Origin of the sequence: Paenibacillus sp. RS8 (assembly GCF_041956825.1) — a bacterium.
GTDB lineage: Bacteria > Bacillota > Bacilli > Paenibacillales > Paenibacillaceae > Paenibacillus_AQ.
The window spans coordinates 5871402-5929072 of record NZ_CP168131.1 but is presented as its reverse complement, the minus strand read 5'-3'; the positions used below and the strand labels follow the sequence as shown (position 1 = coordinate 5929072).

The following is a 57671-nucleotide window of genomic DNA, read 5'->3' as shown; positions in this document are numbered from 1 at the left end:
AATATTTCACAGGATGACTTTGTACGTACAGCCGTGATTATGCTGGTCGGAATCATAATTGTGCTAATAGTCATTACGCGCTCTGTGTCCAGTTCTCTGTTCATTATTGCTTTCTTGGTGCTAGTGTACTTACTTCTTTTGGAATCAGTGAAATCTTGAGTTGGATCGTTCCATTTTCAGCTTCATTATGGTTGCAGCCCTAGGCGTTGATTACAGCATATTCCCGATGATGCGGTATAACGAGCTTGAAGGGGATGTTGGATCAAGAATGGAGTGGCATCGCGTTATATGGTTGGTGTAGTATTGTCTACTGCCTTTATGGTGCTACATCAAAGAATGTAGTTGACAAATCGAGTCATATTTAGACGGCAGTAAAATTTAAAAATACATGTGTATTACGTATGCTTTGAACAATAGAAAGAATCTTCGGGGACCTTTGTGGTCCCTTGTTTCACCATATCAGAAAGTATGTAATTATCGACTATACCTTACAACTTTATTACGCTATAATCAACGTAAAGTCACCAGATGACCTAAGAGTAGGATGATTTTAATAGATTAATTAATATTAGCTTTAGGTATGCGGAAACGTATTTTGTTATTGAAATAGGTTGTTTATATTGTTTATGATAATATTAAAGGTGTTAATTAAATCTAGAGTAGGTAGATTATGAGTCTAAATGACAACGTATTAATTAAAATTCGTGATATGCGAGAGAGTTTTACACCAGTTGAACGATTGGTCGGAGATTACATTTTAGAAAATACGGAAGAGATCCCTCATTTGTCGATTAAGGAATTGGCTCAATCAAGTAAGACAAGCGATGCATCTGTCCTTCGTTTCTGTAAGACGATGGGTTACAGCGGATACCGCAATTTTATTGTGAGTATATCGGCATCTTTGGGTTCTCGTGATGAGGATTCAAAGGCTCAATATACAGATATTCAGCCAGGTGATGATCTCTCGACAATTATATCAAATATTTCATTGAATAATTGCAAGTCCATTGAGGATACGCTTAGTGTTATTGATCGAAAAGAAATTACAAGAGCTGTAGAATTACTATGTCATAGTAAGCGAATTGTTTTCTTTGGAATAGGTGCTTCGGGACTCGTTTGTATGGACGGGGAACAGAAGTTTTCGCGAATTAATAAGATGTGTCATGCCTATACAGATGGTCATAGTCAGCTCACGGCAGCAACTTTACTTGAGAAAGATGATGTTGCCATTTTCATTTCTAACTCTGGAGCAACTAGTGATATTATTGATGCACTGGAAATTGCCCAAAAGAATAGAGCGAAATGTATTGCGATTACGAAGTACAATAAAAGTGAGCTTGCGGAGCGGGCGGATATTGTACTGAGCATATCCACACCTGAAATAACAATCCGCAGTGGGGCTATGGGCTCGCGTATTGCGATGCTTACGATCATCGACATATTATTTGCTGGTGTGGCAAGTGCAGAATATGAAGAAGTAAAAACCTACTTAACAAAAACGCATAATATATTAAAGAAAAAACTTAGAAATTAGGTTCTGATAGAATGAATGTGGAGGAAAGCATTGATCATGGATCAATGCTTTCTTTTTTTTTGTATTTCATTCACTTATTCGTGTACTAAAATGTACTACTTATCAATCCATGTCAGATTATCTACATGATGAATACGTTGATCTAATGAATATAATAAGTAGTTTAATTCAATAATTAATAGCTTGGCACACAATTATGAGGAAGAAAATGAATGGAATTGAAGATGAAACATCATCCGGTTGAACACGGATGATGTAACTTTATGTTTCGTTTGGAGCGATAATCAGCAAATAATACATTTTTTTTAAATCGCTTTAACCTTAGAGCCATAGCGATCAAAGCAATTTGTAAAAATTTAAATTGTATCTTGTAAGCGCTTTATAAATGTGGTATAACATAGTGTGTAAGGAATGAAATAAAACATCAGAATATAATTTCTTTATGAAATTATATTTCAAAATCTATTGACGAAGCGATGGTGTTGTATTAGTATAAGAACATAATAATTGTAAGTTAATCTAACGCGTTTTGTTAATTTCATGACAGATTAAGGCTAGGAAGAAGGAGGATGGCTATGAATGACTACCTTGCGGGATTGACAACAGAGGCTGTGAATCCAGACACATTAATGATTGATGAATGTACTACGGAAGAAATGATCCAGTTAATGAATCAACAAGATGCACTGGTCCCCAGAGCTATAGCTGAGGAGATTCCGCAGATTGCAAAGGCGGTAGATATTCTACATCATAGGTTGTCTAATGGTGGAAGAATGTTTTACATAGGAGCTGGCTCATCAGGAAGATTAGGTGTTCTGGATGCTTCCGAATGTCCTCCTACCTTTGGTACAGATCCTTCCTTGGTGCAGGGCTATATTGCTGGTGGTGATATTGCTTTGCGTACTGCGGTTGAAGGCTGTGAAGACGATATGGATGAAGGGATCGCATTAATCGAAAGCATTGGTGTAACAAACAAAGATGTACTTATTGGGATTTCGGCAAGCGGTAGTGCAAACTACGTTATTGCAGCTTTAGCGAAAGCAAAGGAACTTGGAGTAGCCACTATCGGTGTTTGTAACAACAGAGGCTCAAAGTTCGAACCCATTGTAGATGTTTGTATAACACCTGTTGTAGGACCTGAGGTCATTAGCGGTTCGACTCGATTAAAGGCGGGAACTGCTCAGAAGTTGGTGCTTAATATGCTGACAACATGCACAATGGTCAAGTTAGGAAAAACGTACAACAACTTGATGGTTGATCTGAAGGCTAGTAATTTTAAGCTCGTAGATCGCTCGATTCGTATCATCATGAACACGACTGGTGTAGATACATCAACCGCCGCAGAAACACTTGAAAAAGCATCTATGAACTGTAAGCTGGCAATTATGATGATTAAATCGGGGTTAGATGCAAAAGAAGCAGATCAAGTACTTAACACAAACGGAGGACGCTTGAAACAGGCAATCGCATCATTGGTTTAGGTGTGAAAAGTGGAATAACAGGATGGATGCTATTAATAATTGAGGAGGCTGTTTTCGATGAAAAAAAGATCACGTGGATTAACTCTGTTTTTGTCAGGAATCATGATGGTATCACTATTATCGGCTTGCGGAGGAAACGGAAATAACGCTCCAGCTTCTACAGATTCCGGTAACACAGGAACTAGTAACGGTGGTTCTGAGCCTAAAAAGGATACGATTACAGCACTTTTACCTCCGATATCAGCGAACTATCAAACACGTTTTGCTGATATGGAAAAAGAATTTAATACACTACATCCTAACTTGACTTTGAAAATCGAGCCAGCGAGCTGGGAAGATATGACGCAAAAACTTGATACTCAAGTAAATGCAGGTTCTCCTCCAGATATTGCTTTTATCGGTGCTTCAGGAATTTCGAAATATGCAGCACTTAATGTATTAATCGACCTTAACGGTGCCCTTTCTGATGAAGCCAAGGCAGATTATGACGAAGTTCCATTGAAATATTTCCAACTAGGTGACGCTCAATACGGTCTACCAGCATATATGGAAATCCACACTATCGGTGGTAACAAACAATTCCTTGAAGAAGCCGGAATTGATTGGAAAAGCGTTCAACAAAACGGTTGGACTTATGAAGAGTTTCGTAATGCAATTTCTAAAGGTGTAGTGAAAAATGATAAAGGTGAAACTACTCGTTATGGTTTCGTGTTCGCAACATCTGGTGTAGCATCTAAAGACTATCTGGCTATTCTTGCTAAAACTGCAGGTTTACCAGATTACTTCGATAAAGATCTTAAATATACGTATACAAGCAAAAACTTCTTGGGGCTACTTACATCTATTCGCGAAATGATCAACGATGGTTCTATGCCTAAAGAGCTAAGCTCTATCGATGCTGGTAAACGGTGGAACATGTTCCTAACGGGTCAAACGATGATCACAGGTAAAGGATTATCTGCATTTGAAAACTCTGCTCGTCTAAACAATGAGAAGATTAAAGCGAACGATGGTTCAGCTGTTGCAGATTCTATTGAAGTTGATTATATTTCACTTCCAGTCCCAACATTCAACGGTGCCGATTATGTCCCTACTTCAATCGTTGATGGTTATATCGCACTTCGTGGTAAAAAAGCTCCATCTGAAGAGCACATCAAAAATATTGCCCTAGCAACGAATTTCTTGTCTTCTGGTTCAATTGCTGCTAACTACAGTAATGAGCTGTTCTTATCACCAATTACTGAATCTGCACGTAATGCAGAAGTACTTGAAAAATTCCCTCGTAACGAAGATAACGTTGCTGCAGGTAAAGCTATGATGGCAAAAGCGCTTCCGGCTCGTACAGATATTCCTACTGATCTGGCTGCTGAAGCATTAAAAATTGAAACAGAAGTTATTATTCCTAAACTACAAGCCTTACTTGCAAATGAGATTGCTCCACAAGAAATGTATGATGCAGTTAAAGCAGCTGCAATTAAATCTTTCGGTAAAGATGGTATTGTAGTTGACTAGTCTGTCGTAGGCTGACATGTGAAAGCTGTGCGTAGCTAGAACGTACAGCTTTCCTTCTAAATTAGCTAGAGCTTGTACTGTTTTTAGAAGAGAGGTGCGACCCAATGAATCAATCGTTGACTAAAAGAAAAAAATTGAAACTCGAGAGTGACTCAGGTTGGGGATACGCGTTTATCGCAGTAGCACTTATTGCGTTTTCTTTATTTACCGCATATCCAGTCATCAATGCTTTTATTATCAGCTTACAAAAATATGGTCCATTAGGATCCACTTTTGTCGGCATGGATAACTTCGTTAACTCGTTTTCAGATGAACTTTTCTGGAAAGCGCTGAAAAACACGTTAGTATATACGCTATTAACTGTTCCATTTAATATTCTTCTATCATTTTTAATTTCAATTTTGATTATTCCTTTCAAGAAAAAAACACAAACGATCTTTAAAGCACTATATTACTTGCCAGCCGTAGCATCTGGTGTAGCGCTTTCTGTTGTGTGGCTGTGGATCTTCGATCCGTTAAAATCAGGTATTGCCAATAAGCTCGTGAGTTTTTTAGGTATTGAAAATCAAAACTGGCTTGGTTCCAGTGCAACTGCAATGTTCTCACTTGTGTTAATGTCATGGTTATCAAGTCATGGTACAGCAATTATTATTTATATAGCCGCATTACTCGCTATTGATAACAGCTATTATGAAGCAGCTGAAATTGATGGCGCGTCTTTCCTGCAAAAGCTTTGGTTTATCGTTGTCCCTTTCCTTAAGCCAACAACGCTATTCCTACTTGTTACTGGTGTTATCGGTTCCTTCCAAGTATTCCAAAACGCTTATCTTATGACAGGCGGTGGACCAGACCATGCAACAACAATGGTAGGTTTGTTAATCTTTAACAATGCGTTCACATATTTTGAGTTTGGTGAGGCAGCGGCACAATCATTACTACTAGCAGCGATTATCGGATTTATATCATTCCTTCAATTCAAATTTTTAGGTAAAGATGTAGAATACTAGGAAAAGGAGCAGAATACTATGGGTTTGTACAATAACAGCTTAAGAAGCAAAGGGTATCTGTTCATACGTAATAGCGCGAACATTACGTTCCTTATCCTATTTGCCGCAGCTACCATATTCCCGATATACTTTATGGTCATCTCCTCGTTCGGTGATCCGGTAGAAGCTGGTGCAATGAGCTATTCTATCTTACCATCGAAGATTTCATTTGATTCCTATAAATTCTTCTTTAACTTCAGCCCACATACATGGGACTGGTTATTGAACTCCTTTATAGTGGCAGCGTGTATTACGGTATCTAACGTATTTTTTGCTACACTCGCTGGATATGCTTTTGCAAAAATGAAATTTAAAGGAAAAAACATTTTGTTCGCTATTTTGCTGGGATCTATGATGATTCCTGTTCAAGTCACACAGGTTCCACTATATATTTTGATCGTAAATATTTTTGAATTACAAAATACGTACACGGCGTTGATTATGCCGAGCATAGTAACGGTATACAACATCTTCTTGGTTAAGCAGTTCATGTCCTCCATTCCAGTTGAAATTATTGAATCTGCTAAAATCGAAGGTTGTTCCCAGCCTAAAATTTTCTGGTATATCATTATGCCTTTATCTAAAACAATTATGGCAGTACTAGCAATCCTAACGTTTATGGCGGCATGGAATGACTTTTTCTGGCCTTTCCTAGTAACGAATACAATGGATATGCAAACCATTCAGGTTGGCTTGAAAAACTTTCGCTTTGCGAATACAACTTACTTTGCACCGATGATGGCGGGGGCAACCATTTCAGCAGTGCCAATGTTTATTTTGTTCTTCAGTTTACAAAAATACTTCCTTGAAGGGGTAACAGTTGGAGCGGTGAAAGGTTAATGGACAAACAATCAAAAGTTGATGCAACATACTTAGTTGGCTTGATGTCCGGTACATCAGTAGATGGTATTGATGCAGCAGTAGTTAAGCTTTTTCCATCAGCCGAAAAAGAGCGTGGAGTAGAGATTGAATTACTGGCTTTTGAAAACACACCTTTTGAGGTGCAAGTTAGAAACTCCATATTTGAGCTTTTTGATCCCGCTAGCGCTACGATTGATAAGGTTGGCGCAATGAATATGTGGCTTGGCGAATTATACGCCCAAGCCACATTATCCGTTATAGGGAAATGTGGCCTTTCGCCTTCGCAAATATTCGCAGTAGGATCGCATGGTCAAACGATATACCATGCTCCGGAAGAGAAGGTTATGGGCGGCTATAATCTGCATTGTACCGTTCAGATAGGGGATGGTGCAGTTATAGCGAATCGAACAGGAATTCCTTGCATATCAGACTTTCGAGTTGCTGACATGGCAATGGGTGGACAAGGAGCTCCGTTAGTACCATTTACCGAATACTTATTGTTTAACAATCCAGAGAAAACACTTCTGATGCAAAATATTGGCGGAATAGGCAATGTGACTGTTTTGCCTGTAAATGCCTCACCGGATGAGGTATTTGCTTTTGATACGGGTCCTGGAAATATGATTATCGATGGCCTTGTATCGCAATTATTTGCACCAATGACAATAGATGTTGATGGCGAAATTGGTGCGGGCGGTCAAGTGATTGATGAGCTATTGAAATGGATGCAGCAGGATAAATATTATACGATGCCGTTACCAAAATCGACAGGCAGAGAACGGTTTGGCCAACAATACGTGGCACAAATCATTGAATTGATGAATGTTAATCACTGGAAAGCAGAAGATGTTGTTGCGACAGCTACGTTTTTAACTGCCTGGAGCATCGTCGATAGCTATGAACGGTATATTGCACCACAGCATCAGGCTGAGCAATTGTTAATTGGCGGCGGTGGAAGCTATAACAAGACGCTTTTGCGTGATTTACAGCACTTATTTGCACCGCATAACGTGCAGGTGCTGACGCAGGAGGATATCGGTGGTAATAGTGATGCTAAGGAAGCAATTGCTTTTGCTCTGCTAGCGTATTACACGATGGAGCGCTTACCAAACAATATCCCGCTAGTAACTGGAGCTTCACAGCCAGTAGTAATGGGCAAAATTTCCTGGCCCTATATTGGACGTTCACAGGAGGCTTAAATGATGCAAATCAGAACCTTTTCAATTGAAGATCACTCTGCAGTTGTAGAGCTTTGGAATCGTGAGGCTACAAAATATGATTATAAGCCATTTACAGAGCGAGAGTTTCAAGATACATTCATCGACCATCCTTATTTTGACGCTGACTGTATATGGGTAGGCTGTGACGAAAAAGGGATTGTTGGTTTTGCAGCTGGCTGCTGCGGTGACGATCTCCCTCTTGGAGATGTGGCTGGTTATATTACGAGTGTTATTATAGATACCCATGTGGCTTCTCTGGAGCTTTACGATGCTTTTCTATTGCGTTTAGAAAAAAGATTCCAAGAACTTGGGAAAAGACAAGCGGATGTATTGTTTTTCAACCCTGTTAAGCTGAAGTGGAGTATACCAAGTGCACCTCAGCATGAGCATAATAATGCCCCGGGCATCAGTAAGGACCAGCCATTATATGAAGCTTTAATGGCTAGAGGCTACGAAGATCGAGCGACGCAATGCGGCATGTATTTAAAACTCGGAAGCTTTATAGTTCCCGAAGATATTTTAGATAAGGAAACCAATGCAAATAGCAAAGACTATTACATTACGTCCTATGTCCCTGATTTACATACAGGGCTTGAAGTAACGCTTGCTGCCCTGCAAAATCCGCAGTGGAAGAAGGATATTGTTACTTATGTGAAGGTTGGCGCACCACTTGTAGTAGCTGTGTACGGCAACGAGGTTGTGGGCTTTGCAGGTCCAATTATTTCGCAGCCTGATGGAAGAGCATTTTTTTGCGGTATCGGAGTGCACCCAGAGCATGAGGGTCATGGCCTTGGCAGTGTATTATTTTTCAGAATGGTTGAAGCATTTCAAAATGTGGGCTGTCAATATATCTCTCTATTCACTGGAAATAATAATCCGGCTCTTCGAATCTATCAAAAAGCGGGCTTTACTATTGAAAAACAATTTTCTATATTGCGGAGGGAACTTTAAAGATGAGCGAAAAATTCACAGTATTAGCAATTGGAGCGCATGTTGGTGATGTGGAACTAGCTTCTGGTGGTGTGCTCGCTAGTCATAGTTTAAAGGGAGATCGCATTGTGACACTAGCGTTAACTGCGGGTGAACGAGGGGTTCCGGCAGGACAGGATATGAAGGATTATCGTCAGCAAAAAGTGAAAGAGGCACAGGTTTTTGCGGATATGCTAGGCGGTGAAGCCATTGTATTCGATGATTATTGTGACGGAGAGTTGCCTGACAATCAAGAAATTCGTATGGAGGTTTGTGATGTAATTCGTCGCGTGAAGCCTAACATTATTATTACACACTGGAAAAACAGTATGCATAAGGACCATGCGCTAACGCATCATATCGTAAATGATGCCCGTTTCTTCGCAAGTCTATCATCCTTTGAACGAGCGCTCCCCGCGCACTTTGCAGCAAGATTATATTACTCCGAAAACTGGGAGGATGCGGTTGATTATGTCCCTTACGTATATGTGGATTTCGATCAAGCGGCATTTGATCTATGGATAGATGCTTTAAGCAAGCATTGGTTTGTGACGAATAGCAAATCTTTCAAATACATGGATTACTATAAAGCACTAGCAGTTGTTCGCGGCTGTGAAGCAAGAAAGACATATGCAGAAGCATTTATGGTGCCTGCTGAAACGGTGAAGGTTAGGCAGTCTAGTCTTTGGTAACTATTCAACTAGCTAAGAGGGAGTGTTTCTATGTATAGCAGGAAACATTCCCTTGTTCTATCCATTTATGCAAAAAAGCAGCTAGGAGGCAGCTTCATATGGTGTTAAATGGGATTGATTCTATAACGAATTATCGTTATTTGTTCGAAGGTAAGCGCGTAGGATTGATTACAGCGCCGACAGGTCTTACGAAGGATTTTGCATCAACGATTACTATATTACATGAAAATTTTAATCTTGCTGCGATGTTTTCACCTGAGCATGGCGTTCGCGGAGATTTGGATGCAGGGGCAGTAGTAGACACTTACATGGATCCTTTTACGAATGTTCCAGTCTATAGCTTGTACCGTAAAGACTCCAAGCGTTTAACAAAAGAAATGCTGAATGAAGTAGACATCATTGTATACGATATTCAAGATGTTGGTGTACGCTATTACACATTTATTTATACGATGCTGTATGCACTTGAAGATTGTGCAAATGCAGGTGTAGAATTTGTTGTTCTTGATCGTGTTAATCCGCTTAACGGGGTAACGGTAGAAGGGAATGTCTTGAAGCCCGGCTTCAAATCATTTGTTGGAAATTACGAGCTAGCCGTGCGATACGGCTTAACAGCAGGTGAGGTAGCAACGATGGCAAATGATCAAATGAATTGGAATGCATCGCTGCATGTCGTTCGTTTGGAAGGCTGGGAACGGAGCATGTCCTTCCCGGATACAGGATTAACTTGGGTTCATCCTTCACTTGGAATGCCACGATATGAAACAGCGTTATTATATACAGGAACATGTTTATTTGAAGGCACGAACTGCTCGGAAGGAAGAGGCACAACGTTCCCATTTGAAATGATTGGTGCTCCGTTCATTCAAGCGCAGCAATTGGCAGATGAGATGAATGCAAAAGGTATCCCAGGTGTGCTTTTTCGTCCAGTTCATTTCAAGCCAACGTCATCTAAACATTGTGGCGAGCTATGCGGCGGGGTACAAATTTACATTACAGATCTCCAAGTGCTGAGGCCTTTAGAAGTTGGGGTAACCTTATTATTTACGATAAGAGATTTGTACGAGCAATTTTCATTCCTGCCTCCTGTGAAGGAGGGCTCTCGTCCATTTATCGATTTACTGGGGGGAGACAACATGTATCGTACGGAAAATATGCAAGCAAAGCAGCTGCTTGAACAGTTTGCAGCGGAAAGCAAGCAATTTGCAGAAATAACACAGCAGTATCATTTATATCGCTAGAGGAAGGTGAATAATTGATGAGAACAATAGAACATATGAGCTTGCGTGAAAAGATTGGACAAATGTTCGTAACAGGCTTCCCTTCAACCGAGATCACTCCTGAGCTGAAGGAAGTTATTGAGCATTATAAAGTCGGCAATATTATTTTATTCTCACATAATATCGAAAATAAATATCAATTAGGCGAGCTTGTTACTGAGCTGCAGCAATGGTACACGACACATACTGGTATCCCGGGTTTTATTACGATCGACCAAGAAGGCGGTCGAGTCACTCGTATGCCTAAAGACGCGACCAATGTTGCTGGAGCCATGGCAATTGCTTCTTCAGGACGACCTGAAAATGCGTATGCAGCAGGCAGAATGACTGCCAGAGAATTGAAAGCATTAGGTATTAATTTTAATCTAGCTCCAGTTATGGACGTTAACAATAATGCATTGAATCCAGTCATAAATGTTCGTTCCTATGGTGATTCTGTTGCAACAGTATCCCAGTATGGAATTCAAATGATGAAGGGATTGCTCGATGGAGGCGTCATGTCCTCGCTTAAGCATTTTCCAGGTCATGGTGATACAAATGTCGATTCACATATTGGCTTGCCTACCATTGAAAAAACACTTGAGGAATTAGAGCAGCTTGAGCTGCTGCCGTTTAAAACCGCAATTGAGCAAGGCGCTCAAGCGATTATGAGTGCACATATTTTATTTCCGAAAATTGAAAAATCCGGTGTGCCCGGAACTATGTCTCATACCATTATTACAGAGATATTAAAAGGAAAATTAGGATATAAAGGGTTAGTTGTATCGGATTGTTTAGAAATGGACGCGATCAAACGATACTATGGTACGGCAAAAGGAGCGTTAGGAGCTGTTAAAGCAGGTATTGATTTGGTATTCATTAGTCATACTCCTGAGACAGTGAAGGAAGCAGTTCATTTGATCGAAGAAGCTGTAGCAATCGGTGATTTGGATGAAGCGCTAATTGATGCGGCTGTTACAAAAATTTTAGCTTATAAAGCACAATATGCGACAACTGAGGAGCTAGATTATGAACTAGTTGGCTGCGATGTACATCGCCGAGCAAATGAGCTAATGCGTACGGAAACGATCTGCCTCATTAAAGGTGAGCTCCAGCCCATTCATACCGGTGACGAGCAAGTGTTATTTATGGGTTCCTATTCATACCGCACCGATCTTGCGTCCAGCAGCTTGAATCAAGCTCTTAGCTTTCCGCAATATATGGGGGAGCATTTTAATACAGCTTATGAGATTATCGACATTGACCCGAGCGAGGAGCAAATCAACGCTGCGCTGCCAAAGGTACAAGGCTACAAGCATATTGTTATCGGCTTGTTCAATGCGCGTGAAAACAAAGGTCAGCTTGCGCTTGTGCAGAAGCTGCTGGCAGCAGGTTGCAAAGTAACGGCCATTACATTAGGTCGCCCGTATGATTTACCGTTAATCGAAGGCGAGTTCTGCGGAATTGCGGCATTTGAGTATACACTTGATGCATTCAAATCACTCCTTCCAATCCTAAATGGTGAGGTTGTACCCACCGCCAATATTACGATACAGATGTAGACAAGCATAAAAGCCTTCGGCGTCCTTTCAAGGACGGCAAGCGTTTCTGCGAGAAAAATAAGGATAATATATCGCGTTAAACATATAAATTCTTATCTTTGAAAAAAGTACAACAAGGGGACATAGGTATGGCATTTATCGTTGGAATTGATGGGGGTGGCACGAAAACAGCTGTCACCATTACGCATGACCAGGAAGACGCTTTATTCACCTTTACTGTAGGGCCTATTAATTATAACGGTGGTGATGCTGATGCTATTGCCGCCTCCTTTGAGGAAATTTTTAGTCAAATGAAGCTCTACTGCGGTAATTTACAAGAAATTGCTCATATATGTATAGGTGCGGCAGGAATAAGTAATCCGCTGGTCATTAATTTTTTGGAGCAGCATGTGAGAAATAACGGTTATATCGGGCCATTAACGATTACAGGCGATCAAGAAACCGCATTATACGGGGCACAAAATGCGATGCAAGGCATCATTCTCATTGCCGGTACAGGATCGATTTGCTTTGGGGTCAATGAAAAAGGAGAGCAGCATCGCACAGGAGGCTTTGGTCATCTGATTGATGACGAGGGAAGCGGTTATAGCATTGGGCGCGATCTATTATCCGTATTAGTTCAAGTGGAGGACGGAAGAATAACCGATACGGTCATCCCAGCGATGGTATATGAGCAGCTTGGATTAAGCACTGTGAAAGAGATTATTGGCTTTGTTTATGATAAAAATACGACGAAAAAAGATATTGCGCAGCTCGCACCGATTATGACGACCGCATGCGAGAAGGGCGATGAACATGCAATAGCGTTAGCGGAGAAATGTGCAGCCAATCTATATGCGCTTGTTGTGCCTGTTATTGAATGGCTTAAGCTATATGAAAGTCCGATTGCGATTGCAGGAAGTGTGCTGCAAATGTCTCGCTTTGTGAAAGAAGCCTTGGAGCGAAAGCTTGTACAGAGCTACCCGCAAACAAAGCTGATTTTGCCGATTAAGGATGCAGCCTACGGTGCTGTCCTGTTAGGAAGATCAAAAATGAACAACGACTAGTTTTTGTCGCTAAGCAAAAATAAGGGTGTGTCATAAGTCCGAGCAGTTGGACTTGCGACACACCCTTATTTTAAAATGGTAGGAATCAAAAATGGCTTAAAATTTATCTGTCAAATAAAACACGGCTTGTTGTTTCGGAAATAGAGCTTGAAGGATGTTAGCGTGCTCAGTACTGTCCTTTGCTGCGCCTGCTTCATTATAGCCGAACATGATATAAGTCATTAGCTCGCGTTCATCTACTTCTATTGAAGTATAGGGATTGGTATGATTACTAGCATCGGAAACAGAAAGCTGCTTTTGCTTATAATCCAAGTAGATACAGTCCTTATTGCTGCGAAGTGCAATATGCAGCTCCTGGTCTGCAATTATGTTGCTACGGTTTAGGCGATCTTCTAATTCAGGCTGAAGCTTATGGAAAGTTGAACTGAGATTGATCATTTTCCACATCGCCATATTGATTTCAATTGAATTTGCTTGATGCTGTTGGTAATAGGAATATAGCTTATGGTCCTCTGGGAGCATCGCTAATATTTGCTTTGCATTTTGGCGCAGCTGACATAAGGCATGAAAAAGAGCTTCAACGCCGTTTTCGGCTTCGTTCAAATACAATAATTCATTAATAAATACTTGTTCAGTATCTTTCTTTTCAATGATGCCATAAGCGACGATTTTTCCATTTCTGCGAAGGAGCAAGCAGTCAACTTTCTTCCATTCCGGCCAGGTCAATAAATCATTCCAATACGTTCTACTTCGGATCACGGTGTAGGTACGATTCTTATTGAATTGTTCATAAATGAAACGGATATCATCGAGATAACATGCTTCAAAAGGAATGATTTCATCACTGCTTTGCTGCTGCTCCAAACTTGCTGGTTTTTCAATTGCGAAAGCAGTCTCGGGAATAAGTCTCCAGCCAGCCTTTTCATAAAACGCATGCTTGCTAGCCAAAAGCAAGCTTATATCATAATCGGTTTCTTTCATATAGTTGGTCTGCGCATGAAGAATTTTGTGAGCAAGCCCCAGCCCGCGGTAATTTAGATCTGTACCGACACTCCCCATTGCACCCGTTTTCAAGATCGCTTGACCGACTCTAATATGAAACGGAAAAATTTGTACATTAGATGCAATCTTATCGTCAACCATCGCAAACCATGTTGTATCTGGATCATATGTGGTGTCTAGGTCTAATCTTTCTTGGAAAAAGGCTCGGCCTACGGAAAAGCATTCATCTAAAATATCGTAAATATTTTCAAGCTGCTCTCTAGTTGGATGGTTCATTACGATGATGTTTGGTGTCGTCGTCATCTTCATTTCCTCCTGCGCCGTAATGTTGGGATAAATTTATTAAATGAAAAAACGGTTTTTTGGAATTTAATTTCTTACTTATAGTTTAATGTTGAAAAAAAAATTCGTCAATAATGGAACGTATGGAATCATAGAAGTGATACAAATCAGGTACCTTAGTCGAGAATCGAAATTGGACCTATAGACTCTATGAAGAAGTGGCCTCTGGTGAAAAGATAGAGTCCCGTAAGGAAATGCAGAAGTTACTTCGGCATGTTGAAGACCAGCTCTATGATGGAGTAGTGGTCATGGATATTGACCGTTTAGGGCGTGGAGAAAACAAGGATTGGGCACTTATTAAAGATACATTCTTAAACTCAGAAACGGTCATTATCACACCAAACAAGATATACGATCTGGAAATAGACAATGACGATGTATCATTTGATTTCATGTCCATTTTTGCCAGAATAGAATACAAAACGATTAAGCGAAGAATGAAGCAGGGCAAAGAGGATGGAGCGAAGAAAGGCATGTGGACAAACGGAAAGCCACCGTTTCCATACTATTATGATAAAAACACAAGGTCGGTACTGGTCGATGAAACGAAGCGTCCGATTTATCGAGCAATTGTAGAGAAATATATTAATGGAACAAACCTTGGTCATATTGCCATTTGGTTGACGGATAACAAGATACCTACGCCATACAACATTAAGCCCGATGGAAAGAACAAGGGATGGTCAAATATTACGGTTCAAAGATTGCTGGCAAGTGAGATCCATTTGGGTTATATCACTTATGGCAAAACCCGTTCCAAGCGTGGTCAGGTGGAACTTGTACCTGAAGAAGAGCGGATTAAAGTTATGGGAACACATGAAAAGCTGAAAACGCCTGAAGAACATGAAGTCATTATGGAGCGGCTGCTTAAGAATCGCATGCTGAACCCCAATTCAAGGCGTAACATTTTTCCTTTGTCAGGCTTGCTGTATTGTGAGAAATGCGGTTCTCGGATGAGATTTAGAGTAGGTGAGAACAAGAAGCAGGGACAGCATTGGAGTGCATTATGCTATCACCAGTACAAAGACGGAAGCAAATGTGAGTAGCGTGGCAAGGTAATGGATGCTGATTTTTTCAATGCGCTATATGACCGGATTATTCATGTAGACCCAAACATTTTACGGGAGATTGAATTGCATGGAAGTAGGTACAATGATACACAGGTCATTATCGAGGTCAAAGAGCAGGAATTGAAAAAGCAGAAGCGGGCATTGGACAAGCTGCATGAATCGTATGAAGAAGATATGCTAACGAAGCAAGTATTTTTAGAGCGTAAAGCTATTCGGTCAAGGCAGATACAGAAGCTGGAGGAAGAGTTGAAGGATTTACGAAAGGTTGTAGTAGATGAAGGGAATTATCCGACTGTTGATCAGATATATGAGCGGGTAGGGCAGTTTAGGGAGTTGTGGAGCGCTGCGGTGACGAGTGAAGAGAAGAATCGGGCGTTGAAGAAGCTAGTGGAGCGGATTGTGTATGATCGGGAAGGGAATCGGGTGGAGTTGACGGTTTGTTATAGGTAAAGCTTGATATAATTTTTTTTCACCGTATCTACATATGTGGAGTCGGTAATATTTATGGTTCGCAAGGAATAGAAGAGATGTGACAGGATCGTCGAAACCTTCAAAGTGTGTATTTCTGCTTTTTCTATCGGTTGCGATACTATATTTTTTGATACTTTTTTGGAAGTCTCACTTTCCTCAAACATCTCTACTGTACTGACTTTTAGTAAGACCAATTCAGAGGCGCTTGGGAGGTTACTTAAATTTGTGCTGATATTTGCTTTGACGCTAGTTGTTTTCTTGAGGAAGAAAAAAGGGAAATATTAGGTAAGAGGACACGGAGGTATAAATAGTATGTGTTCAATATAGGAAATAATCTGAAATAGAGACGCCAATCTAACGGCAGACTTTTCGCGTGTCCAGAATTATAGTGATAAAGTTAACCGAACCAGAAGTGTTGGCAACGAATTGTTAAAAAGGGTATTTTCAAGTATGACATTATCCGATCATTTTGTTGATTTTTTGTGATAGAATTGTGCTGTTGCTGTTTTTAATTTTCGTAAGCAGTATTAATATATAGAAATATAATAATAATGCCAGTATTATAAGTTCATTACATACGGAGGATTTTATGGGAGATTTATTTGAGTTGTTATTTGGTCAACCTAATGATGAGTTTTACATGTCAAGTAGAGGTTTTCAAATGAGCGAGAGAGCATTTTTTGATACCTGGAAGAAGCATGGTTCTCCAAGTGAACTTTATGGAAATGAAGTTTCCTACTCTTTTCTTAAAGACTTGCACGAAAACACAGGGGGATTATTTATTGTAGACCACTTTTCACTATATAATTACGATAATATTTTTAACATTGAGCATAGTGGTGATTACATTCAATTTATTTGGAAGGATTTTGAGAAAGAGCCTCCACCAAGAGGATTTGAAGATATGACTATGGAGATTTATAATGCTCATTATATTTTCTCACTGTGTAATATTCAAAAAATCAGTTTTTTTGATTTAAACGGTCATATTTATGTTTTAGTTATGCCAATTACTGCAGAAATTAAAGAAGTTAAGAAGTATTTGGGCATAGATAAGTTAGACTCCAATAAAGTTCAGATTGACGAAAATCTAGATAAACTTTTCACAACCATTAGATATATAAAAGATAACAAAATTCATGAATGTATACTTCATAATTTACCATTTTTCAGTTTTTTACTTCAACCTAAAGAGAAAGAAAGAGATGCAGGTTTTTCCCAAACTATTCTAATGTACGCTACACTTGATTATGTGAATGACCGTCTTCAAAAAGTAAAGTCAAAAATCGAACTAGTTGATCAGTATGACTTTGATGAGATTCGAGCATCAGGTAATGTTATCAGAACGATCATGGAATCATTAGTGAAGTATTACAGTATTTATTATGGTTACTCTCTTCCTGAAGACCATTATGGTAATAATCTTTTAGGTAAGTTGAAGAAAAATCTAAGGGGTGATGAGTTAATGGTTCAATATTTAAAACAAGAGATGATCAACCTTGCAAATGATTTTTCGCATGATACTGGTAAGGTCTGTAACAAAGCAGATGTGATTAAATTAAGTGATAATGCGGCAGAACTGCTAGATGCAATCCAAGACAGAATGAAACTTAATGACGACAACGATATTGATCAGGAGATATTGTAAATTAAAGATATCAGCCAACTTGATGGATATGTATTGATATAAAGCATAGTTTTAATTGAATAGAATAGAAAGACTCTTATCCAATCTTGATATATATTACATAGCAACAACTGCACCGAGGGACGCTCACTTCAGGAGAATATATTTAATATTAGAAGAACGCTAATTAACGCATAAATTCCAAAACAGCTTTTATTTTGGGAAAGACATTCTGAGACGAGGTAGTAAACTACAGTGAGTCGTTATTGTTTGATTCTTTTTTTGGGGGGGAATTGAAGTTGATTTTATGTGTTTTTTTTCCTCCAAGCTGCGGCGGTGAACCATACCACAAATATGATAAAGCAAAAATGTGAATTGAAGATAGAGGAGACAATACTAGTTCTGTGAATGATGGATAAATAATACTTGCTCAATAATTATGATAGGAGATTATTGTAATGATAATTCTAAACAGCGAAATCATTAATGAAAAAAACAGAGGGCTTGGATGTAAAATCCAAGCCCTCTGTTTTTAGGGATAAAATTAAATTAAATAGTAGGGTTGATAGTCTGAATAGGAACAAGCTCTCGAATTTTAGTTGAGATGATTTCATAGACATCTATATCAAGCTTTTCACATACTTCTTCGGCTAGTTCAAAAGATACTAATAAGGCATACTCAATCTCTGGTATTTTACTTTCGGCATCGTCCCGGCAGTTAACTTTTATTTTTATTGAGTCAGTAGGATTCCAAGTTGTGGCCTTATCACCATAAAATGACTCATGCTGTATTGTTCCTCTTTGAACTACATTGTGATCTGTGTTAACACGCTGAGGAACGAGATTATTATTTTCTATATTGAACCATAAATGAGCAGAACGATATTTTTGCTTCGAAGATATAACTGGTGAAAAGTAAGATAGTGTTACAGTGAGTTTTCTAAAAAACCTCTCTGAAGTAAAGTTAAATGGAATCGGCAATTCGTATACATGCGCAGCTCCTTTCTGTAATGTTCCATATCCAATTAAAGTCATTCTATTCTGGGCGCATTCCATGACGCGAGAAATATCGGGAATTCCATTTCCCAACCACCTGAATATTCTATTTTCTGGAATCTCCATTGCATTCGCAATAATATTGTTATTACTCCATGAAGCCCCATGAACAAGCATTGCCTTAATTAATAGTGCAGAGTACTTATCTGGCACATGTTCACCAGTTTGAGTAAGGAAAATCTCATCTATAACTGAGTGGCACTTTACGCCATTATGAGAAACCTGTGCTGCTGCATCGCTTGTCCCGAAGGAGTATGCTACTTCATTGATCTCATTATTTTGACCTGGTGTAGCTACGCAGCATCCAGGTGGTCTCGTAGGTGCTGGAATCCAACCCATTATCGTAGAACCAATTAATTCTCTAATAAACTTTCTTCCTCCATTAAAAAAAATGTCTGGCTTAATTGATCTGTTATATCCCAGACCGATAGCTGAAACGGGGCTAGGTAATGATTGGTTGTAAGGCAGAATAAATCTTTCGTTCTCAACTACATTAGAGAAGTCATTAAATAAGGCACCTACAGTTAAATTATTTATACTTTCTGCAGGGGATAGTAATCTAGTATTTCTGCTATTGTCATTTAGACTTTTTAATACTAACTCTTCTTTAATATCGGGAGTAAGTTTCTTAAACTCATCAAAGGAGACCCCGACATCGATGCCGTGCTGATTATGGTTACCTGCACTGATAATAAATAATATCTTATAGGTATAGCTTAGCCAATCAAGCAAACGTGCGAGAGGGCTTATCATATTGATAAACACTCTGGAAGGATCACCGAAAGACAAATTTATTATTTTTACAGATGAAAGGGCTTTACTATGTTCGTCTCCTACAACAATTCTTCTGACAGCAGTATGTATCAAATCAATCAGTAATACATCATCCGGAGCGCATTCTGATAATTTATCGTTAAAATCTCTTACGGGTTTTAAGATAGGTCTAACATAAACCTTGCTATTTATAGGAGAATTGTTACTGTTTATGTCTCCATGAATCACTAGCGATGTCATTGCTGTACCGTGTACTCTATCTCTTACAACATAATCACTTGCCCAATTATCGGGATCATCAATGATCAGTCGGTCAGATAAAAGAGAATGGTTCTGCATAGGGAAACCATCAAGAACTGCCACAATAGGGGCTTCGCTTATTTTATGTATTTCGGGTGTTTTGTGAGGGATCATAGGTGTGATTTCTTGATCAGTATCTGGAAGATGGAAAGGAAATGCTATTTGTCCAACAGGTCTAAAAAACATAATGTCATCTACCCGCGTAAGTGCAACTTGTTCATAATTATTAACTAGCGATTCAATTTGTTTTCTAGGAAGAGTAACAAGAAGAGCATGGTACATAATTTCTGGAATGGTACATTGAGAAAGTACTCGCCCACCCATATTATTAATTGCCTCAGATACAATAGAATAAGAATTAATTCGATGTTGAATAGTGTTTCTAAAGAAAAGCTCGATTTCAAAATTAACTTCCTTATCTCCATCCAACTCAAGATTTTCTTTCCAGTAGTCCACAACTCTTGTTTCATCAATACGATCTTGAGCATTCCAATATCTAATTTCTTTGAGTTGATTAAACAATTCTTTAACTCCGTTGAGACCGAGATCGAATTTGATTTTAGGATTCTGAGCGTACTGTTTCCATAAAGAGATCAACTGATTTAAGGCAGTTTTATTTGTCATCACGCAGTATAACTTGCCAGATAGATCTCCTTCTTTGAAATTCCCGTCATCGTCAATCAGATAAAAGTCTTCATCTATTGGGATACCATCAATAGTGATATCCAACATTAACTCCAATTCTTTAATGTTCTTTATCACACTATAAAAACTATCGACAGTGCCTACTGTTTCAAGAACTAAAGCACTGTCTGGATTAATACCTGAAGGGGAGTTTTGAACAGCTATATTCTTTTTATCCAACGCATCTTGTAATTGCTTAAATCTTGGAGAAAGTTTAGACATTTGTTTTTCTATTGATGGTTGTGAAAATTTTGAGCCTCGTCCACTTCTTTTAGCTTTTGTAGCTTCTTCAAATTTTTTAAACAGTATTAATGGTCTTTCAGCCATTATCAATCACCTCTGAGTTATTAGACACTTGTTTTACTTTCTTCTGTGCATCCCATAATCTGAGTGTACTTGATGTTACTCCTTTTGAATCTTGGTTAGGAAGTTGTAGGATGTATTTTCTATAAATAGATGTTGCGAATTCTTCTGCTTCTGCGTAACTACAACCTAATGTTTTCTTAGCTAAGGTGCTCGGCTCAAGACCAAACTTGAAACCTGTACGTTTTTCAAAATAAGAGAACCACAGTTCAAGATTTGACCTGCTTGGATATGGTAGCTCCAAATGTAGTTGAAACCTTCGCCACGCTGCCTTGTCCAATAAACCTTCATGGTTCGTAGCTCCAATAACTATTACATAGCTCGGTAAGGAGTCAATATGTAAAAGGAGAGAGCTAACTACTCTTTTTATTTCTCCGGTTTCATGAACATCTCCACGTTCTTTGCCTAAGGTCTCAAATTCATCAAAAAACAAAACGCATTGTCTGGTTTTTGCGTAATCAAATAATTTTGCCAATTTTATTGCTGTCTCACCCAAGTAGGCTCCAACTATACTTTCATACTTTACCGTTAAAAGAGGGACCATTAAAGACTCCGCAATGGCTTCTGCTAAAGAGGTCTTTCCATTTCCAGGAGGGCCAACAAATAGCAATCTGTTTCGTGGTTCTAAGCCATAAGAACGTAACAGGTCAGCACGATTGTGTTCTTCAATTACTTCTCTGCATGACTGCAAAACCGTATCTGGAAGTATTAAATGTTCAAGTCTTCTTTTAGGAACTATCTCAGAATAAAAATTTTGCTCGTTTGGAACTTGTCTAACAAGAGGAAAGCCATTTTGCTGATTTCTCATATCAGGTTTGCTGCTTTTCAATAATTCTTCTATTCGGTTAGCAACAATAGTATGTTGTTTTGCTCTTTCTTCTGCACAAATAGCTTCGACTGCTCGCCTAAAATGAGGACCGTCTCCTGATAGCCCATGTTTTATTACTTCAAAAAGCAAATCAGCTCTTGCCAATGTTTCCACCTACCAATAAATTATTTTGTAAGTTCTGTAATTATTTCTGAGGATATTAATTTATTTTCGCAGAAAGTGCATAGTCGATCCTTGGCGAGACGACTTGGATTAGTCTTATTATTCTCCCAGCGATTAATTGTTGAGAAACTTATATTTAATTCTCGTGCTAGCTGTTCTTGGCTTATTTTAAGTTCTTCCCGAATTTTCTTTATAGTAAAACCCAGTGACATGTTGTTCACCTCCGAACAGGTATGATATGAGTATAGCATTTGCTATAGCAGGAAATATACCCATACTTAAAAAACAACTATGAGTATTTTTTGAAAGTTATTCAATTGATGACTATATTTCAAACATGAAGTGAGACATGCGAATCTGCCAGTTCTCTGTTCAATCTTGAATTTGACGATACACAGACGGAGATGCACTTCTCCATCGTCAGGCGCCAGTGCAAACAATATTCTCTAATATGGGAAAACATTAATATTGTGTCGTCGCGAAATCATAAAAGTATTTGGAGCTTGCGTTTGACAAGACATCATCTTGTCGAGTATTTGAGTACATACTTAAAAAGGACTCTTGTTTCATGAACATGTGGTCTAGTCCTAAATCTAATGGGATATCCACTTATTGACCTACACGTACCTGTCATTGATGAGATGTTCGCGTGAATCAATTTATAAAACTCCTGCTAATATAAATATTGGTGGGATTTTTTTGTTTTAAAGTATAGTTAGCAATCTTAATAATCTTCCAATTGATGCAATAAAACATGCATGGAAGAACTTATTTATACTCTGACGCAGCAATCCGCACCATTCAGATCCGAGGCGAGCATTTCGCCCAATTTTGATACTGCTGGTTATCCCACCCTTCATCCGAAAACCTGTCCATTACCTTCTCACAGAATTTCAAACAGATGTACTTGCCATAATTCAGTTGTCAGATGAGTAGCTCTGCATAGCAAAAAAACTGGATAAATTGTTAATTTAAGCCCTATAATCACTAAAATCGATTATAATTAAATTTATGTTCAAGTCGATTAACTATCCTAAGTTAATAGGATATGCTATAGAGTTTTCAAATAGTTTTCAAATACATACTTATGCATAAGAGGGGGCGAATGATATGACGATAATGCCTGTTATAGTAATGATCTTTGTATTTGTACCTGCCATTGTACTCATGGTAAGCATGCCTTATTTATCAAGAGAGACGATTAGTTTTGGGGTCACCGTCAGCCCTGTACAATTCCATAGTGAGCCTCTGCGCCAGATGCGGAAGTCATATGCTTGGATTAGTGCTATCTTACATACTATCCTATTCATTGTTTGTATCATCTGTCTAATATACGGTGACGAACATTCCATGCAACAAAGTTGGATCATTGTCACTTATTCACTCGCCATGGTCGTAATCTCCCTAGTCATAAACATTAGCTATCATTTGAAAATGAAAAGTTTACTACCTATGCTGCCTATTGCTCTGGAACCATCGATCATGGCAGTGGACACTGAATTTCGGAAAAGAAACATTGGCTTGTCTAGTAATTGGTTCCTCATTCATGTTTTAATTATTGGTGTTACTATTGTAACTGTGCTACGTAACTACGATCTGATTCCTGATCAGATTCCGATCCATTACAACAGCAGTTGGAACGTAGACGGCTATGTAGCTAAATCTTATAGTACTGTGTTTATGCCTACGATAATGCAAGTGTTGGTAACACTTTTGTTTATATTTGAGAATTGGAGTATTCGCAGAGTGAAGCAGCAGGTTCAACCCACTGATCCTAATCGTTCCATCAGACAAGACGTAACTTACCGCCGTACTTGGTCATATTTTATGATTACAGCAAGCTTCTTAATAGTTATCCTGTTTTCCGTCGTGCAACTAAACATGATATCTCTGCTTAACATGAATTTCGCTATCCCTATTATCCTAATCATAATAGCCCTTATCATCCTATACGCCTTCGCCTTAACGTTCTGGGCTGGTCAGAGCGAAAGCCGCTTGGAGAGATCTGCCGATAGCTCCAATGTCAGACCTGTCCATGATGATGATAAATGGTTATTAGGTATGATTTATTTCAATAGCAAAGATCCAAACCTAATCGTCAAGAAAAAGCTCGGAGTCGGCTGGGGATTGAATTTCGGTCACCCAGTAAGCTGGCTGTTTTGGCTCGGAATTATTGTACTGTTAGTTGTGGTGCGGTAACAAGGCAAACTCTTATTGAGCAATTGATTTAAATCAGCAAGTTTGATCAAATTAACAACCGGGATATTCCGCGACCAGCTTATGTGGTATATCCTATATATTTATCACCTTAATGTTCATCATACTTTAGCGAGTAGACCGCTATTAATTATTGGACATAATATAATATTTCTAGAATTATTGTCTATTTTGATAATTAGTCATAAAGGAGGAGAACGACGATGATAAGAGGATTAACAACAGCAGGCTTGGGTGAACTCAGTTCTAATGAAGAATATATCAGACTTGCGAGCCAATTCGGCTTTCAGTCGATAGACGCAAATCCATTGGATTTAGTGCAGCAGTATGGTAAGGATGGGGCTGTTCAATTGCTAGAAAGCCATGGAATCATGCTAGGATCATTTGGTTTAGTGGTAGATTGGCGCACAACAGAGGAAAGCTTTAGAGAAGGGTTGAAATCGCTTACCCAAATGGCTGAGGCCGCTGAAGCATTAAATTGTACGACATGTTGTACATATATTTTACCTTCGACAGATCTTCCAGTCGCAGCTTTTATGATTGCAGCCACAAGACGTTTAAGACTATGCGCGGAAATATTAGGCGCTTATGGAATTACATTAGCATTAGAGTTCGTAGGCCCTCATCACTTACGTACACAATGGGCAAATCCACTGATCTGGACGATGCAAGATACGTTGAGCTGGATGGAAACGATGCAAGTAAGGAATGTTGGGTTGTTACTGGATTCCTACCATTGGCATACGAACGGATTAACGAGCGAGGATCTGCTGAAATTACAACCGCATCAAATTGCATATGTCCATATTAATGATGCTAAACTTCTACCGATAGAGGAATTGTTAGATTTCGATCGATTGTATCCAGGAGAAGGTTCTATTGATCTCACAGGATTCTTGGTAAGCCTGAAAAAGATCGGGTATACCGGTGTGATCGCCCAAGAAGTTCTGGCGCCAGCTTCCGCGCAAAGTTCATCTGAATTATTTTCTCGTTCTAAAGCAGGCTTCGATAAAGTATTCTCTTCGCTGGAAAACGTATTAATATAGATTAAACTTGAAATATTCAAAAAAAAGGATAAGTGCTAAAATTCCAAACATTCTCTGGAGTCACGGCCAACCCGAAATAGGAAAATCATCAGATCAATCTATATAGCATTTGATGATCTCGCGTAAATTAAATTCTATAAAAACTTCTGCCGGAGTGTTGGTAGAAGTTTTTTTCTGTTAGCAAACGTTCTCCCCATGTGATAGTATTTCACTAAAATATGGAGATGATTATTTAGCGGCTCCATTGTTAGTGAGAGGGGAGAAGTCGTGTCAATTCGGATAAAATTACTGTTATCTTATACGGGAATGCTAGTCGTTAGTTTACTTATGATCGTAATGACGGCAGCTTTATTTACAATTGCTTCTACAGGAGATGTTCACAGTCTTCGGGATTTTTATAAAGTGCACTATCAATTAAATCCGTTGTCAGAGCAAGAAGAATCGATTTTTTTAGAATTAAAGTATTTAGCAAAGCATGACCCCGATGAATTGCAGAACAAGGATTTGTTACTGGAGTATGATTTTAAGCTAAAGACCGAGAAAGCAGGACTATTTGTAAGGCGAGTGAATGACCCCGTTTTTGAATCACGCACCTTCAATCAACCTGAGTTAAAGGATGCTTTACCACCTTACGATCTGAATAACTATCAGATTCGTAACACATTTAATATTAAAGAAAGATTTTATGGCTATGCCAAATTTGACTTTAAATATTCAGATGGGGCGAAAGGCAGTGTTTTCGTCATCAAAGAGCATAGTCCATTTGCGGAACTCACACGGAGGCTGCTACCAATCTTTTCATTGATATTAATTGGCGTTCTTGTAGTTGCGAATCTGCTATTATATCGCTGGATTACACGAAGTGTTATTAAGCCACTGAACAAGTTAAGGGACTCCGCAGAACGAATTCAAGAGGGTGACCTTCAATTTGAGCTTAACCTGCAATCCAAAGATGAGATAGGGGAGTTAAATAAAGCGTTCGAAATGATGAGACAGAGGTTACAAGAGTCAGTGAACCTTCGTCTGCAATATGAGGAGAATCGAAAAGAGTTAATCTCAAATATTTCACATGATTTGCGGACTCCGATTACAAATATTAAAGGCTTTATTGAGGGCATAAGAGATGGCGTCGCCAATACACCTGAGAAGATGGACATGTACGTTGACATTATTTATAACAAGACTATTGGAATGGATAAATTGGTCGATGAATTGTTCTTATATTCCAAACTGGATTTGAATCAGGTTCCATTTTCGTTCGAAGCTGTTGATATTATTGCATTCCTTGAGGACTGTATCGAAGAGATGCGCTACAATAACGAAAATAAAGGAGTTTCATTTCAGCTAGACAATCACACCTCCGAACGTATTGAGGTTCTTGCAGATTTGGATAAATTAAAACGGGTGTTACTGAACGTAATTGGAAATGCGCTAAAGTATATGGACAAACCTCAGCCTTTAATCCGTTTTTCTCTGCAAGTTGATAGTGAATGGGTGACGGTTGAAGTGAAGGATAATGGAATGGGGATTGATGCTGAAGCTCTTCCACATATCTTTGAACGGTTTTATCGTGCGGAGCCTTCTCGAAGCTTATCGACAGGCGGCAGTGGACTTGGTCTTGCGATCGCTCGTCAGATTATTGAAGGACATGGTGGAGCGATATGTATGGAAAGTGAACCAGGTGTGGGATCAAGCCTGTTCTTTACTTTAAAGCGAACGACCAACGAAGGAGGATTTCAGTCGCATGACACGGATTCTGATTATTGAAGATGAGGCAACGATAGCGCAATTGGAAAAAGATTATTTTGAACTGAACGGTTTTGCCGTTGATATATGTCATACAGGTTCTGAAGGGCTTGGGCAGGCTCTGGAAGGGGATTACAATCTTATTATCGTAGATTTGCAGTTACCTGGCATCGATGGTTTTGAATTATGCCGCCGTATCAGGGAGGCGAAGGAAGTGCCGATCTTTATCGTATCTGCGAAAAAAGAAGAAATCGATAAGCTTCGGGCGTTTAATCTCGGAGCGGATGATTATATAACGAAGCCCTTTAGTCCAAGTGAATTAGTAGCAAGAGCGAAGGCGCACCTAACAAGATATGAACGCATGCTTAGTAAGCTGGAACCTATGGAGAAGCATGAGATTCAAATTCGCGGAGTCCATATCGATAAAAATTCCCGCAGGGTGTTTGTGCGTAATCAAGAGGTTTTGTTTACAGCGCGGGAGTTCGATGTACTGGTCTTTTTAGCGAGTCATCCGAATCGGGTGTTTAGCAAAGATGATCTATTCGAACGGGTTTGGGGGATGGATTCCAGCGGGGATATCGCAACAGTGACGGTTCATATTCGCAAAATTCGAGAAAAGCTGGAATCAGATCCCTCGAATCCACAATATATTGAAACGGTGTGGGGTGCGGGATACCGATTTACGGTGTAATGGCGCTATCCTTGACGATTTTCGATATTATTAATATCCAGTTAATACTTTATTAATAAATCGTTTCTGGAGAGTTTATTTCTTTCCTTTATCATTTGGTTATAGACATGAGCAACTATTAACTTAATGATACTTGAGGGGGAAATACAGTGAAAATAGTTTCTAAAAAAGCAGCAGCATTAATGGTCGCAGCAGCACTAGGCACAACCTCTTTACCCTTTGCGGTGTTAAATGTACAAGCAGCACCTGCATCAAGCAACATAGGGATATCCGCAGTAGCATCGAAGGTATCCGACAAAGAAATTCAAGAAGCCGTTGAAGCACTTGTAGGACTGGGTGTGTTGCAGGGGTATGCAGATCAATCGATGGGTGTACACAATCCAATCACTCGTGCAGAATTAGCGAAAATGGTAGCATTGACCTTTAAATTACAAGGCTCCGACGAGAATGATGCTTCATTCACCGATGTGAATTCAAACGTATGGTATTACCAATATGCATCAGCACTTGTTGGTTTAGGGATAATGGAGACGGAAGAAGGTAAATTCAACCCTAAAGAAACGGTAACGGATGCAGAGCTTGTACAAATAGTATCAAAGGCGTTGAAGCGTGATGTCTTATCGGTTAACTACTGGGCAAATCAATTGAATTCCACTCCTGAACCCGCAACACGCGGAGAAGTCGCAGCCTTACTGAATACAGCTCGTAAAGCAGTGCCTTCCGATAAAGCTCAAATTACAAGTATAAAATCGATCAATGAAATTACATTAATCGTGACATTGGATGCGCCATTGACTGCTGAGAATGAAGTGTTTGCTAAAGCGAAAGAAGATTTTGTATTCAATGATGGTCTAACCTTGACGAATATGCCTCGTCTGAAAACGGGCTCCATTGCAACGTACATCGTTCCTACATCGGTACAAAAAGCTGGAACAAATTATAATTTAACGTACAAAGGTAAGAATGCAGGATCATTTGTAGGAAATTCAGCGAAGGTGGATATGACGACAACCACTCAGGTAACCAACGATACCTTCGAGATTGAAGCACTGAAAACAAATGGCGTTATTGATTATGGATATGTCATCTCTGCATACAGTGGTGGTCGCGGTGCTAACGCATTTGTTTTAGATGAGAATAATAAAGCAAACGGCATCACGTATCAAATCATTTCTTCCATGCAAGGCAGACAAGTAACGATAACTCCGGAAGGTGGAGAATCTATCGTTGCCAAGTATGTCCCATTCACACAATCAACAGATGGTAAGATTGAGCCGAAATTCCGGCTGCCTGAAGGACAAGTCTTGAAACCGGGTGTAAAATATACCGTAACGTCCGACTGGGCCAATATAGCAAATCCATCATTCGAAGCGAAAGAAATAGCGCCACTGCAAATCTCCGGTGCGGAAGCTGTCAGCGAAACATCCATTAATGTAACTTTGGCTCAAGATCCTGGGGATGAATTATTTTCGGGTCGTAGTGTACAACTAACTGCTCCAAACGGAGACACATTGGCTGCGACGTATAAATTCTCCAGTCGTAAAGGTGCGGTAGGTGTATTCGATATTACGAATAATGGTAAATTGGCTGCAGGCACAGTGTATACTGTAACACCGTTGGGTGCATGGGCAACATCCCAAGCAACATTAACTTCGAATTAAGGATAATTCACAGGAAAGGTGTTGGTTGCCATGCGCTTTCTCGTGTTAACACTCATCCTCTTGATTACTGGATGTCAGACCGATGATTTCAAGGTGTTAAACAACCAAGGGCAGCAATCAACTCAGGAGGTGAACAATGAAATGGATAAATTGAACCAAGCACTGTTAACTGCTGCTCGTCAAGGAGATAAGGATCTTATAGCCAAACTATTAGCAGACGGTGCAGATATTGATGCTACGGACAAAGATGGTAGAACGTCCGCTATGATCGCTGTACACACGAATCAACTGGATGTATTCAAATTTTTGCTTGAAAAAGGTGCCGATATCAATATGCGTGACAACCGCTCGGATAATCCACTTCTTTATGCTGGAGCTGAGGGCATGCTTGATTTTGTGAAGGTATCTGTTGCTGCAGGTGCTGATACATCAATCCTGAACAGGTTTGGGGGAACGGCACTCATCCCTGCTGCAGACCGTGGTCATGTGGACATTGTGGAAGAGCTTCTTACCACTTCTGACGTCAATATTGATCATGTCAATAATCTGGGTTGGACTGCATTACTAGAAGCTATAATACTGGGTGATGGGGGCAAAGAACATCAGGCTATAGTTCAACTCTTAATTCAGCACGGTGCTGACATCTATCTTGCAGATTCCGATGGAATTAGTCCCTTAGAGCATGCTCAAAATCGGGGATATAAAGAAATGGTTGAAATGTTAATGAAAAAGAGTAGCGAGTCGTTATAATGTATGAAGAAAAAAAGGAAACTTCGATCAATTTGGAGTTTTTTTTTGTTCTTTGATCCTTGGATTCCTTACGTCAACAGATCTCATAATATAGTATAATCAGACTATAATGTTCAATAGTGGAAGATGGGTATATAGGACTATTAAATTTTGTCGAAGAATGAGGCGTGCATGAGAACTTCGGAGAATAAAATTAAGTTAAGTCATATGTTATACATAGTAGTATTTATAGGTCTTTTGCTTGTGGTGCGCTGGGGTTGGCATAATCATTTTTCGTTGTCCAATCCACCAACTGTGAAGCAAGGTGTGCTAGATTTACGCGGGGTGGACATTGAATCAATTAGATCCTTTCCGCTGGATGGAGAATGGGAGTTTTATCCTGAACAATGGGTGAATAACGCCAACATTGATAGTGTTTCTGGGGGACAGAGGCTACAAGTTCCGGGTAACTGGAATGCTATATTCAAGCCTGAAGAACAAAAAAAAGCATATGGATACGGAACGTATCATTTGCGAATTCTGCTGGATCGACCCTTATCTGAGCCACTTAGCTTTTGGTTCCAATCCATCTATACGGCTTCTGAAGTGGAGATTAATGGAACAGTTCTCTCACGGTTTGGTGTGTTATCTAATGATAAGGAAGGCCATGTGTCTGTGAAGAAGTCATTCCTGATTAGTTATGCACCTACAGATCAGCACGAAGTGGATCTGTTTGTTCGGGCTTCAAATTTTGAGTCTCCGTTAAAAGGAGGCATTGTACGATCCGTGGAGTTTGGCATTCAACATGAAGTGGACACCGTTTACTGGAATTCCATTGGCTTGCAGCTAATCGTAGGGGTACTGCTTCTATTACATGGATTGTATTTATTGATCATTTATTTGATGGATGTGCGAAAAACAGAATTGATTATTTTCTTCTCCATGATGGTTGCAGCGGCTGTATCCATTGGAGTTGAACATAACGGATTATTGTTCCGGTTTCTTCAGGTTGATTTTATCTGGACGTTGAAGCTAAAGGTGCTTTCGTATATAGGGTTCTGCTTGTTCCTATTCCTGATGGGTAGAGAGCTCTATGGGAATCTGCGAAAAGGTAAGGCCTTTTATAGTTATATCCTCTCACTTCTAGGATTTACCCTATTTATAATCTTTGGTCCAGATGATACCGTGCTATATTCGATCGAAAAAGGGGTCTATATGATCCTGTATTACGTTCCAGTATGTTGGACGGCTTATTATTTTATGAAGATGGTATTCTTTCGAGCTGAGGGTGCATTATTTTTACTATGTTCAGTGCTTGCTGTGATGAACAATATATTATGGGCTTCTGTTTATTACGCAGGAACCTCACAATTTATGTTTTATCCGGTAGATTTAATTGCTGCACTAGCCACTTTTTCAGCTTATTGGTTTAGAAGATACTTTCATCAATCCCATCAAAATGTGTTATTAAACGCTCAATTAGCAGAGACAAATAAATTAAAGGACCGTTTTCTGGCGAATACGTCACATGAACTACGGACTCCCCTGCATGGGATTATGAATATTGCCCAGAGCGTGTTAACGAGGAAAAAACATGTGCTGGATGAAGAAAGTCAACGTGACATGGAACTGCTAATTATGGTCAGTCGGCGGATGTCGCTCATGTTGAATGATTTGCTTGATGTGGTGAGATTGCAGGATAAACGGATTGTGATGAATATAAAAGCCGTGCAAGTAAGGTCCTTGGCGGAGGGTGTGCTGGATATGTTACGCTTCCTTACCGGTGGAACAAAGGTGGAGCTTAGCATGGATATCGATGAGAATTTGCCGTGTGTGTATGCTGATGAGGAGCGATTAGTTCAGATTCTGATAAATCTAGTTCATAATGCACTTAAGTATACTGAACAGGGGAAGGTTGAACTAGTCGCAGTGCAAGTGGGAGGGCACGTATGGATCCATGTCACAGATACAGGAATTGGTATGGATGAGTCACTGAAAAAGCGTGTTTTTATGCGTTATGAACAAGGGGCTTATGGCGAGGGTGGTATCGGTCTGGGACTTAGTATCTGTAAGGAGCTGGTCGAACTACACGGTAGTGAATTATTGTTGCAATCGCAGCCGAGTCAGGGTAGTAAGTTCAGCTTCAAATTACCTGTAGTAGATGAGAGTGTTCAATCATCCGTTTCGAATGCACAACTAGAGAAGGATACGGAAACATTGTCACCATTCAGCGCATGGATAACTGCTGAGACGTCTGCTATGGTAGCTGCCACATATTCCACGAAGGAAGAAGAGCCACTCACAAAGCTTGATCCAGACTCTGATGTTATACGTGTTCTGGCGGTTGACGATGATTCGGTTAATCTAAAAGTTTTGCAAAATATTTTGTCAGATGGAACCTATCAGATGGTTACTGCGACTTCTGCACGTGAAGCGCTGGATAAATTAAACCATGATCGATTTGATTTGATCATCACGGATGTGATGATGCCGGGTATGTCAGGTTATGAATTGACAAGATTGATTCGTGAGCGGTTCACGATGTATGAATTACCTATTATTCTACTGACCGCTCGTAGTGAGCGGGAGGATGTTTATGCGGGTTTCTTGGCTGGAGCAAATGATTATGTCACCAAGCCGGTAGATGCTATGGAGTTGAAGTATCGCGCCTTGTCCCTTTCATCTATGAAGAGGGCGGTTAATGATCGGTTGAGGATGGAGGGTGCTTATTTACAAGCGCAGATTCATCCGCACTTTCTTTTCAATACACTGAATTCGATCATGTCTTTAAGCGACTTTGACACTGCCAAAATGAGAGAGTTATCAGATGCGTTCACAACTTATCTGCGCATTAGTTTTGACTTCTTAAATGCAGGCAAGCTCGTTACGCTGTCACAGGAGCTTGAACTGGTTGAAAATTACGTATATATCCAGCAGCAGCGTTTCGAGGAGAGGCTCCATGTGGAATGGGAAGTAGATGCGAATCTGGAAATGTTAATTCCTCCGCTTACGATTCAACCACTAGTTGAGAATGCTGTTCGACATGGCGTTTTGAGTCGGGCTAAAGGTGGAACACTGCGTATTCACATTGAGACACGTGCGGATGCTGTCCATTTTAACGTTGTAGATACAGGGATGGGAATGGACGAAGCACAAGTCAGCAAGCTATTAAATCCAAAAAGCTATAAGAACCAAGGCATTGGGCTGCTTAATACGGATAGAAGATTGATTCAATTATATGGAATTGGCTTACAAATAAAAAGTATTCCTGGTGTGGGGACTACGGTGTCTTTTATCATTCCTGATGAGGGTTAACTGTGATCATAGGGTAACTCCTTGGAGTTATCCTTTTTGGTATTTTATTTAGAAAATTATGTGATTATTTCACTATTATCCCTTAGGAGATTGTAAAAATAAAAACGATCTGGCATGATTACAAAGAAAGGAAAAATTGTAGGCGAGAGGAAATAGGCATGGGGAATGTCAGAAAATCATTGACGATAGGAGAAGAAGAATGACTTTAAACTTATTTGTAAATGAAACAAGAAACCAACTGAGCTGGATGAATCGTCCTGAGCGCTGGGAGTTTACAGACTTAGATGAGCTTACAATAATTGCACCTCCTGAATCAGATTTTTTTCAAGACCCGGCAGGTAAACATATCGCAAGCTCAGCACCATTCTTATCCATACCTGTGGGAGCTTCCTTCGAAATGACAACCAGAATTAGTGTCGATATGAGGCATAAATATGATTCAGGCTGCCTAATGTTTATGATGGACCATTATAACTGGGCCAAGATTTGCTTTGAATTCGACGGACAGTGTCCCATAATCGTGTCTGTGGTGACAAGAGAAGGGATGTCAGATGATTGTAACTCCGTACAAGTTGCTGTAGACAATCCTTATTTGCGTATGACCAAGCAAAATCAGTGTGTCACCTTTTCTTATTCAGAGGACGGTGCGGATTGGAAACTTATCCGATATTTTGGAATGAATAAAGGTGCTGAATGCGTAGCAGGTGTAGTCGCGCAATCCCCGCAAGGTGAAGGTTGTTCAGTGAAGTTTGATTATTTGAGCTTGTCGGAATCGAAGGCTGAAAGCCGCTTCTAATGAATCAATGTTTAATAAATAATCCTTTTCGGTCTAACTTTAATTGTTTTGAAGTGAATTGGATGATGAGTTCCTCCACGGCGGATATGGTAGCAATGATACATACAAAGACATTCCAAATGGAGTGATCGATGTGGAGAAGCCATAGAGGAGTTATAAATAAGAGGAGCCCGGTCAGTTTATTGCCATAGGTGTGAAGGCTTGCGTAAGTTTTGAATCTTCGGAGGGCAATCCCTATCGATGTTATACGGATGACAGCGATCATGAAGATCCAGAAGATGATTACATGTGTAAGTCCGAGAAACGGATACAATGTAAATAAAGTGACAGCTATCAGTATTGTGTCGGCTGCAGAATCTAGCTTTGCACCAAGACTACTTGTTGTGTTTGTCATTCTTGCAATAGGTCCATCGATCAGATCGGTGATTCCGCAAAGGACATAAATAATAAGGAAGACCGAACTTAACGGCTTGAAGAATAACAGCATTATTGCCAAAATGATTCTGCTAAGCGTGATATAGTTAGGCACAAGCTTCAATCTCACCCCCACCTTTGTTGACATATTATGGGAAGACTTAAGGAACCGAGGAGTACTCATTATGCCACGAACACTCAATCAATCCCGGTTGATTTTGATGGAGGGGCTTCCTTCAACAGGCAAATCAACTAATGCAGGAATATTATTTCAACAATTAGAGCAAAATGGCGAGCAGGCTAGATGGATTCACGAAGTAGCGAGACCTCATCCAACTTTATTTTTTTATGAAGCATATATGGAGAACAAAGAGTATCTAGAATTTATCGCTAGTTATCCCCATACAGTTCCGATATTGGAGCAGCTTCTCATTAAACGAAAGCGTGGCATTGGAATTGATCTGCTAGAAGTAGAGTGGAATTATCAAGAATACTTAGGTAGTGATGCGTTTACGGAATTAAAAAGATATGATGTATGGAACTTCGACTTGGAACGTTATAAACAAGTGGCCATTGAAAAGTGGGAGCATTTCGTAAAGAAACAACTCCACTCCAATCAAATTGTAATCTTGGACAGTTGTATTTTTCAATTCCAAATATACACCTTTATCTTAGCTGACGCACCATTCATCCAGCTTCAGTCATTTATCGAAGCGATTTATAAGATTATATCCCCGCTTCAACCCTCATTGATTTACATGTACAGGAATAATACGGATGACACGATTGATTATCTTGCAAAGAGTCGAGGAACTGCATTTTTGGAGCGAATTTGGGAAAGAGACAATCATCAACCATACTATAGAAATCGTCCTCCAGGGGCGGAAGGCTATAAGATGTTCTTAAGAGATTACGGTAGATATGCAAGAAAGCTTTTCGACTCAGCTCCTATAAGTAAACTTTCGTTGGAAATTTCAGAGAGTAGGTGGGAAGACTATGTTGATTCGCAACTAAATTTTCTGGGTATCAATTATTTACCTTTTTGCGGCTTTACAATGCCATATGGTACTTACAGATGTGAGGAAATAAATGAGCAGCTTCAATTGGTTGAGGGGCATATTATTACTCCAGATGGTTCTAAAAAGAAGTTAGTGCCCAAATCAGGCTCGGAATTTTATATCCATGACTTGCCAGTAATTATTAGGCTTGATGGGGAATGCCTTATTATTAAGGGAGAACAGTTATGTGACAGATGGACGACAAATGGGGTAATCTATCAAAAGGAACCATGAAGTGTTCTTCCAAAAGGGAGCGGCAATCTGGCTATTTTACCAGAGGCGTGCGAATTATATAAAAAAACAAGCAGGAGCGAATGAACGCTCCTGCTTGTTGCTATGCTTGTGAAAGCTTATTGCGCGGATACAGACTTGAACCATTCGTTAACTTCTTTGGTGATTTGGTCACCGCCATTGGATTTCCAATTGGCAACGAATTGGTCAAAAGAGTCTACTGGCAGTTTGCCATAAATAATTTTGTTGAAAGTTTCCATTTCGGACTGACGAAGCAGGTTCCATTTAGAAACCATTGTTGGTGTAGCAGCACCAGTAAAGTAGTTTTGTTTACGGACGTCTAACTGCGACATAACAACTTTTCCTGCCGCCCAGTTTTCTGGTTTACGGAACTCTGCCATTTGTTTTTCATAAGGTGTTACAGGTGTCTCGCCATCAGCAAGTTTAACCAAAGTCTTCATAAACAGATCAGGAATACGGGCCGGACCTGTTAAGAATGGGAATTCATTGGAGAAGTCTTTAATCTTGTCTTTATCACTTGTAGGTTGTCCATCAATCATATCCCAGTCGTAACCTTTAGCAAAGCCATATTCATATTGACTGCCTGCAGCCGGGTTAGCTAGGTTATCAAGCAAGTAGTTATAGTACAAGAAAATCGCTTCAGGGTGCTTAGCATCCTTGTTAATCATGATACTAGCGTTTACACCGGAATTCTGCCATTTGGTTCCAATCAAACCATCGGGTCCTGCTGGAACCGGATAACCTTTAATCTTCGCACCAGGTACATTCTTCATAAGGTCGGGAGCGGGCCAGTCTGGAACCCAGTTGGCGCCTGGCAGAATACCAGCTGCACCTTTCGTGAAGCTCTCAGCAGATTTACCTTCATCCCAAAGAGCGGAGTCCGTGTGAATATAGCCTTTATCCATCCATTCGCTAAGCTTCGCGAGTGCTTGCTTAGCACCTGGGTTAATGGAACCGTATTCTAGATTGCCGTCTTTGTCTTTGTTCCATTGTTCCTCAATCGTACCGTATGCCCCGAATAACCAGTCGAGTTGGCCCATCCAGGTATTTGTATTGTTTTTCAAAGAAATTGCAAGCGGGTACACATCTTTAGGTGCTAAGCCATCAGGGTTTTCGTTTTTGAATTTGTCCATGATGTTCTCAAGATCAGCGATGGTCTTAGGCGCTTCAAGGTTCAGCTTTTCCATCCAGTCTTCACGCAACCACAAGAGCGTATCATCATTGTCGGTATATTCAAGGATCGGCAGATTATACTTCTTGCCGTCTTTAGTGAATGGGTACCAAAGTTCTGGATGTGCTGCAACGTGATCTTTCAGAATTTTGTTGGCATACTTATCAAATAACTCATCAATAGCGATGAACTGACCGGAATCAATAAGCTGATTGGTCAATACTGCGTTAGTTGGTGCAAAAACGAAATCAGGAAGCTTTTCGCCGGAAGCAATGGCAAGTTGAAGCTTTTGTCTGTATTGATCGTCATTTGCAGGATACCAAGTATCTTTATGCTTCATACCCAATGTTTCAAGCATCCAGCGATCGTGAACGTTGTTTTCTTTGGTATCACCTTGAACATACTTCTTAGGCATCAATACGGCACTGAACTCGATTGGTGGATCGTATTTGCCTTTTGCGAAAGCAGCATCTGCTTCGGATTGGGTATTATTGGTAGCGTTACCATTTTTGGCGTTCTCATTAGATGTGCCGCTACTGCCACATGCTGTGAGAGTGATAAGTGCTGTGACCGTGAGAAGCGACCACATTTTCTTGAACTTGATCATTCTTCAATTCCCCCTACTGTGTATGATCTTTACAAGTGTAACTTTAACAACTTGTCGGGGATGTCATCTATATGAGATTTTTAGTTTTGATAGGACTCTATCATGCTCTTTATTTTGTGTCTCTATATTCCTGCGGTGTTACCCCAAACTGCCGTTTGAATACTTTGATAAAATAAGCAGGGTCCATATATCCAATCTCCATGCTGATTTCATAGACTTTTTTAGTGGTGGTCTTCAGCTTATGACAGGCACGATCCATCCGCAAGCGCGAGATATAATCGCTGATTCCTTCACCCGTTTCAATCTTATAGATTTTTGATAAATGTGTCGGATGGAGATTTACATGGTCAGCTAGAACACGTAACGATACATCATCATGCAAGTTCTTATCCGTATAATCTTGAATTTTCTTTACATATTCGGAACGAATGTCTTTAATTTCGTTGGATGTTCCTTCTTTTAGCTGGGCCAGAACACTTAGAGACCATTTTCTTAGTTTACTAATGCTGGAAAAAGCATCCCCGCTCTGCAACGCTTCGATATCGGTCCCCATTAAGTTTGCCAATGTATGACCATTACGATGTGCGAGATTCGTGAAAGAGGCAGTAATTAAAAAACCAGCCTCCATGCAATGCTCCCAGGATTCAGACCATTTCTCATCTAGCTCGGCACAGACGGCAAGCAATTTTTCTTCAGCCGCATCCCAATGTCCACTCTCCAGTAGATGAATCAAAGTGGGAGGGGTATAAAGAGCATCTAAGGGGCCATGCACTGAAGGAAGCTCCAAGTCACTGACGCGCATAATGAATTCACGCTCATCCCCGACAATTTGACGGAAAGAAGATGAAGCTTGCTGGAAACGAGTCGACAGCTGCTCAGGGAATTTGAACCACTCCGTGATTACAATGGATAGTGAACCTTTCAGAAATTGCTTAACCTTATACTGAAGTTGTAAAGAAAGCTTCTCTAATATGGATTCTTTTTCAAGGTCGGTTCCTTGATCTTTAAGCTGAAGCAGAAACACAAGGTAACCATGTTCTTCCTTAACCCCCCAGACCTCCATAAATTCTCCCATAATTTCTTCAGCCATATTAATGATCGCATATTCGATCAAGGTTTGATCTGTGTTATCAAATTCTCCGAATTCTTCTTCCATTCGTACAAGCATCAAAGCGGCTTCTCCGGATTGGAAGGGCAGATCGTAACTCACAAGCTTCCGTTCCCATTCACCGGCTTGAAATCGATGTCCTTGTAAGGCATCCAGGAGTAATCGCCCCCGTAAAACCGGAAGATTCTCCCGAAGGGTAAACTGGGTCCGCTTAAGTGAACTTATGAGCTCCCATTCTGCGTTTAATTGATTGATCGCATTTTTAACTGCTCCGAGCAATTCATCATCAGTAGGCGGTTTAAGCAAGTAATCCACGGTCTTATTTTGTAGTGCTTTTTTGGCATAATCAAATTCTGAATGACCGGATAATATAATACACTTTATTTTTTTATTGTGTTTTCTTATTCGTTCAATCAATTCAATTCCTGTCATTTCTGGCATTTGGATATCTGAGATCACTATATCAATGGGATGCGTATCGATAATTTGCAGCGCTTCACGTGCGGAATAAGCTTTATGCACCTGTTCAATTCCTAGCGTATGCCAGGGTTTAGTCATGGAAAGATTATCTACCCAGTGTGCTTCGTCGTCTACTATGATCATCTGCATGTTGTTAGTCTCCTTGATGTTCCTTTAATTTATAACTATCATCCTCAGTTGGGATTTCCCAGACAATTTCTGTTCGGAATCCACCGAGAGGGGATGGCTTGAAGGTAAGACTTGAATGATTGCCGAACAGGTGCATGATCCGCTGATTCGTATTCCAAAGACCACAACCCATTTCCTCCTGTAAAGGCTCTTGCATTTTACGGTTTAATGCTTCTAGCTGATCCGGATTCAAGCCGGGGCCGTCGTCATCAATATAAATTCTACAGAAACCGTTTGATTTCTCACCACTAATCTTGATCTCGCCTGATGAATAGGACTTCGCTACTCCATGAATCACAGAATTCTCCACCATAGGTTGGAGCATTAGGCGAGGTACAGATTGGCTAAGCATATCCTCAGGAATATCAATATGATAATCAATTCTGCCGTTGCGCAGTTTTTGGATATCTAAATAGTTGACCAAGAGCTTGATTTCTTCCTCCAAAGAAGCCGTCTCCCGTTCCATACGGGTGGTATAACGGTAGTAAGCACTTAAATTATATGCCATTGATACGACAGCGTCTTCATCCTTCATCTGGGCCATATTGATAATATAACCAAGACAGTTATAGAGGAAATGTGGATTTATTTGCGCTTGAAGCTGCTTGAGAGTAGCTTCTCGAGCTCGGATCTTTTCATTAAATACATTTTCTATCAGGTCTTGAATTTGATGGGACATATCATTAAAACGACGGAACAGAAACGAAAACTCATTTTGCTCATTGCTATGAAGCCGTACGGAGTAATCTCCTTGCTGTACGCGCTGTAAACCGCTGACTAGCTTTTTAATTGGATATTGAACGTTTCTATATAGCAGAATGGAAGAGGATACTCCCACAACAAATAGCAGAATCATTGTGATATAGAATAAATCCCGACTAAGAGAAATTGGTTTGAGAATTTGATAAAGCGGGACAACATCTACTAAATGCCAATCCAAAGAGGCTGATTTCACAGAACTGACCAAATAGTTCTTCCCATTTAGTTTCACTACATCCTGAGTTGTATTCTCTGGAGAGTGATTATCCAGGTAATTAACTAGTTCGTCGGATAGCTGCTTGTCCGCGCTACGGTTGAGGATCGGTTTCTCCCCTTTGTGATAGAAGAACGGATCGCCTTGTCCACCTGCTTTGTACGAATCGAGCATGTTCTGAATGTTCGTATAACTAAAACTAGCTTCAATGACTAGGCTACTTCCCGTTAATGTCCCCGGCTGAGCTAAGGAATCCGTTAAGAACCAGTAAAAGGATTTTAGATCGCCTTGAGATTCCACACCATGATCACCGTACGTCCATCTTCCGCTCATATTTGCTTTTAAATAATCCTCGTCATACCCGATGGGTCTGTCGTAATTGGCGATGACATCTTTATTTTGCTGTGAATGAACGGCGTATCTGGTCGGCCAAATATCTGTAACCCCAGCTTGAAGCACCATCTTTTCCTGGAGAATATATCTGGTCTGCATCTGATCATATCGATCTTCCCATACATTTAGTCCATTGAATGCCCTGACGTTGGGATCTCTTGACAGAATAAGAGTGAAGTCCATCATCTGATTAATTCGCGAATCGATCTGATTGGATAAAAAAGTAAGTTGTTTCGTATTGGACGTCTGCAACTCTTTGCCTACAACCTCGAAGGTGACGTTATTTGAAAAGGTATACATGATAATGATGGGAATGAATAGGATTATGATCAAGCTGTTTATTTTGGCAAACAGACTAAATCGAGATTGTAAGTTTCCTCTAAGTATTGTAAAGCGCTTCCATAAATTCATAAATGCCCCTCCAGATGTTGTCCTAATAAAACCCTATCAAGCCTAACAATGTTATATAGTCAAACCTGAGAAACGCCTGATACTATTTATAGCAGAGATCCCCATCACACACAAAATATTTTTTTTGGGAACAGGAGAGAGCTATGGAGGCTAATATGGAGGTTAACTCGATACCACAGGCGAGCCTAGAAAGTCAGCCGAGTAAAAAAAGAAAAAAAGGCTTTAATCAACCATGGATTCTCCATTTTATGGTGTTGCCAGCGGCAATCATGGTTTTTATTTTTTCTTATATTCCGATGTCCGGAATTCTTATGGCATTTCAAGACTATAAACCTGCACTAGGTTTTTTTGATTCCGAGTGGGTCGGACTTAAGCATTTCAGGTACATGTGGGAGAATGATTATTTCCTGTCCATTACGTGGAATACGTTATTTTTTGCTTGTTCCAAAATTGTTTTGAACTTGATTATTCCGTTTATCTTCGCCTTATTGCTTAATGAGGTAAGAAGAATGGGCCTTAAAAGAACTATTCAAACACTCGTTTATCTTCCGCACTTTCTGTCTTGGGTTACACTTTCAGGGATACTTATTGATATCCTTGCTCAGACAGGTATTGTCAATCAATTCCTCACATCTGTATTTGGCATCAAACCGATTTTCTTCCTAGGAGACGGCAACTGGTTCAGGTTCACTATCATTGCTAGTGATGTTTGGAAAGAGTTTGGTTTCAATACGATTATCTTTTTAGCGGCACTTTCGGGTATCAATCCATCACTTTATGAAGCTGCTGAAGTGGATGGGGCGGGGCGTTGGAAACAAACGATGTATATCACAATCCCAGCGTTAATCCCAATCGCTATCGTAATCGCCACCTTGGCACTGGGTAATGTGCTCAACGCAAACTTTGACCAGATCTTTAACTTGTACAGTCCATTAATCTATCAGCAGGGAGATATCATTGATACCTTCGTGTATAGAGAAGGTCTACTAAGCGGACAGTTCAGTTTCGCAACCGCAGTTAATCTATTTAAATCGTTTATTAGCTTAATCTTAATCGTAGTCTCTTACCGACTTGCTTATAGATTTGCAGGGTACAGAATTTTCTAGAAAGGATGACAACTGATGTACCATAAAACAATTCCATATCGAATATTCAGTATAATCAATAATGTGTGTTTGACAATCCTTTCCGTGCTCTGCCTGCTACCTTTGTACCACTTACTCATGGTATCTCTTAGTGCATCCGCACCTGCTAATGCTGGATTAGTCACATTCTGGCCGATTGGCTTTACCTTTGAAGCCTATGCAAAGACGTTTAATAATGTCAATTTCCTTAACTCCTTGTGGGTGTCTGTGGAACGGACAGTACTCGGAACAGGACTAGCGCTGGTGGTAAATACGGTTGCAGCTTATGCGCTGTCTAAGGAAACAAGAGTCTTTCGTGCAAGAAACGTCTATCTTTGGTATTTTGTTGTCACCATGCTGTTCAGCGGTGGTCTGATACCGGGTTATATTCTAATTCTGAAGCTTGGTCTTATGAATTCATTGATGGCACTTATTCTTCCTGGATTAGTGGCTGTATTTAACATCATTTTGCTTCTGAATTTCTTCCGTACCGTACCTAAAGACCTTGAGGAAGCAGCTTTTATTGATGGGGCAGGACACTTTCAGACCTTTGTCAAAATATATTTACCGGTCTCCTTACCTGTTATTGCGACCGTTTCTCTATTCCTTATGGTAGGACACTGGAACGCTTATTTTGACGGTATTATTTATATCAGAGATGCAGACAAGCTTCCGCTAGCAACGTTTATGCAGACGATTATCGTTCAGGCAGATATGTCTAAGCTTGATCCGGCCGCCGTTGCTAATTTATCACAACGAACCATCCGGGCCTCGCAGATTTTCATTAGTGCTTTGCCAATTCTATTGGTTTATCCTTTCCTGCAACGTTTCTTTGTAACTGGGATTGTGGTAGGGGCTGTAAAAGAATAATTTCTTTTTAGAAAAAGAATTTGAAGAAGGAGCTACGGTTCTAGTCCAAGACTAGGGCATGTAGCTCCTTTTTTTGCGATGAATTTCATGTCTAATTTGGATAATTATTGAAAACGATATAAATATTCAGAAAATTTTCATATGACGATCATGCTAAGATAGGCTATAATGAGGTCTAAAAAAAGAAAAAAAGAAAACGGGGCATAAGAATGAATCAATTTAAAGGTGAAAAAAATCTTCTCTCGGAGAAGAAGGAGCGATTCTCTTCCGCCGGCTTTATTTTCGCAGCTATCGGAAGCTCAGTAGGGCTGGGGAATATGTGGAAGTTCCCCTATATTACTGGGGAAAATGGAGGAGCGGCTTTTTTCCTTCTCTTCATTGTATGTCTAGTGTTGATCGGTTTACCGGTGTTGCTGGCAGAGCTGGCCATCGGTCGCAGCGGACGTGGAAGCGCGGCTACTGCATTTGTACGTGCCGGAGGCGGGAAGAGCTGGATGGCGGTCGGATTTCTGCAAGTCCTTGCACCATTTTTAATTCTATCCTTCTATATCATTGTTGCAGGATGGACGCTGAACTACGCAATGATCGCATTTAATGGACAACTGTTTAGTTCTAGTAATTATGCAGGTGAATTCAACTCCTTTATCTCTGGACCTATGCCGATTGTTTGGCAGGGGATAGCAATCCTTATAACAGCGGGTGTAGTTATTCTTGGAGTATCAGGCGGGATTGAGAAATTTAATAAAGTATTAATCCCTGGTCTGGTCGTTCTTCTTTTTGTATTGATGATTCGCGCAGTAACCTTACCGGGTGCAGAAGAAGGGGTATCCTTTTTCCTAAAACCGGACTTCTCGGTATTAACGGCGGAATCTGCGCTAGTCGCATTGGGACATGCTTTCTTTTCATTGTCGCTAGGGATGGGAATACTCCTGACCTACGGCTCTTATGTGGATAAAAAACAATCGCTAGGAACTGCTGCGCTCGCAGTCGGGGCGGGAGATTTGTTATATGCGTTTATCGCAGGATTAATCATTTTTCCGACGACTTTCTCATTTGGCATTGCTCCTGATCAAGGACCTTCGCTAATTTTCATTGCTTTGCCGGCAGCTTTCTCAGCTATGCCGTTTGGTGCATTCTTTGGCGGTCTGTTCTTTATTTTGCTGGCGATTGCGGCTTTAACCTCTGCTGTTTCCCTGCTTGAGGTACCTGTATCTTTCGCGATGGAGCGCTGGAATTGGAGCCGGAAACGTTCAGTTTGGATTTTGTCGCTAGTATGTTTCCTACTCAGTGTTCCTTCGGCGATGTCTCTGGGAATGTTCCCTGAGCTATCGTTTGGCGGCAAAGCGCTATTCGATTGGGTGGATTTTGTAACCTCTAACATTATGTTGCCACTAGGCGGTTTGCTGGTTACCATCTTTGCCGGTTATTTCTGGAAAGGGGCAGCAGAAGCGGCTGGGCTTAAGGCAGGTTGGTTCCGCGTTTGGTTGTTTATGCTCCGGTATGTTGCGCCGATTCTGGTATTTTTGGTATTGCTTCATACCTCAGGGATTATTAAATTTTAATTTAATTCAATGTCTAAAAAATCATCAAAAAAAGCTCTACGACCCTTGTGGTTGTAGAGCTTTTTTTGATATTGAAGATAAATACATTATTCCTCTAAATCCTACTTGACTAGGTGGATTAATTGGAATATAGTATAAAAAAGATTGAACGAATCCATTCAAAACTAATAATTGTATACAATTATACAAATATATTGTTGAGGCTCTCTTGCCTGACAGATTATCGATGAGGAGCTACATAGATATGGCGATTCGAACACGAAGGCTGTCAAAGGATAATACCTACGATGCATTAAAACAAAAAATTATTGATAGTGAATTAGAGCCGGATCAACCTGTACATGAAGAAAATTTGGCGGCGTTATTAGGAGTTAGTCGTACGCCACTAAGAGAGGCCATACAGAGATTGGAGAACGAGGATTTTCTCATTCGACAGCCAAATGGAAGACTGCGGGTAGCTTCTGTGACACTCAAAGAGGTTGAAGAAATATTTCATATTCGCAGCATGCTGGAGGGTTATATTGCAAGAAGTGCAGCTAAGCATGCTACAGAGAAAGATATTGTTAATTTAACGACAATGATTACCAAAATGAAACACTCCTTCCAGCTTGGCGACAATCAGAATTTCGTTACCTATGGATTTGAGTTCCATGATTATTTATCAGAAATCAGTGAGCTTAGAACGTTCGAAAAAGTTCTGAATCAATTAAGAGATCATTCCCTTCGTTATTGTCGTTTCGTCTCCATGCATGGAGATTGGAATACACAGGCAGATGAAGAACATGATCTGATCTTGCAAATGATTGCTGACCACAATGAAGATGGCGCTGAAAAAGCAATGCGAGATCATATTTTAAGCAGTCTAGCTACTGCACTTGACCGGATTAAAGGTATTGAAGAAAAGTTGGAAGCATAAAGAAAGGGGAGCACTTTACTATGAATTTACTTAATGAAGTTGATCAAGCTTTAGCAAATCAATTAATAGATGTTCGAAGAAACCTGCACAGAGAGCCTGAATTAGCTTATGAAGAATTTAAGACCACTGAGAAATTACGAGAATGGCTGACTAACGCCAATATTCATATTTTAGACCTTCCATTACAAACCGGACTTATTGCAGAGATCGGGCAAGGTAACGGACCTGTTGTAGCCATTCGCTGTGATATTGATGCACTTCCGATAGAGGAACAGACTGGATTATCTTTTGCTTCTGAGATTCCTGGGAAAATGCATGCTTGTGGGCACGATTTTCATACGGCTACGATTCTAGGAGCTGCCTTATTGTTAAAGGCACGTGAAAGTGAATTGCCTGGCAAGGTTAGAGTATTGTTCCAACCAGCAGAAGAAACAGGGCATGGGGCGGAAAGTGTCTTAGCATCAGGAGGACTCAAGGGTGTAGATGCAATATTTGGTCTACATAATTCACCAGACCTGCCAACTGGAGCATTTGGAACTAGAACGGGAGCTTTAACAGCAGGTGTTGATCGGTTTGAAATCACAGTAAAAGGTGTCGGCGCTCATGCGGCTACTCCGGAAAAAGGTGTAGATTCCATTGTCACTGCGGCTCAGATCATTACGTCGCTACAAACCATTGTTAGCCGCCAAAATAGCACCACTGAACCAGTTGTGTTAAGTGTCACCAGAATTAATGGGGGCTTCACATGGAATGTATTGCCGGAAAAAGTGGAATTAGAAGGTACGGTGCGAACTTATAATGAAGAAATTCGTGGCCAAATTCCAATCCAAATGACTCGAATTATTGAAGGGATTGCTGCAGCTGCAGGGGCAGAAGCACAGCTACATTGGTATCCTGGTCCGCCAGCAACGATAAACGATGGGGAATGGGCTGACTTTACCAAAGAGATCGCCTCACATGTCGGATACGAAGTACATGATATTCCTCCACAGATGGGTGGAGAAGATTTCTCCTTCTATTTACAACAGATCCCGGGTGCTTTTGTAAATATAGGTTCAGGTCCAGCGTATGCTTTACATCACCCTCGTTTCGATGTCGATGAGGCTGCGATCTTACCTGCTGCGAAGTACTTCGCTATATTGGCAGAACAAGCGCTAGTGAAGCTACAGGTTAAAGCTTAATTAATCTCCTTGACCTAAATCCTAAAGATGATTGAGAGGAATGTATATGATTGAACTAAAGCAGGTCTCCAAAACGTTCACACGGAAAGGGATCACGATTGATGCTCTTAAAGGGATCGATCTAAAGGTCGATAAAGGTGATATTTTTGGGGTTATTGGCTATAGTGGTGCGGGGAAAAGTACATTAATTCGTTTAGTCAATTATTTGGAAAGACCGACAGAAGGACAAGTATTTGTTGCCGGGCGTGATTTAGGAACCTATAACGATAAAGAGTTGCGTGCGGCTAAGAAGAATATCGGCATGATTTTTCAACATTTTAATCTATTAGAATCTAAAAAAGTATTTGATAATGTAGCGATTCCTCTGGTTCTTCTAAAAAAGAATAAGAATGAAATCCGCCAGCGTGTACAAGAGTTGCTAGAGTTTGTTGGATTAAGTGACAAAGCGGGGAGTTATCCCAGTGAATTGTCAGGTGGGCAGAAGCAGCGTGTCGGGATTGCTAGAGCACTTGCCTCGAATCCATCTATCCTTTTATGTGATGAAGCGACTTCTGCCTTAGATCCACAGACAACCCATTCTATTTTACAGCTATTAAAAAAAATCAATGCAGAGTACAACATTACTGTGATGATCATTACACATGAAATGTCTGTCATTCAAGAGATTTGTAATAAGGTAGCAGTCATGGAAGAAGGCCGGATTATAGAGCAAGGAAGCGTACTAGATGTATTCGGTAGCCCCAAGCATAAGACCACTCAAAATTTTGTGAAGACAGTTATTCAGAACAGCATTACACCGAGCGTGCAAAAAAACATTAAAACGGCGCCTGGCAGTGTGCTTCATAAGCTTAATTTTGTTGGTGAAAGTGCATCTGAGCCTATTCTGTTCGAAATGATTCGTTCCTTTGATGTGATGGTCAATATTTTATTTGCGAATACGACGGAGATTCAGGAAACGACACTGGGCACAGTAATTATTCAATGCAGTGGAGATACAGCTGAAATTAACAATGCGTTATCTTTCTTAAAACGTCATGGAGTCGGTGTAGAGGAGGTAGAATCTAATGTTTTCGACCACATTAACAGGTGATCAATTTCTGCAGGCGATTATTGAAACGATTCAGATGGTTGGCGTCTCCTTGTTTGTTGGCTCTTTGATTGGGATTCCTTTTGGGATATTGCTTGTAATCACTCGTCCTGGTGGTGTTTTGGAGAACAAAGCGCTTTACGCCATACTTAATCCAATTATTAACATCATACGTTCTCTGCCTTTTATTATTTTACTTGTGGCAATCGTACCTTTCACACGTTTGATTGTTCATACTTCGATTGGGACAAGCGCAGCGATCGTACCATTAATTATCTATATTGCTCCTTACATTGGACGTTTGGTAGAGAACTCCTTGCTTGAAGTGAACCCGGGAATTCTTGAAGCCGCCGAAGCGATGGGGGCTACGCCATTTCAAGTAATATGGTACTTTTTATTGCCAGAGGCGGTTGGATCATTAATTCTGTCTTTGACGACGGCAACGATCGGGTTGATCGGTGCAACTGCAATGGCTGGTACGGTTGGAGGCGGCGGTGTCGGAGACTTGGCGATTGTATATGGATACCAACGTTTTGATACGGTTGTCGTGGTAGCTACCGTGATCATTCTCATTATTTTAGTGCAAGGCATTCAATCCTTAGGTAACACGCTAGCGAGAAAAATTCGCCGTTATTAGTCATTACATATTCCGGGAGGGAGTTTGGCAGATGAGTGAATGGAGTAAGCAAGATCGATTTAAAGCAATATTATCCGGTGAACAGGCAGATCGTCCAATTGTAAGTGGGTGGCGTCATTTTATCGACAAAGAACAAACAGCAGATGACCTAGCACAAACTACGATTTCTTTCACGAAACAATATGATTGGGACTGGGTCAAGATTAATCCTAGAGCGACTTATTTGGCGGAAGCTTGGGGCAATCAATATGATTTTACGGACTATCAGACTGTATTTCCTAGGCAGCAAACGACTGCGATTCCATCAGCGGCTAATCTATGGGATATTGAAGTCAAAAAGGCTGTGCATACAGCTTCCTTGGCAGAACACTTAGACGGGGTTAGAAAAATTCGTCAAGGACTACCTGATACCCCACTAATCCAAACGGTATTCTCTCCATTGACTGTGTTGCTATTTATTGTAGGGCGTTCTGCTTATGTTACAAAAACAGTGTTTGGCATTGAGCATCCGGTAACTTTGGAGTCGTTATTTAAGGAGCATCGTGCGGCAGCACACCATGCGTTACATGCAATTTCATTAACCTTAGCCGATTATGTACAAGAGCTGCAGCATGTGGGTTCTGACGGTTTGTTCTACGCTGTGACAGGCACCGCTCATCCAGGATTATTTAATGAAGCCATGTTTGATGAGTTCTCCAGACCCTATGATTCTATAGTCTTAGAAGCTGCAAGCTATGGCAAAAACATTCTCCATACTTGTGGAGCCTATGCACAGCCTGAGAAATTTAATGATTATCGAATTGATGGGATCAGCTGGGATACTGTAGCCGAGGGGAACCCAGGTTTAGTGGCGGATCTCAAAGCTACTAAAGTAGGTGGCGTCGATCATGGGTTGTTCGCTGTAAACGATATCGCACAAATTAAGCAGCAGGCTAAAGAAGCATTGACATTAATGAAAGACCAGCCTTTTATTCTTTCTCCAAATTGCGCTATCCCGCTTAATGTGACGGATGAGGCGTTAGCACAACTAAAACAATCTATATTTGAATAGGAGATGAAGTTATGAAAAAGTTGATAGTAGTGTTGATGATTGGGGTTCTAGCGGTGTTGACGGCTTGCGGGAATAGTCAATCCGATAATTCCGGAGATAAGAAGAAGCTTACCATTGGATTTGGTGTGGGAACTTATGAGGAGCAATTCCGCCAATCGATTCTACCCATCCTAGAGAAACAAGGCTATACCGTTGAAATTAAGTCCTTTTCACAAAATATGCAGGTCAATCCAGCGATGAAGGAAGGCTCTATTGACGCAAGTATCTTCCAAAGCACAGCATATATGGAGGCAATCAACAAAGAAATCAAAGCAGACATGGTAGGAATTGCTTATGCGCCTGGTGCACCACAAGGTCTTTATTCCGTAAATCATACAACACTTGACGATGTTAAAGATGGTACAACCGTAGCTGTTCCGAATGATCCGGTTAACCAAGAGCGTGCACTGCGTATCCTTGAAGAATTGGGTTGGATCAAGATTAAAGATGGCGCGGGCGTAGCTGATTTTAACATCAATAGTATGGAGCCGGATAAATATAACATTGATATTAAAATATTGGATCCTGCTCAAATCCTTGTTTCACTGCAAGATGTTGATTACGGCGTTGTAAACGGGAATTATATTGCTAATTCGGACAGAAAGATTACGGATGCCTTGAAAATAGAAAATACACCTATGGAACACAGGATTATCGTATCGGTTAATAAAAAGGATGAAAATACACAGTGGGCGAAAGACTTGAAAGCCGCTTATGAATCTAAAGAGTTCGAAGAATATATTCGTGGAATAGAGAAATATGATGGTTTCATTCTGCCTGAAGCATGGGACAACAATTAATGAGGGATGTGAATGTTGTGACACAAGAGAAGATCCATTTTATTGGTGGAGGACAGATGGCGGAAGCGATCATTCGTGCATCTATATCCAATAACACCCTGTCTGTAGATCAAATTAGTGTATCAGACATTAATGAGACCCGTCTTCAGTTTTTGAATACCAAATACGGAGTAGATACGAAAAGCTCGCAAGAGCAAAGCCTAGCTACAGCAGATCTGATTGTGGTTGCGGTGCGGCCACAGGATGATTTGACTACACTTGGACAAATTGTACAGCAATTTGCTACATCCACTGCCGCAATCGTATCGATAGTAGCGGGTGTGACGAATGAACAATTAGCCGGGTATTTTGGAGCTGATCGTTCCATAATCCGAGTTATTCCCAATACTTTGACGGATACAGGCTACGGATATAGCGGTGTTGCGTTAAATGCTCACGCTACGCGCGATCAAGTGGAGCATTTCTTACTCGGATTTGGTAAGGTGCAATATCTGGATGAGGCATTGATGGATATTTTCACTGGATTTGGTGTGGCTGGCCCCAACTATATTTATTATTTCATTGAATCTTTTGTAGATGCAGGTGTACTTGCCGGACTGCCGCGTGAGCAAGCCTGGAAGGTAGCGCTGGAGAACGTTATGGGATCGGTTGCTATGCTGCAGCAGACAGGACTGCATCCAAGACAACTGCTTGATATTAATAATTCACCAGGCGGTGTCGGAATGCATGGCTTGTTCGAATTAAATAACAGTGATTTCGCAGCAGGTCTGCAAAGAAGTGTTCTGGCAGCTGTGAAGCGTACTACTGAGCTGGGAGTGAAGTAATCATGGCAACGGTGAAATGGGATCATTTAGTACACTACGTCAATGATCTGGCCAAACCGGTTGAGATTTTTGGAGATCATGGATTGATTGCTTTTAAGGGAGGCTCTCATAAAGATTGGGGCACATATAATTCATTAAGTTATTTCGGGCTGACCTATCTCGAATTTCTGGGTATTGAGAATCTTGAGCTAGCAAAGGCGACGGAACATAATCTAGTGGTGCAAGACGCGGTAAAACTTCTGCCTGAGCATGAAGTCTTAAGCAGAGTAGTCATCCGGACAGATGATATTGAAGAAGTAGCGTCTTCCCTGAAAGCAGCGGGTTTATCATTATCTCCAATTATCGATGGGAAGCGTCTAGATAATGAGGGAAGATTAATCGAGTGGCGCATGATGACTATCGGTGGTGACTTTCAAGGCCTAGTCTATCCGTTCATCATTCAATGGAGCGGAACAGAAGCAGAGAGGTTAGAAAGATTAACTTCGTCTGGAGTCATCCGGCCTCATACTGCTGGTCATGTCGAAATCGTGCGCGCTGTATTCCATGTCTCTGACCCTGCAGCTACTGCTAACCATTGGGGAACGTTATTCGGATTGCCTGTAACAGAGTCAGACGACAGTACTTTTATCCTTACGATTGAAGATAAGTCTTTTGCTTTCGTGCAAGGGGATGAGAACCAGTTCAAACAGGTGGTTTTTGAAACGGATTCGTTAGCGCTGAAAGGGAAGACGATTCAGATCGGTGACGGGGAGTATGTTTTTGTATAAGGCATTAGTCTCTTTATAATGTAAGATAAAAAGACTTGCTCGAAGGTATTGATACCTCGAGTAAGTCTTTTTGCTATCCATAGACTTATACTGAATAGCTATGTTTGTGTGGTATAAACATGTTTGCCCACATCATTCAACAAGTGCTTTAGCTTGATTGATAGTTTGCTAAATAGGATATGATAACTTTTTCAAGTACAGATAATCGGCAGTCATCGAAATATCGTTGTTGTCACAAAACGACTCCTTATCTCGTTTTATATGCAGACGGAATAAGGAGTGGTTGCAATGAAAGAATTGACATGCATCGTTATTGGCGGAGGATATGCAGGTATAAATGCAATTAAAGCGATTCGGAAAACATTTAAGGGGCAAGCAAGTAAACGAACACTCCGACTTATTTTAATCGATAAGAACCCTTATCACTTTCGCAAAGTATTGCTTTTTAAGCCCGCGGTCAGAGATGAAGAGATTACTATCCCTCTGACTAGGTTATTTCCCGAGGGGGTTGAATTCGTTCAGGCTACTGTAACGAAAATCGAATCAGAGGAAAGAAGGCTACTCTGTCAGGATGCTGTAGGAAATAAGAATTCGATAAAATATGACTTCCTCGTTCTGGCGGTGGGCAGCGTCGTGCGGCAACCCGACCCTGATCAAGGAGGTATGGCATTAGCGAGTTTAGACGCTGCGTGGAAGATCCGAGAGGCATGGCGCGCGAATATAAAGAAAGCTGTAAAGGAAAAAAGCTCGAAAGAACGTCAGAGATTAATGACCATTGCCGTTGTTGGAGCGGGCATAAGCGGCATCGAGACATCTGCCGAACTAGCTTATTTTTTTCGTGATGATGCGATATCATTGGGACTTGACCCGAATGCTGTAAGGATAAATTTATTTAACGCGAATAAGAGACTTTTCCCAGAAGGCCCGGCAAAAGTAGGGCTTAAACTGGAACGTTCACTTGACGCTATCGGAGTAACTACCTTACATGGAAGTAGGGTGTTACAGGAGAAAGAGGGAGTGCTAACCTTATCTAACGGCGAGACGATGTCCGCTGGCCTATGTGTCTGGACGCTGGGGCTGTTACCCAACCCAATGCTGCAAAGCATCGGGTTACCGATCACTCCGGAAGGATACGTGATCGTAGATGCAAGTTATCGAGTTCAAGGGGCCCAGGGTGTATACAGTATCGGCGACTGCGCGCGAATCGTAGACCCTGCTAGCGGACGGGTGGACGGGAAGACGTGTAAGGAAGCGACCGCCCAAGCAGCAAGGCTTGGAAAGATTTTATCGGCGGATATTGCAGGGCGTCCGGCACCCATGCATAAGGAATTTATTTACTTTTTTTGTTTTGCCTTAGGTCCGGAGCAGGGAATGGTATGGACACATCAATGGGGGTTAGATATTATTTTTTCAGGAAAGCTGGGTTGGCGAATAAGGAAATTCACATGGGATTCGGCAAGTCTGTTAAAATAATGTAAACAGAGGGTTAGTGGAAAAGGGTGGAATTTTAAGATGCAAGAGTTATATGAGCATTATAAAGGGCTGCTTTTTACGCTTGCCTACCAACTGACTGGATCGGTCTCCGATGCGGAGGACGCTGTGCAGGACGTATTCCTGAAGTTGTATGATGTAGAGCTGGATCGATTGGTTGAACCTAAAGCATATTTGTGCAAAATGGTAACTAATCGCTGTCGGGATTTATTCAATTCGGCGCGTAAGCGGCGGGAACAGTATTTTGGGCAATGGCTTCCTGAGCCCCTTCTTACTCCGAATGATGAATCGTTTGAATCGGTTGTTCAAGGCGAGCTGCTGTCTTATGCTATGCTCGTATTGCTTGAAAGGCTGTCCCTTACGGAACGGGCAGTGTTCGTGCTTCGTGAGGCGCTCGGCTTTGAATATGCTAATATTGCTGAACTCGTTGGCAAAAGCGAAGCGAATTGCCGCAAGCTGATCAGCCGTGCGAGAGGAAAAATGGGGATTACCCCCGATGAACCAGTCAATCCCGAAGCTGCAAGCGAAGAGTGGGTCCGTCGACTCTTAGCGGCTCTCGAACAGGGTGACGTGGATAGGGTTATATCCATGCTCGCCAAAGATGTCGTGTTGGTCTCAGATGGAGGGGGTAAAGCCTCTGCCGCCGTCCATCCTATTGAATCGCGCGATCTCGTCGCCCGTTTCCTTCTCGGCTTAACTCGTAAGGCTCCTCATTACGAAGGAGGCATGCATGTAGAAATGAGGGATATAAATGGCCAAACAGGACTCGTTGTCCGTTCAGGAGATGGCATCGTTACTGTTGCGCTAATGCATGTCGAGAGAAATTCGATTCGCAACTTATACTTTGTTAGGAACCCAGATAAGCTGAGGCATTTATTGAAATGAACAGAGGATTTGAAAAAATCGCCGTTAGAACCGTTATGGAGATGTGGGGGAGCGAGCCTAAATAGGCTACGCTCCTTGTCCTTAACTCCGGTAACACTAACGGAGTTGATTAGTAATAACAAGGAGTTATGTTATGCCAAAAAATGATAATATGCTAACAATTCTATGGATGTTGAATTCGGGAGAGAAATTGACTGCAAAGCAAATATCGGAAAAGTTAGAGATAAATATAAGAACAGTTTATCGGTATATTGATGCACTATGTGTCAGTGGCGTCCCTATCATATCCGACACAGGGCACAATGGCGGGTATAGCTTGCTGCACAATTTTATCAAATCTCCTCTGCTATTTAGTATTGATGAAAAAAAGACACTGCTTCATGCTGCCCAATTTGCAAAAGAAGCCGGATATCCTTTGAGTGAGGCATTAGAGAATGCAACATCCAAGTTGAAAATGTATTCGAATCAGGAGCAGGAAAGTAGACTAAGCCATCATTTAGCCGGATTTGAAGTAATAAACCGCAGGGGATACCCCGCTGTTCAGCCGGTATTGCAGGAATTGGAGCACGCTGTTGCAAATGAATGGTCTGTAGAAATTTCTTATCGTAACAGTCATGAAGAGCAGTCCCAAAATAGGGTAATAGACCCCTATGGCGTGGTTAATTGGAACAATAAGTGGTACACAATTGCATTTTGCCACCTGCGGAATGAGATCCGCAGCTTTCGGGTAGAACGAATTCTGAACATCACACGCACGCCATTCTCATTTAGGCGTCCCAATGATTTTTCAGCGCGTACTTTTTTTATGAAAAATCTGTTACCAGATGTAGTAGGTAAGTCCGAATTAATTTCTTTAATTATTGGTGGCAGGGCAGAGGCGTTGGATGATTTATGCATACATTGGTTTATGGAGCATCATTTGCAGGAGCGGACATCAACGCAAGCATTTTTTTTACTTGAGGAAGAATCACTGTATGCATATGTTCCGTATATAATTCTTCCCTATGGGAAATCCATTCAAGTTATAGAGCCACAGAATCTAAAGAATAAACTTGTGGCGGTTGCTTCAGAGTTAATGGAATATTATCAAGTTTAACAACTTCACTGACAGTAGATGTCAGTGAAGTTGTTTTATTATAATGATAACCACTCATTAAAGATGAATGGTTGCTGTTACCTAATAAACTTTATGAGGAGCACTTAGAAATGAATAATACAGTATATCTTTATGTGTTTGATACCATGTCCGATTGGGAAATAGGTTATTTAGCCGCCGAGCTGAACTCTGGAAGACACTTCAGACAGGGGCTGGCTCCAGCAAAAATAGTCACCGTTGGGATAGAAAAGACTCCAGTAACTACAATGGGCGGATTGAAAATAATGCCTGACATTAAAGTGGATGAGTGCAGCATTAAAAGCGTAGATGCACTGATTTTACCTGGTGGAAATACATGGACAGAAGCTATTCACGTGCCCATATTAAAAATTGCCGAGATGTGTTTAAAGGAAGGGATAGTAGTTGGAGCAATTTGCGGTGCTACCTTAGGACTTGCTCAAGCAGGATTGTTAGATTCACGTTGGCACACAAGCAATGATTTGGCCTACCTTAAAATGATTTGCCATTCTTACACGGGCGAAGAATATTACAAAATGGAATCTGCTGTCACCGATGGGAAATTGATTACCGCGTCCGGAGTAGCTCCATTAGAATTTTCTGTTCATGTTTTAAAAGCTCTAGATGTATTCTCTCCAAAAACATTAGACGCTTGGTATCGTCTTAATAAAACTCATGAACCTAAATATTTCTACGAGTTAATGAATTCAATCCAATGACAGTATAGGAATATAAGGGATGTGAAGTGCTGTGTGTTGTTGATTCACGAATAATGTCTGAAGGCCACAAATTAATGGAGGATATAACAAAAGTCCATCATATCTTATCGGATAGGTCTTTACTGGGGTGACTGTTGCAATTCCGCCGTTTATTCTACCTCACTAAGAATCTTTTCGATTTTTTCGAAGCGGGTTCGAATTTGCGACAATTCCTTATCATCTACTTGGGAGACATTAGCGCTAAATGTTGGGACCAATTTCGCTATTATTTCCAGCGTGAGTAGGATATTAAAATCCGTCAGCTCATGTTAATTAGGTGATAGTCCATACTTTTAGAATAGTGGTGCATATGATGTTTTAGGAAGTAAAAGGGAGGGATAATCAATGAGCTGTGGAGTTGGAGGCAGATTCACTTCTACTGGAGAAATTTTGGTTCTTTATATCTTATTGGTAATTATATTATCTGCTTGTTTCTTTGTATAATAGCAGGCTATCAGAATGAACAATAGCCACTGTTCCAAGGCTATTGTTCTTTTTTTGCAAATGTTGATGGACATGCCAATCCTTTATTTCGTTCCAATAACGAGAATAAATCCGATGTATTCATGATAACGGTCCATTATACTGTTGTACTTACTGATCACTTCCCAAATCGTGTGGTCAAGAAAAGGAATCAGCATCCATTTGTTGATAATGGTCTGGATGCTCTATAAGATCCTCACTTGATTTAGGAAACAAGAAGGGACCATCGATCTGGGAATGATTGAATCCTGTTGCATTTACTAATGCTGACCAATCACTAATATTCCATAGCTTTTCAATATGATAAAAAGTAGTGATCTCTTGATTGATTTCTGTGGGTATAGGTTTATATTGGACCATTTCTCTGTCAAAAAGCTTGCCCCCAGTCCGTAAAACCCTATAATATTCCGAAAATGCTGTATCCCTATCAGTGAATATAGATACAGACTCAACAAGAATCACATCAAATGACTCGTCAGGAAAAGGCAGCGAGCTTGCATCCCCTACTAAGAATTCAATGGAAGCATTTTCTTTTTCAGCCCGTATTTTTGCTTTTGAGATCATATCCGGTTGAATATCTACACCTGTTACATCATGACCCTGTGCAGCTAAATAACAAGAGCTTCTGCCGGTTCCACATCCAACTTCAAGAATTTGGGAGGCAGTGGGTAGAGGATATTGTTCAAATTGCTTTAAAGTTGCAGTAAACCCTCCAGGGTGAGCATTCCCAACCCCTAATTTAGCCAGCATATTCAAATATTCCATGAGTTTAAATTCCTTTCACTGCGGGTTATATTTTATAATATGAATGGAAATCAACATTGTACCGCAATGTTGATTATTACTGACTTAAGGACATACATAAAAAACCTTTTAGGATTCGAAAGCGCTGAATGGAAAGAATTTAAGAACGGGGAGCATAAAACTTTTGATTTGTGTACAAAACTCAATAGCCAGATCGTCAAGCAATGTATGTAATTGCTC

General features: G+C 40.5%; 49 protein-coding genes and 1 pseudogene (1 of these 50 only partly in view). 41 read left to right on the top strand and 9 right to left on the bottom strand.

What is annotated here, in order from left to right:
* The 12 genes from ACDZ28_RS27950 to ACDZ28_RS27895 form a co-directional block, all read left to right on the top strand.
* Positions 1-159 carry the 3' portion of an MMPL family transporter gene (locus tag ACDZ28_RS27950; protein WP_081954129.1) on the top strand. Its footprint begins 117 nt before the window's first position, so the window shows 159 of its 276 coding nt (coding positions 118-276); the start codon falls outside the window, past its left edge; the stop codon is at positions 157-159.
* A 511-nt stretch (positions 160-670) separates the two neighbouring features.
* Positions 671-1534: a MurR/RpiR family transcriptional regulator gene (locus tag ACDZ28_RS27945; protein WP_042129113.1), complete on the top strand. Its 864-nt coding sequence runs from the start codon at positions 671-673 to the stop codon at positions 1532-1534.
* 575 nt (positions 1535-2109) lie between these two features.
* A complete protein-coding gene (murQ, locus tag ACDZ28_RS27940) occupies positions 2110-3015 on the top strand; it encodes an N-acetylmuramic acid 6-phosphate etherase (RefSeq protein ID WP_375103343.1) in 906 nt (301 codons plus the stop codon).
* Between the two features lie 57 nt (positions 3016-3072).
* Complete coding sequence (locus ACDZ28_RS27935) at positions 3073-4527, top strand: ABC transporter substrate-binding protein (RefSeq protein WP_042129109.1); 1455 nt, start codon at positions 3073-3075, stop codon at positions 4525-4527.
* Positions 4528-4631: 104 nt separating this feature from the next.
* Positions 4632-5534, top strand: coding sequence for a carbohydrate ABC transporter permease (locus tag ACDZ28_RS27930; RefSeq protein WP_042129108.1), 903 nt, complete (start codon positions 4632-4634; stop codon positions 5532-5534).
* Between the two features lie 18 nt (positions 5535-5552).
* On the top strand, positions 5553-6413 hold the full coding sequence (locus ACDZ28_RS27925) for a carbohydrate ABC transporter permease (protein ID WP_375103342.1): 861 nt from the start codon (positions 5553-5555) through the stop codon (positions 6411-6413).
* Complete coding sequence (locus ACDZ28_RS27920; protein ID WP_042129102.1) at positions 6413-7633, top strand: anhydro-N-acetylmuramic acid kinase; 1221 nt, start codon at positions 6413-6415, stop codon at positions 7631-7633. Before ACDZ28_RS27925 ends, ACDZ28_RS27920 begins: the two co-directional genes overlap by 1 nt.
* Positions 7634-8605, top strand: a complete 972-nt coding sequence (locus ACDZ28_RS27915; RefSeq protein ID WP_375103341.1) for a GNAT family N-acetyltransferase — start codon at positions 7634-7636, stop codon at positions 8603-8605.
* 2 nt (positions 8606-8607) lie between these two features.
* A complete protein-coding gene (locus ACDZ28_RS27910; protein WP_042129099.1) occupies positions 8608-9315 on the top strand; it encodes a PIG-L deacetylase family protein in 708 nt (235 codons plus the stop codon).
* 98 nt (positions 9316-9413) lie between these two features.
* Positions 9414-10556, top strand: coding sequence for an exo-beta-N-acetylmuramidase NamZ domain-containing protein (locus ACDZ28_RS27905; RefSeq protein WP_076141025.1), 1143 nt, complete (start codon positions 9414-9416; stop codon positions 10554-10556).
* A 17-nt stretch (positions 10557-10573) separates the two neighbouring features.
* Positions 10574-12136: a glycoside hydrolase family 3 protein gene (locus ACDZ28_RS27900; RefSeq protein WP_375103340.1), complete on the top strand. Its 1563-nt coding sequence runs from the start codon at positions 10574-10576 to the stop codon at positions 12134-12136.
* 128 nt (positions 12137-12264) lie between these two features.
* Complete coding sequence (locus ACDZ28_RS27895) at positions 12265-13182, top strand: N-acetylglucosamine kinase (RefSeq protein WP_375103339.1); 918 nt, start codon at positions 12265-12267, stop codon at positions 13180-13182.
* 96 nt (positions 13183-13278) lie between these two features.
* On the opposite strand, the gene ACDZ28_RS27890 is transcribed toward ACDZ28_RS27895, so the two are convergent.
* Positions 13279-14487 carry a GNAT family N-acetyltransferase gene (locus ACDZ28_RS27890; protein WP_375103338.1) on the bottom strand — a complete coding sequence of 403 codons (1209 nt, stop codon included), beginning with the start codon at positions 14485-14487 and terminating at the stop codon, positions 13279-13281.
* A gap of 176 nt (positions 14488-14663) precedes the next feature.
* Here ACDZ28_RS27890 and ACDZ28_RS27885 point away from each other — a divergent pair.
* From ACDZ28_RS27885 to ACDZ28_RS27870, 4 genes and pseudogenes are all read left to right on the top strand, one after another.
* Positions 14664-14993 (top strand): annotated as a pseudogene (locus ACDZ28_RS27885) (recombinase family protein); the annotation flags it as partial.
* A gap of 6 nt (positions 14994-14999) precedes the next feature.
* On the top strand, positions 15000-15572 hold the full coding sequence (locus ACDZ28_RS27880; protein ID WP_375105429.1) for a recombinase family protein: 573 nt from the start codon (positions 15000-15002) through the stop codon (positions 15570-15572).
* Between the two features lie 12 nt (positions 15573-15584).
* Complete coding sequence (locus tag ACDZ28_RS27875; protein ID WP_375103337.1) at positions 15585-16046, top strand: hypothetical protein; 462 nt, start codon at positions 15585-15587, stop codon at positions 16044-16046.
* A gap of 610 nt (positions 16047-16656) precedes the next feature.
* Positions 16657-17715 carry a hypothetical protein gene (locus ACDZ28_RS27870; protein WP_375103336.1) on the top strand — a complete coding sequence of 353 codons (1059 nt, stop codon included), beginning with the start codon at positions 16657-16659 and terminating at the stop codon, positions 17713-17715.
* Positions 17716-18243: 528 nt separating this feature from the next.
* On the opposite strand, the gene ACDZ28_RS27865 is transcribed toward ACDZ28_RS27870, so the two are convergent.
* Genes ACDZ28_RS27865 through ACDZ28_RS27855 form a run of 3 tightly spaced genes read right to left on the bottom strand, consistent with a single transcriptional unit; the run spans position 18244 to position 22074 of the window.
* Complete coding sequence (locus ACDZ28_RS27865; protein ID WP_375103335.1) at positions 18244-20835, bottom strand: S8 family peptidase; 2592 nt, start codon at positions 20833-20835, stop codon at positions 18244-18246.
* A complete protein-coding gene (locus ACDZ28_RS27860; RefSeq protein WP_375103334.1) occupies positions 20828-21844 on the bottom strand; it encodes an AAA family ATPase in 1017 nt (338 codons plus the stop codon). Before ACDZ28_RS27860 ends, ACDZ28_RS27865 begins: the two co-directional genes overlap by 8 nt.
* Positions 21845-21864: 20 nt before the next feature.
* Positions 21865-22074 (bottom strand): DNA-binding transcriptional regulator, encoded by a 210-nt coding sequence (locus ACDZ28_RS27855; protein WP_076334600.1) that lies wholly within the window; start codon positions 22072-22074, stop codon positions 21865-21867.
* 898 nt (positions 22075-22972) lie between these two features.
* On the opposite strand from ACDZ28_RS27855, the gene ACDZ28_RS27850 reads away from it, so the two are divergent.
* From ACDZ28_RS27850 to ACDZ28_RS27815, 8 genes are all read left to right on the top strand, one after another.
* Positions 22973-24061 carry a DUF1648 domain-containing protein gene (locus tag ACDZ28_RS27850; protein ID WP_375103333.1) on the top strand — a complete coding sequence of 363 codons (1089 nt, stop codon included), beginning with the start codon at positions 22973-22975 and terminating at the stop codon, positions 24059-24061.
* Between the two features lie 221 nt (positions 24062-24282).
* Positions 24283-25125, top strand: a complete 843-nt coding sequence (locus ACDZ28_RS27845) for a sugar phosphate isomerase/epimerase family protein (RefSeq protein ID WP_375103332.1) — start codon at positions 24283-24285, stop codon at positions 25123-25125.
* A gap of 267 nt (positions 25126-25392) precedes the next feature.
* Positions 25393-26892, top strand: a complete 1500-nt coding sequence (locus ACDZ28_RS27840; RefSeq protein WP_375103331.1) for an ATP-binding protein — start codon at positions 25393-25395, stop codon at positions 26890-26892.
* Complete coding sequence (locus ACDZ28_RS27835) at positions 26870-27562, top strand: response regulator transcription factor (protein ID WP_042129085.1); 693 nt, start codon at positions 26870-26872, stop codon at positions 27560-27562. The genes ACDZ28_RS27840 and ACDZ28_RS27835 overlap by 23 nt, the downstream gene beginning before the upstream one ends.
* 149 nt (positions 27563-27711) lie before the next feature.
* Positions 27712-29223: an S-layer homology domain-containing protein gene (locus tag ACDZ28_RS27830; protein WP_375103330.1), complete on the top strand. Its 1512-nt coding sequence runs from the start codon at positions 27712-27714 to the stop codon at positions 29221-29223.
* Between the two features lie 30 nt (positions 29224-29253).
* Complete coding sequence (locus ACDZ28_RS27825; RefSeq protein WP_339287233.1) at positions 29254-29973, top strand: ankyrin repeat domain-containing protein; 720 nt, start codon at positions 29254-29256, stop codon at positions 29971-29973.
* Positions 29974-30180: 207 nt separating this feature from the next.
* Entirely contained in the window at positions 30181-33267 is a 3087-nt protein-coding gene (locus ACDZ28_RS27820; RefSeq protein ID WP_375103329.1) for an ATP-binding protein, read from the top strand.
* Between the two features lie 199 nt (positions 33268-33466).
* Positions 33467-34063 (top strand): DUF1349 domain-containing protein, encoded by a 597-nt coding sequence (locus ACDZ28_RS27815; protein WP_339287231.1) that lies wholly within the window; start codon positions 33467-33469, stop codon positions 34061-34063.
* A gap of 4 nt (positions 34064-34067) precedes the next feature.
* Here the strand turns inward: ACDZ28_RS27815 and ACDZ28_RS27810 are convergent, their stop codons facing one another.
* Positions 34068-34592 carry a CDP-alcohol phosphatidyltransferase family protein gene (locus tag ACDZ28_RS27810; RefSeq protein ID WP_375105428.1) on the bottom strand — a complete coding sequence of 175 codons (525 nt, stop codon included), beginning with the start codon at positions 34590-34592 and terminating at the stop codon, positions 34068-34070.
* A 97-nt stretch (positions 34593-34689) separates the two neighbouring features.
* Between ACDZ28_RS27810 and ACDZ28_RS27805 the strand changes: the two genes are divergently transcribed.
* Positions 34690-35769 (top strand): hypothetical protein, encoded by a 1080-nt coding sequence (locus ACDZ28_RS27805; protein WP_375103328.1) that lies wholly within the window; start codon positions 34690-34692, stop codon positions 35767-35769.
* 116 nt (positions 35770-35885) lie between these two features.
* Here the strand turns inward: ACDZ28_RS27805 and ACDZ28_RS27800 are convergent, their stop codons facing one another.
* The 3 genes from ACDZ28_RS27800 to ACDZ28_RS27790 all read right to left on the bottom strand — a co-directional run bounded on the left by ACDZ28_RS27800 (position 35886) and on the right by ACDZ28_RS27790 (position 41098).
* The gene (locus ACDZ28_RS27800) at positions 35886-37565 is read right to left on the bottom strand and encodes an ABC transporter substrate-binding protein (protein ID WP_042129073.1); all 1680 of its coding nucleotides are present in this window, start codon (positions 37563-37565) and stop codon (positions 35886-35888) included.
* Positions 37566-37674: 109 nt separating this feature from the next.
* Positions 37675-39282, bottom strand: a complete 1608-nt coding sequence (locus ACDZ28_RS27795) for a response regulator (protein ID WP_042129071.1) — start codon at positions 39280-39282, stop codon at positions 37675-37677.
* Between the two features lie 4 nt (positions 39283-39286).
* Positions 39287-41098 carry a sensor histidine kinase gene (locus ACDZ28_RS27790; protein WP_042129070.1) on the bottom strand — a complete coding sequence of 604 codons (1812 nt, stop codon included), beginning with the start codon at positions 41096-41098 and terminating at the stop codon, positions 39287-39289.
* 155 nt (positions 41099-41253) lie between these two features.
* Here ACDZ28_RS27790 and ACDZ28_RS27785 point away from each other — a divergent pair, with 155 nt between their 5' ends.
* From ACDZ28_RS27785 to ACDZ28_RS27710, 16 genes are all read left to right on the top strand, one after another.
* Entirely contained in the window at positions 41254-42204 is a 951-nt protein-coding gene (locus ACDZ28_RS27785; protein WP_375105427.1) for an ABC transporter permease, read from the top strand.
* A gap of 15 nt (positions 42205-42219) precedes the next feature.
* On the top strand, positions 42220-43092 hold the full coding sequence (locus tag ACDZ28_RS27780; protein ID WP_042129067.1) for a carbohydrate ABC transporter permease: 873 nt from the start codon (positions 42220-42222) through the stop codon (positions 43090-43092).
* Positions 43093-43301: 209 nt separating this feature from the next.
* Positions 43302-44654: a sodium-dependent transporter gene (locus tag ACDZ28_RS27775; protein WP_042129066.1), complete on the top strand. Its 1353-nt coding sequence runs from the start codon at positions 43302-43304 to the stop codon at positions 44652-44654.
* Positions 44655-44898: 244 nt separating this feature from the next.
* Positions 44899-45570 (top strand): GntR family transcriptional regulator, encoded by a 672-nt coding sequence (locus tag ACDZ28_RS27770; RefSeq protein ID WP_076121067.1) that lies wholly within the window; start codon positions 44899-44901, stop codon positions 45568-45570.
* 20 nt (positions 45571-45590) lie between these two features.
* Positions 45591-46751, top strand: a complete 1161-nt coding sequence (locus tag ACDZ28_RS27765; protein WP_375103327.1) for an amidohydrolase — start codon at positions 45591-45593, stop codon at positions 46749-46751.
* A gap of 46 nt (positions 46752-46797) precedes the next feature.
* Complete coding sequence (locus ACDZ28_RS27760) at positions 46798-47841, top strand: methionine ABC transporter ATP-binding protein (RefSeq protein ID WP_339287219.1); 1044 nt, start codon at positions 46798-46800, stop codon at positions 47839-47841.
* Entirely contained in the window at positions 47816-48475 is a 660-nt protein-coding gene (locus ACDZ28_RS27755; protein WP_042129057.1) for a methionine ABC transporter permease, read from the top strand. The genes ACDZ28_RS27760 and ACDZ28_RS27755 overlap by 26 nt, the downstream gene beginning before the upstream one ends.
* 31 nt (positions 48476-48506) lie before the next feature.
* A complete protein-coding gene (locus ACDZ28_RS27750; RefSeq protein WP_375103326.1) occupies positions 48507-49526 on the top strand; it encodes a uroporphyrinogen decarboxylase family protein in 1020 nt (339 codons plus the stop codon).
* A gap of 11 nt (positions 49527-49537) precedes the next feature.
* A complete protein-coding gene (locus tag ACDZ28_RS27745) occupies positions 49538-50365 on the top strand; it encodes a MetQ/NlpA family ABC transporter substrate-binding protein (RefSeq protein WP_042129053.1) in 828 nt (275 codons plus the stop codon).
* Positions 50350-51189 carry a pyrroline-5-carboxylate reductase gene (gene proC, locus ACDZ28_RS27740; RefSeq protein ID WP_249923637.1) on the top strand — a complete coding sequence of 280 codons (840 nt, stop codon included), beginning with the start codon at positions 50350-50352 and terminating at the stop codon, positions 51187-51189. Before ACDZ28_RS27745 ends, proC begins: the two co-directional genes overlap by 16 nt.
* Positions 51190-51191: 2 nt before the next feature.
* Positions 51192-51956 (top strand): VOC family protein, encoded by a 765-nt coding sequence (locus ACDZ28_RS27735; protein WP_375103325.1) that lies wholly within the window; start codon positions 51192-51194, stop codon positions 51954-51956.
* A gap of 288 nt (positions 51957-52244) precedes the next feature.
* The gene (locus ACDZ28_RS27730; RefSeq protein ID WP_375103324.1) at positions 52245-53429 is read left to right on the top strand and encodes an NAD(P)/FAD-dependent oxidoreductase; all 1185 of its coding nucleotides are present in this window, start codon (positions 52245-52247) and stop codon (positions 53427-53429) included.
* 39 nt (positions 53430-53468) lie between these two features.
* The gene (gene sigJ, locus ACDZ28_RS27725) at positions 53469-54332 is read left to right on the top strand and encodes an RNA polymerase sigma factor SigJ (RefSeq protein ID WP_042129044.1); all 864 of its coding nucleotides are present in this window, start codon (positions 53469-53471) and stop codon (positions 54330-54332) included.
* Between the two features lie 133 nt (positions 54333-54465).
* A complete protein-coding gene (locus ACDZ28_RS27720) occupies positions 54466-55428 on the top strand; it encodes a helix-turn-helix transcriptional regulator (protein ID WP_375103323.1) in 963 nt (320 codons plus the stop codon).
* 110 nt (positions 55429-55538) lie between these two features.
* Entirely contained in the window at positions 55539-56165 is a 627-nt protein-coding gene (locus ACDZ28_RS27715; RefSeq protein WP_042129040.1) for a type 1 glutamine amidotransferase family protein, read from the top strand.
* A 384-nt stretch (positions 56166-56549) separates the two neighbouring features.
* Positions 56550-56648, top strand: a complete 99-nt coding sequence (locus ACDZ28_RS27710) for a sporulation protein YjcZ (protein ID WP_139328621.1) — start codon at positions 56550-56552, stop codon at positions 56646-56648.
* A gap of 177 nt (positions 56649-56825) precedes the next feature.
* Here ACDZ28_RS27710 and ACDZ28_RS27705 read toward each other — a convergent pair whose 3' ends face one another.
* Positions 56826-57452 (bottom strand): class I SAM-dependent methyltransferase, encoded by a 627-nt coding sequence (locus tag ACDZ28_RS27705; RefSeq protein ID WP_375103322.1) that lies wholly within the window; start codon positions 57450-57452, stop codon positions 56826-56828.
* Between the last annotated feature and the right edge of the window lie 219 nt (positions 57453-57671).

Excerpts from the sequence above, each read along its gene's own strand:
- ACDZ28_RS27945 (WP_042129113.1), top strand. The coding sequence starts at position 671 with ATGAGTCTAAATGACAACGTATTAATTAAAATTCGTGATATGCGAGAG.
- murQ (WP_375103343.1), top strand. The coding sequence starts at position 2,110 with ATGAATGACTACCTTGCGGGATTGACAACAGAGGCTGTGAATCCAGAC.
- ACDZ28_RS27935 (WP_042129109.1), top strand. The coding sequence starts at position 3,073 with ATGAAAAAAAGATCACGTGGATTAACTCTGTTTTTGTCAGGAATCATG.
- ACDZ28_RS27930 (WP_042129108.1), top strand. The coding sequence starts at position 4,632 with ATGAATCAATCGTTGACTAAAAGAAAAAAATTGAAACTCGAGAGTGAC.
- ACDZ28_RS27925 (WP_375103342.1), top strand. The coding sequence starts at position 5,553 with ATGGGTTTGTACAATAACAGCTTAAGAAGCAAAGGGTATCTGTTCATA.
- ACDZ28_RS27920 (WP_042129102.1), top strand. The coding sequence starts at position 6,413 with ATGGACAAACAATCAAAAGTTGATGCAACATACTTAGTTGGCTTGATG.
- ACDZ28_RS27915 (WP_375103341.1), top strand. The coding sequence starts at position 7,634 with ATGATGCAAATCAGAACCTTTTCAATTGAAGATCACTCTGCAGTTGTA.
- ACDZ28_RS27910 (WP_042129099.1), top strand. The coding sequence starts at position 8,608 with ATGAGCGAAAAATTCACAGTATTAGCAATTGGAGCGCATGTTGGTGAT.
- ACDZ28_RS27905 (WP_076141025.1), top strand. The coding sequence starts at position 9,414 with ATGGTGTTAAATGGGATTGATTCTATAACGAATTATCGTTATTTGTTC.
- ACDZ28_RS27900 (WP_375103340.1), top strand. The coding sequence starts at position 10,574 with ATGAGAACAATAGAACATATGAGCTTGCGTGAAAAGATTGGACAAATG.
- ACDZ28_RS27895 (WP_375103339.1), top strand. The coding sequence starts at position 12,265 with ATGGCATTTATCGTTGGAATTGATGGGGGTGGCACGAAAACAGCTGTC.
- ACDZ28_RS27890 (WP_375103338.1), bottom strand. The coding sequence starts at position 14,487 with ATGACGACGACACCAAACATCATCGTAATGAACCATCCAACTAGAGAG.
- ACDZ28_RS27880 (WP_375105429.1), top strand. The coding sequence starts at position 15,000 with ATGTGGACAAACGGAAAGCCACCGTTTCCATACTATTATGATAAAAAC.
- ACDZ28_RS27875 (WP_375103337.1), top strand. The coding sequence starts at position 15,585 with ATGGATGCTGATTTTTTCAATGCGCTATATGACCGGATTATTCATGTA.
- ACDZ28_RS27870 (WP_375103336.1), top strand. The coding sequence starts at position 16,657 with ATGGGAGATTTATTTGAGTTGTTATTTGGTCAACCTAATGATGAGTTT.
- ACDZ28_RS27865 (WP_375103335.1), bottom strand. The coding sequence starts at position 20,835 with ATGGCTGAAAGACCATTAATACTGTTTAAAAAATTTGAAGAAGCTACA.
- ACDZ28_RS27855 (WP_076334600.1), bottom strand. The coding sequence starts at position 22,074 with ATGTCACTGGGTTTTACTATAAAGAAAATTCGGGAAGAACTTAAAATA.
- ACDZ28_RS27850 (WP_375103333.1), top strand. The coding sequence starts at position 22,973 with ATGACGATAATGCCTGTTATAGTAATGATCTTTGTATTTGTACCTGCC.
- ACDZ28_RS27845 (WP_375103332.1), top strand. The coding sequence starts at position 24,283 with ATGATAAGAGGATTAACAACAGCAGGCTTGGGTGAACTCAGTTCTAAT.
- ACDZ28_RS27835 (WP_042129085.1), top strand. The coding sequence starts at position 26,870 with ATGACACGGATTCTGATTATTGAAGATGAGGCAACGATAGCGCAATTG.
- ACDZ28_RS27825 (WP_339287233.1), top strand. The coding sequence starts at position 29,254 with ATGCGCTTTCTCGTGTTAACACTCATCCTCTTGATTACTGGATGTCAG.
- ACDZ28_RS27820 (WP_375103329.1), top strand. The coding sequence starts at position 30,181 with ATGTTATACATAGTAGTATTTATAGGTCTTTTGCTTGTGGTGCGCTGG.
- ACDZ28_RS27815 (WP_339287231.1), top strand. The coding sequence starts at position 33,467 with ATGACTTTAAACTTATTTGTAAATGAAACAAGAAACCAACTGAGCTGG.
- ACDZ28_RS27800 (WP_042129073.1), bottom strand. The coding sequence starts at position 37,565 with ATGATCAAGTTCAAGAAAATGTGGTCGCTTCTCACGGTCACAGCACTT.
- ACDZ28_RS27795 (WP_042129071.1), bottom strand. The coding sequence starts at position 39,282 with ATGCAGATGATCATAGTAGACGACGAAGCACACTGGGTAGATAATCTT.
- ACDZ28_RS27790 (WP_042129070.1), bottom strand. The coding sequence starts at position 41,098 with ATGAATTTATGGAAGCGCTTTACAATACTTAGAGGAAACTTACAATCT.
- ACDZ28_RS27785 (WP_375105427.1), top strand. The coding sequence starts at position 41,254 with ATGGAGGTTAACTCGATACCACAGGCGAGCCTAGAAAGTCAGCCGAGT.
- ACDZ28_RS27780 (WP_042129067.1), top strand. The coding sequence starts at position 42,220 with ATGTACCATAAAACAATTCCATATCGAATATTCAGTATAATCAATAAT.
- ACDZ28_RS27775 (WP_042129066.1), top strand. The coding sequence starts at position 43,302 with ATGAATCAATTTAAAGGTGAAAAAAATCTTCTCTCGGAGAAGAAGGAG.
- ACDZ28_RS27770 (WP_076121067.1), top strand. The coding sequence starts at position 44,899 with ATGGCGATTCGAACACGAAGGCTGTCAAAGGATAATACCTACGATGCA.
- ACDZ28_RS27765 (WP_375103327.1), top strand. The coding sequence starts at position 45,591 with ATGAATTTACTTAATGAAGTTGATCAAGCTTTAGCAAATCAATTAATA.
- ACDZ28_RS27760 (WP_339287219.1), top strand. The coding sequence starts at position 46,798 with ATGATTGAACTAAAGCAGGTCTCCAAAACGTTCACACGGAAAGGGATC.
- ACDZ28_RS27755 (WP_042129057.1), top strand. The coding sequence starts at position 47,816 with ATGTTTTCGACCACATTAACAGGTGATCAATTTCTGCAGGCGATTATT.
- ACDZ28_RS27750 (WP_375103326.1), top strand. The coding sequence starts at position 48,507 with ATGAGTGAATGGAGTAAGCAAGATCGATTTAAAGCAATATTATCCGGT.
- ACDZ28_RS27745 (WP_042129053.1), top strand. The coding sequence starts at position 49,538 with ATGAAAAAGTTGATAGTAGTGTTGATGATTGGGGTTCTAGCGGTGTTG.
- proC (WP_249923637.1), top strand. The coding sequence starts at position 50,350 with ATGGGACAACAATTAATGAGGGATGTGAATGTTGTGACACAAGAGAAG.
- ACDZ28_RS27735 (WP_375103325.1), top strand. The coding sequence starts at position 51,192 with ATGGCAACGGTGAAATGGGATCATTTAGTACACTACGTCAATGATCTG.
- ACDZ28_RS27730 (WP_375103324.1), top strand. The coding sequence starts at position 52,245 with ATGAAAGAATTGACATGCATCGTTATTGGCGGAGGATATGCAGGTATA.
- sigJ (WP_042129044.1), top strand. The coding sequence starts at position 53,469 with ATGCAAGAGTTATATGAGCATTATAAAGGGCTGCTTTTTACGCTTGCC.
- ACDZ28_RS27720 (WP_375103323.1), top strand. The coding sequence starts at position 54,466 with ATGCCAAAAAATGATAATATGCTAACAATTCTATGGATGTTGAATTCG.
- ACDZ28_RS27715 (WP_042129040.1), top strand. The coding sequence starts at position 55,539 with ATGAATAATACAGTATATCTTTATGTGTTTGATACCATGTCCGATTGG.
- ACDZ28_RS27710 (WP_139328621.1), top strand. The coding sequence starts at position 56,550 with ATGAGCTGTGGAGTTGGAGGCAGATTCACTTCTACTGGAGAAATTTTG.
- ACDZ28_RS27705 (WP_375103322.1), bottom strand. The coding sequence starts at position 57,452 with ATGGAATATTTGAATATGCTGGCTAAATTAGGGGTTGGGAATGCTCAC.